This window comes from Streptomyces blastmyceticus, from assembly GCF_039521185.1.
In the GTDB taxonomy this organism is placed as follows: domain Bacteria; phylum Actinomycetota; class Actinomycetes; order Streptomycetales; family Streptomycetaceae; genus Streptomyces; species Streptomyces blastmyceticus.
In genome coordinates this window covers 56,643-112,381 of sequence record NZ_BAAABW010000024.1, presented here as the reverse complement: position 1 = coordinate 112,381, position 55,739 = coordinate 56,643, and the positions used below count along the sequence as shown (strand labels likewise).

Sequence of the window (55,739 nt, the reverse complement as noted above, 5' to 3'; positions counted from 1 at the left end):
CAGGCGCCCACGGCCGCACCGAGGTTGAACGCCGCGATGTTGGCCGCGGAGACCAGGGTGGCCGGTCCGCCCGCCAGTTGCATCACACGGGTCTGCAGGGGCGGGATGGTGCCGAAGCCCACGCCGCCGAGCACGAAGAGCGTCGCCGCCGCCGACACCTTGTTGTGAGCGGTGAAGGTGAAGATCGTCAGCACCACGGCCAGCGCGATGAGCAGGGTGAAGATCGTGGCCGTCAGCGCCCGGTCGGCGGCCTTGCCGCCCGCGTAGTTGCCGACGACGAGACCGAGTCCGTACAGCATGAGCAGCCAGGTGATGCTGGAGTCGGAGAACCCGGCGACGTCGGTCATCATCGGCGCGACGTAGGTGAACGACGCCAGCAGACCGCTGAAGCCGACGGCGGTCACCGCGAGCCCCAGCCACACCTGCGGCTTGCGGAACGCGGCCAGCTCGCCGCGCAGGCCGCTGCCTTCCTCGTTCGGCTGGTTCGGCACGAGGACGGCGATGCCGATCAGGCCGATCACGCCGAGGGCGACCACGCCCCAGAACGCCGAACGCCAGCCGAAGTGCTGCCCCAGCAGCGTGCCCATGGGCATGCCCAGGACGTTCGCCAGCGTCAGGCCGGTGAACATCAGGGAGATGGCGCCCGCCTTCTTCTGCGGGCTGACCAGGTTGGCGGCGACCACGGAACCCACGCCGAAGAAGGCGCCGTGGCACAGGGCGGAGATGATGCGACCGCCCATCAGCAGCGCGTAGTTCGGCGCGACGGCGGCGACCAGGTTGCCGACGATGAACAGCACCATCAGGCCGATCAGCAGGTGCTTGCGCCGCATCCGGGTGGTGACGGCGGTGAGCACCGGGGCGCCGACGACGACGCCCATGGCGTAGCCGGAGGTGAGCAGCCCGGCAGTGGGGATGGACACCGAGAGGTCGTCGGCGACCTCGGGCAGGAGACCGTTGGTCACGAACTCCGTGGTGCCGATGCCGAAGGCGCTGATCGCCAGCGCCAGCAGCGCGAGTGGCATGGGGAAACCCTCCTCAGTTGTGCGCGTGCGCACTTATTGGGCGCATGCAACATTTGCACGCGCGCCATACAGGCGCAAGACGGTAGTGTGCGTGTGCAGTTGAACTGTCCGATGAGATCGATCTGTCCGATGAGCCAGAGAGTCCGATGAGTCAGAGAGGCAGCCATGTACGCCGCCGATGACGCCGTCGAAATCCGGGTCCAGGGGTGGCGCACCCTCATGGCACTCCACTGCGCCCTGGAGATCGCCTTGGAGAAGGCGCTGCGCGAACACGGGCTGTCCGTCGTGGAGTACACGGTGCTGGAGACCCTGGGCCGGCAGGGCGGCTGGCACCTGCGGATGCATCAGATCAGCCGCGCGGCGGCGCTCAGCCACAGCGCCACCACCCGCCTGATCAACCGGCTGGAGCGCCGCGGCCTGCTCGCCCGGTCCGTCTGCACGACCGACCGGCGCGGCGTGGTCACCGAACTGACCACGGCCGGGCGGGAACTGCTGCGGATCGCGCGCCCCGTGCACGACAGCACGCTCGACGCCGCGCTCGACCGGGCCGCGGGCGACTCCGCCCTGGCCCCCCTGGTCACCGCGCTCGACAGCGCGCACCGGCCGCTCCACGGCTGAGGGGACCACCGGGCGTCCGGCGCCGGACGGGGCCGCTCCGCCTCGTCCTGCGCCGGATGCCGTGCAACCGGCGACTCTCCCCGGTTGCACAGCACCGGCGGCGACCGTGGCCGGGACCTCGCTCCGTGGGTTACGTTCTGCCCGGCTGTGCCCCCGGGCGCCGCGTGTTCCCGGCACCGCCCCGGCCGGCGCCCCCGACCCGTCTTCCGTCGGGCCTCCGGCGCCCGGCGCCGTACCGCCCGATCCCTCGCCCTTCGGCCCGTGCCTCCGATGAGCCCTCGCGGGCCTCCGCCCGCCGCTCCCGCTCGCCCGCCTTCGGCCGCCTTCCGGGGACAGCCATCCGCCAACCGCTTTTCACGGAAGGAATGTCTGTGCAAGAGCTCCCCACGCCCGCGGCCGGCTCCCGCCCGCCGAAGCTGCCCTCACTGACGGGGCTGAGGTTCTTCGCCGCGGCGCTCGTCTTCTGCTTCCACACCTCACTGCCCAAGATGCTGAGGGTCTTCGAGGACGACGGCGTCGCCCACGGCTACGCGCGGGCCTTCGCCAAGGCGGGCTGGGTGGGGGTGTCCTTCTTCTTCATCCTCAGCGGCTTCGTCCTCGCCTGGTCCGCGCGCCCCAGGGACTCCCTCGGCGGCTTCTACCGCAGACGGCTGCTGAAGATCTATCCGAACCACGTGGTGACCTGGGCGCTGACGATGGTGCTGTTCGCCGCGTCCACCACGGGACCGGCCGTCTGGCTCCCCAACCTCCTGCTGCTGCACTCGTGGATCCCCGACCTCGACACCTTCGTCAGCGTCAACCAGCCCAGCTGGTCCCTCTGCAGCGAGCTGCTGTTCTACCTGCTGTTCCCCGTGCTCTGGAGGCTCGTGCGCAGGATCCCCGCGCACCGGCTGTGGTGGTGGGCGGCGGCCACGGTGGCCGGTCTGGTCGTGTGCCAGCTCGCCGTGGACTTCCTGGTGCCGGGCACCCCGCGGCTCGCCGAGTGGCCGCTCTCGGAGTGGCAGTGGTGGCTGTCCTACAACATCCCGCCGCTGCGGCTCTTCGAGTTCGTCCTGGGCATGCTGATGGCTCGCATCCTGCTGTCCGGCCGGTGGCTGCCGCTCGGCCTGGCACCCGCGTTCGCACTGACCGCGGCCGGCTACGGGCTGGCCCTGGTGGTGCCCTGGCAGTACGGCCTCAACGTCGCCACCATCGTCCCGCTCGCGCTGCTGGTCACCGCGGTGGCGGCCGCCGACGTCAAGGGAAGCCGCACCCTGCTGCGCGGCCGGACGATGGTGTGGCTCGGCGAGATCTCCTTCGCCTTCTACCTCACGCACTACATCGTGCTGGTGGAGCTGCGCCGGCTGCTCGATGGACGGCTCTTCTCGACGCCCGCCGCCATCGGGGTGCTGGTGGGTGCCTTCCTGCTGGCCCAGTTCACCGGCTGGCTGCTGTACGCCTGCGTCGAGCGCCCCGTGATGCGGCGCTGGGGACGCGCGAGGCCAAAGGGGCCGCTCCCGCCTGCCCGTACGACCGAGACCCGGGAGCCGGAACCGGCCCGCTGACGGTCCCTCCCGAATACGACAGTGCCCGCACGGCCGGTGGCCGTGCGGGCACTGTCCTTTCGTGATCGCGGGGAGGGAAACCCCCGGCCGGGTCACAGCACGCCGCGGAGCACCCCTCCGTCGACCCGCAGGGCCGCGCCGGTGGTGGCCGCCGCCTGGTCCGAGCACAAGTACACGACCAGGTTGGCCACTTCCTCCGCCGACGCCAGCCGGCCGAGCAACGAGGTCGGCCGCTCCCGCTCGACGAAGATCCGGCCGGCCTCCTCCATCGACTCGATCTCGTCGCCGACCATCTCCCGGACGAACCGCTCGACGCCCTCGCTCGCCGTCGGGCCGGGCAGCACGCTGTTGACGGTCACGCCGGTACCGCGGACCGCCTCGGCCATCCCCCGCGCCACCGCGAGCTGCGCGGTCTTGGTCGTGCCGTAGTGGACCATCTCCGGCGGTATCTGCACCGCGGACTCGCTGGAGACGAAGACGGTGCGGCCCCACTGCCGCTTCGTCATCGCGGGCACGTAGTGCCGCGAGAGCCGAATTCCGCTCATGACGTTGACGGCGAAGAACCGCTCCCATTCGGCATCGGGAATCTCGAAGAGCGGCTGCGGGGAGAACACCCCGGCGTTGTTCACCAGAATGTCCACCTCCGGTTCCGCCTCCACGACGGCTTGGCAGCCCGCCGCCGTCCCGATGTCGGCCGCCACCCCCCGCACTCGTTCACTCGTGCCGAACTTCTCCGCCGCGGCCGCCACCCGCTCGTCCGTACGGCCGTTGAGGATGACCGTGGCGCCCGATGCGTGCAGCCCTTCGGCAATGGCCAGACCAATTCCCGCGGTGGATCCGGTGACCAGCGCGGTACGGCCGGTGAGGTCGATGAGCAAGACAATCCTCCGGTCAGAAAAAGAGAGGGAAAATTCGCCTGTGACATTACCGCCCGCTGGACAACTCGGCTGCCCTGCAAGACAAAATGACGGGACTCGTGGGGCGCGCACGCACGGCTCGTGGAAGCCGTCGGATTTCCCCCGCTCCGAACTTCTTCCCGATCAGAGGTGTTTGCATTGGATTACGGGCTGACCGATCGCGTGGTCGTCGTCACCGGGGCAGGGGCGGGGATCGGCCTCGCCTCCGCGCAGGCGTTTCTCGCCGAGGGCGCACTCGTGGTCGGCGGCGACCTCGACCCCGACGCACTGGCCGGACTCGACGGCGAGCGGGTGCTGCCCGTGAAGGTCGACCTGCGCTCGCCGGAGGGTGCGCAAAGGCTCACCGAGGCGGCGGTCGAGCGCTTCGGCAGGATCGACGTGCTGCACAACAACGCGGGCGTCGCCGCCGTCCGCGAGCAGGGATTCCTCGGGGTCACCGACGAGGAGTGGGCCGCCACCGTCGAGTTGAACCTGCTCGGCTACGTCCGCATGAGCCGCGCGGTGCTGCCGCACATGCTCGCGCGCGGCCGCGGTGTCCTGCTGCACACGGCCTCCGAGGCGGGACGCATGCCCAACCCGAGGCTGCCCGACTACAGTGTCTCCAAGGCGGCGGTGATCATGCTGTCCAAGGCATTGTCACGGGAGTTCACCGCGCGCGGGATCCGTTCCAACGTCGTCTCCCCCGGCTTCATCCGCACCCCGATATACGACCGCCCCGGCGGCCTCGCGGATTCCCTGGCCCAGGAGTTCGGCACCGACCGGGAGACGGCCATCGAGCGTTACGTCGAGATGAACGGCATCCCGGCGGGCCGCCTCGGCAGCGCGGCGGAGGTCGCCGCACTCGTGGTCCATCTCGCCGCGGATGTCTCGGCATTCGTCTCCGGCGCCGACATCACGGTCGACGGAGGAGTGACTCCGGTCGTCTGAGCATCCGTTGTCTCCCCGGTGCCCGGTTGCTATGTTTCGTCGTACCGCGAAAGGCCCCCGGGACACTGTGGCGGCCCCGCCGAATTCGGGTACGGACATCGGCGTCCGGCCCGTTCCCGTCGTGTGCATCGCCGGCCGCCCGGCAGCGGGCATGTGAATTCCCCCCACCATTCTCCCGACTCCGGTTCCCCCATTTCCTGAACCAGCTTTTCGTCGTCCATGAGAAGTTGCGAGAAAGGACAGCCATGCGTTCTGTCGCCATCGTTCTCGGCACCCGGCCGGAAGCCATCAAATGCGCCCCCGTCATCAAGGCGCTCCAGGCGGATCCGCGTTTCGAACCGATCGTCATCTCCACCGGCCAGCACCAGCAGATGCTCGACGAGACCCTCGCCGCCTTCGGCCTGAAGCCGGACATCGACCTGGGCATCATGGCGCCCCGGCAGACGCTCTCCGAGGTGACCTACCGCTCGCTGCGCGGCCTGTCGGAAAAGGCGGCCGGCCTGGGGGCCGAGGCCGTCATGGTCCACGGCGACACGGCGACGACGCTGGCGGGCGCGCTGTTCGGGCTGCACCAGCGGATCCCCGTCATCCACATCGAGGCGGGGCTGCGCAGCGGCAACCTGCACTCGCCCTTCCCGGAGGAGGCCAACCGCCGCCTCGTCGGCCAGATCGCCGCCCTGCACCTGGCCCCCACCCCGGGCAACAGCGCCAACCTCATCCGCGAGGGCATCGGCGAGAACAGCATCGTCGTCACCGGCAACACCGTGATCGACGCCCTCCGCTGGGCGGGGGAGAACGCCGACGGCTACGGCGACCCCGCCCTGGAGGACCTGGACAGCGACCCGCGCTGCGTCGTCCTGGCCTCCGCGCACCGCAGGGAGTCCTGGGAGAAGCTGCCCGAGATAGCCGCCGCCCTGGTGGAGATCGCCTCCCGGCCCGAGGTGCGCGTCGTCGTCCCCCTGCACCGCAACCCCGTGGTGCGCGAGGCGATGCTGCCGGTGATCGGCGCCCACCCCGACATCACCGTCGTGGACCCGCTGCCGTACCTGAGCTTCTGCCGCCTGATGCGGCGCAGCGACCTGATCCTCTCCGACAGCAGCGGCGCGGAGGAGGAGGGCCCCGCCCTCGGCAAACCGACGCTGGTCCTGCGGGAGATCACCGAGCGGCCCGAGGCCGTGGTGGCCGGCACCGCGCGGCTCGTAGGCCGGACCACCGCGGGCATCGTCTCCGAGGTCGGCGCGCTGCTCGACGACGAGCAGAAGTACAAGAGCATGGCCACCGCCGCCAACCCCTACGGCGACGGCCTGGCGAGCGAGCGGACCGTCGCGGCGCTGCGGCACTTCTTCGGCGAGGGCCCCGCCGTGGCCCCCTTCGTCCCCGGCAGCGACATCGACGCGTTCGCCGCGGCCCTGGTCACCGACGACGTGTACGCGGAGACCCGGTGAACACCCTTGTCCCCCTGGCCGCTTCCGCGCCCGGCATCGCCGCGCTGCGGGTCGAGGACGCCAAGGACCTCCCCGTACGGGGGCGGACCGTCGTCGTCAACACCGGAGCCCGCCCGGCCGTCGTCGACGAGAGCCCGGTCAAGAGCATCCCGCCCTTCTCGTCCACGATCCTCGTCGACACCCGCATCCGGCTGGCCGACTCCCTGATCCTGCTGCGCGTCGACGAGAGCGCGGCGGCCGCGGACGTCGTCTCCGGGCCGGGCTGGAACCTGTACGCCTCGCTCCTCGGCGACGCGCCCGCGCCCGCGCCGGACTCCCCCGGTCCGGCCTTCCCCCGGGACACCCCTCTGTGGCGCGGGCCGCAGGACGGCGCCGGCACCGTCCTGCTGGACCCGGCCGCGGCCCTCGGGGAGCCGGACCCGACGGGGCGGCAGGAGGAGTTCGAGGTCCGGGTCAACCTCTGGTTCGCGCCCGCCGGGACCGACTGCGCCATCCACAACCTGCACGACTTCATCGAGGTGCACACCCAGGTCCTCGGCATCGGCCGGATGCAGAAGTTCCGTACCCCTGACCACGGTTCCCTCTACGAGGACCTGCTGATGGCCCCGGGCTACACCACCCCACAGCCCTTCTGCGCCACCGGACCCGACGGCACCTTCACCTACCCCTGGCACCAGTACCACGCCGACACCGACTGCGTATGGCTGGCGGTCGAGTACCACAGGAGGACGAACCGATGACCCAGGACAGCACACCGGACATCCGCGTCCCGTCGTTCGCCCCCGAGGTGGTGACCGACCAACTGCGCGACGGCTACTGGCTGGAGTCGCCCGACATCGACAACGACTCGCGGCCGGACCTGTTCGGCTACGGCCTCTCGCTGGGCGAGATCTACTGGTACCAGAACCCCGACTGGACCCGCCGCCTGGTCGCCGACCGGATCAGGATGCCGGTGGGCGCGGACTACGCCGACATCAGCGGCAACGGGCACCCCGACATCGTCCTCTGCTACGAGCTGTACGGGCCGATCGGCACCATCCACGACCCGGACACCCAGGGCGGGAAGATCGACTGGCTGGAGAACCCGGGCAGCCCCGACAAGGACGAGTCCCGCTGGAAGCGTCACTACATCGGGCGCGCCACCGGCATGCACCGGCTGCGGATCGGTCACTTCACCCAGACCGAGAAGCTGGAGATCATCGGCCTGCCGATCGTCGCCAAGGAGGACGTGCACGCCGTGCTGCCCGTCGTGCTGTTCACCCAGCCCGACGATGTGCACAGCGCCGAGGAATGGCCGATGACCGTCATCGACGACAGCCACTTCCGCATGATCCACGGCGCGGAGAAGAAGAAGGGCCTGATCCCCGGCTCCGACCTCGACTCCCTCCTGCTCGCCTCCGACGAGGGCGTCACCTGGCTCCACTTCGACGCCGCCACCCGGCAGTGGAAGCGGGACCTGATCGGGACGGGCGAGCGCACCCAGTTCGAGCAGACGGGCTTCCGCGGCAGCGGCGACATGGACGCCGGCCGCGTGGGGGACGACCCGATGGCCTACGTCGCGGCCATCGAGCCGTTCCACGGCAACACCGTCGCGGTCTACACCAAGGAGAGCGGCGACGGCCCGGACGGCGTGACGTGGCGGCGCGTGCTGCTCGACGTCTACGGCGACCCCAACGAGAACGGCGAGGGCCCCGGGCACCAGGTGGTGTGCGCGGACTTCGACGGGGACGGGGAGGACGAGTTCCTCGTCGCGCTGCGCGGCCCGTGGCCCTGGCAGGGCGTCATGTACTACAAGGCCGTCGACCTGGAGAAGGGCGTCTTCGCCAAGTGGCGGGTGTCCGACGAGTCCGTGGCCCGCATCGCCACCGCCGACTTCGACGGCGACGGCCGGCTCGACTTCGCCACGATCGCCTACTCGGTGCAGAACTACTACGTGGCCAAGGACGCCAAACTCATGCTCTACCGCAACAGGACCGACCAGGGGACCGCACGCACCTCGGGGTAAGCGCCCACTTTTTTGTGCGTACTTGAGGCGGGCCGGGCGGTCGGCGAGGCTGGTCACGGCGCCGAGCAGATGACCACCGAACGACCTGGAGCACCCCTGATGAGCAAGTCCCCCGTCACCGTCCTCGGCCTGGGCGCCATGGGTACGGCCCTGGCCACCGCGTTCGTCACCGGCGGCCACCCGACCACCGTGTGGAACCGCACGCCCGGCAAGGCGGAGCCGCTCGCCGCCCTCGGCGCGGCCGCGGCGGGCGACGTCGCCGCGGCCGTGACGGCGAGCGAGCTGGTCGTGGTCTGCCTCCTGGACCACGACTCGGTGCAAGAGACCCTGGCCCCGGTCGCGGCCGAGCTGGCCGGCCGCACCCTGGTCAACCTCACCAACGGCACCCCGGCGCAGGCCCGCGAGATGGCCCGGTGGGCCGCCGGGCACGGCATCGCGTACGTCGACGGCGGCATCATGGCGATCCCGCCGGGCATCGGCACGGCGCAGGCGTTCCTCCTCTACAGCGGCTCGCGCCCGGCCTTCGACACGTTCGCCCCGGCGCTGGAGCTTCTGGGCACACCGCACTTCGTGGGCGAGGACCCCGGCCTGGCCGCACTCCACGACATCGCGCTCCTCAGCGGCATGTACGGCATGTTCGCGGGCGCCTTCCACGCACTGGCCCTGGTGGGCACGGAGCGGGTACCGGCGGCGGAGTTCGCCCCGATGCTCCGGGACTTCGTCACCGCGATGGCAGCGGGGATCCCGCACTACGCGCACCAGATCGAGACCGGCGACTACGCGAGCGGGGTCGTCTCCAACATCGCCATGCAGTCGGCGGGCTTCACCAACCTCCTCGACACCGCCGAATCCCAGGGCCTGAGCGCCGAACTCCTGGCCGCGCTGGGCCCGTTGATGGCTCGGCGGGTGGCGGAGGGCCACGGGGCGGAGGATGTCACGGGCATCGTGGAGCTGCTGAAGAGGTGACGGTATCGGCCCGCACGCACTCCGGATCCCCGAGCACGTGCGGGCCTGCCGTCAGCGGATCACCGGAAGTCGGCCGCGTGGTCCTTCGCCCACTGCGAGAACGGGACGGCCGGACGCCCCGTGACCTCCCGTACGCCGTCGTGCAGCGCGGCGGGCACGCCGTCATACGCCACGCGGTACGCGAGCAGGACGTCGGCGATGGCAGGGTTCACGAACCGCGCCGTACGCGCGTGCTCCTCCTCGCGGCTGATCAGCTCGATCCGGACCGGCTTGCCGATGGCGCGCGCGACGAGCTCGACCATCTGCTCCTCGCTGAGCGACTCGGGCCCGGTCAGGTGGTACGTCGCCTTGCGGTGCGCGTCGTCGAGCAGCGCCTGGACCGCCACCGCGGCGATGTCCCGTTCGTGCACGGGCGAGTTGTGCGTGCCCGGGAACGCGGACCGCACCACGCCCTCCGCGCGGATCGAGGGCGCCCACTGGAGCGCGTTCGTGGCGAACGCGCCGGGCCGCACGAGCGTCCAGTCGATGCCCGATCCGGTCAGCGCCCGCTCCGCGGCGACGTGGAACGCGCCGATCGCGTTCGACTCGGGGTCCTTGTCCGCCGCCGACAGCGACGACAGCAGCACGATGTGCTCCACGCCCGCGGCGCGCGCCGCGTCGAGGAACGCCCCGATGCCGGCGGGCTCCGCGTACAGGAACACCTTGCGGACCCCATCGAGAGCGGCCTCGAATGTGCCGGGCTCGGAGAGATCGAGCCGCACGGCCGACGCCCCGCTCTCCTCGGGCCGCCGCCCGGCGGCCCGCACCGCCGCGCCGCGCTCCCGAAGCTCACTCAGAACGGCCGCGCTCACACGACCGCGCGCGCCGGTCACCAGAATCGTCATGGGATCTCCTGTCGACGGATGGAGCGACGAGTGCCGGGCACCGCCCGGCCGTGATCGAATCGTCCGCCCGAACCTGACGAACAGCCTCGTCAACTCGCCACCGGGCCCCCGAATTCCCCGTCAGGGTTGACGCTTCTCCATGGTGTCGAGATGTTGACCGTACGAAGGATGACCGATACCGACATCACCGCCGTCTCGACGATACGGGTGGCCGGCTGGGGCTGACCTCGTGGCGGTCGATGACCGTACCGGAGTCGTGGGGTGGGTCAGCTTTGGCCCCTACCGTGGCGCGGAAGCGGATACCGGCGAGCTCTACGCCCTCTACGTCCACCCCCGGCTCATCGGAACGGGGGTCGGCCGCATGCTGCTCACCGCCGTACACACCGACGCGGTGACGTGCGACTTCCGTACCCTGCTCTTGTGGGTCCTGCGGGACAACCCCCGAGCGCGCCGCTTCTATGAGCTCGCGGGCTATGCCCCGGATGGAGCCGTCCAATACGACGACTACGACGGCATACCCGTCCCGGAAGTCCGCTACCGCCGCCGGATGGGGACATGACTCAGCCGCCGACCGGGACCCCTGCGGGCACGCCCCTCCCCCACAACTCTTCGGCATGCTCGGCGAATCGTGAGAACAGCCCGCCGTCACCTTGGCGGCGCAAGTGCAGCAACGGGGAATCGTGCCCGACCAGCCGCGCCAGATGCGGGGTCACCAAGAGCTCGTCATCGAAGCGAAAGACGGACAGCGAGACATGGTTGACCGCGTCCGCGGGAGCGGAGAAGCGGGCCTCCACCCCGTCCGCGGCGCCCAGCTTCCCCAAATGCTCCAAGGTGATCCTGATGCGCGTGGAAACCGTCAGCGCGACGTCTTCGAGCTGCTCGCGCTGACGCGTGACATCACCTTCCGGGTCACCCAGAAGGAAGCGCACCCGGCATCCTTCGCCTGCCTTGCGGCGCAGAGTGCCGACGAAGTCGGGCTGGTCCAGCCAGAGGAAGTAATTCGTGTATCCGGCGAAGAGGAGATCCTGGGAAGAGCTCTCGATCAGGCCTCCCCACACCGTGGACGGACACGCGGACCGGTAGGGATAGCTGTGGACCAGTTCCCTGTCCGTACCGGTCTTGATGCGGTCCTTCACGGATTTCGGCCACAGCATCTCTTCGTCAACTCCCAGCTCGGCGCAGGCGTCTTGGCGGTTCTTCCGGTGCGGAATCAACTCCGGATCGTTCAGCCACCGCTCCACGGCCTCTTCCACGCTAGCGTCGAAACAGCCCAACTGTCCGGAGTTCAGGGCCGATACGTCCTTCTTGGGAGTCGACGATGGCCCCGTGCCACCCGAGGCGAGCCGACCAGGCCGTCCGAAGGCCGGATGAGGAAGGGCAGGCCATGAACGACACGCCTGACACGGAGAAGCGCGACGCCGCTCTCCGCGACAAGGTCCGCGAGGCCAACAAGCGCAGCACCGGGGACCGTACGTGATCGCCGTCGCGCACGCCTCCGCCGGCCGTACACGATCGTCAAAGGGGATGCCAAGAGCTGCCGGACATGCCGTCGGCTGGACGACGCCCGCGCCCTGGCCCGGTCCCGACGGGACGCCACCACCGAGGCGGCCTGCGCCGAGCGCGCCATGCGGCACTTCTACGACGCACACCGGGTGAGCCCATGAGGTCGGACAAATGCCGGACGGGCTGGAGAAAACCAGCCCGTCCGGCATTTGAGGACACCCCGCAAGCGCGGCGGGGCCTTAGAAGACCGACTCCGCCTCGTCCATGCGGCTCTCGGGAACCCGCTTCAGCTCCGTCACCGCGTCCGCGAGCGGCACCATCTGGATGTCCGTGCCGCGCAGCGCGGTCATCCGGCCGAAGTCGCCCCGGTGGGCGGCCTCGACCGCGTGCCAGCCGAAGCGGGTGGCGAGGACGCGGTCGTACGCGGTGGGCGTGCCGCCGCGCTGGACGTGGCCGAGGATGACCGGGCGGGCCTCCTTGCCGAGGCGCTTCTCCAGCTCGGCGGCGAGCTTGGTGCCGATGCCGGCGAAGCGCTCGTGGCCGAACTGGTCTATGGCGCCCTTGGCGTACTCCATGGACCCCTCGGCCGGGTGCGCGCCCTCGGCGACGCAGATGACGGCGAACTTCTTGCCGCGGGCGAACCGCTCCTCGACCATGGTGACGAGGTCGGCGACGTCGAAGGGGCGCTCCGGCAGGCAGATGCCGTGCGCGCCGCCGGCCATGCCGGACTCCAGGGCGATCCAGCCCGCGTGGCGGCCCATGACCTCGACGACCATGACGCGCTGGTGCGACTCGGCGGTGGTCTTCAGCCGGTCGATGGCCTCGGTGGCGACACCGACGGCGGTGTCGAAGCCGAAGGTGCGGTCGGTGGAGGAGATGTCGTTGTCGATGGTCTTCGGCACGCCGACGACGGGCAGGCCCGCGTCGGAGAGCATCTTGGACGCCGTGAGCGTGCCCTCGCCGCCGATGGGGATGAGCACGTCGATGCCGAGGTCGCGGGCGAGCTCCTTGGAGCTCTCGCAGGCCTCGCGCAGCCGGGCGCGCTCCAGGCGGGAGGAGCCGAGGATGGTGCCGCCGCGGGCGAGGATGCCGCTGACGGCGTCGAGGTCGAGCTTGCGGTGGCGGCCGTCGAGCAGGCCCTTGAAGCCGTCCTCGAAGCCGATCACCTCGTCGTTGTGGCCGACGACCGCGCGGTGCACCACCGAGCGGATGACAGCGTTCAGGCCGGGGCAGTCGCCGCCTGCGGTGAGGACTCCGATGCGCATCTGGCTGTGTCTCCTGCTCGCTACTGGTACATGTGAGCCGAACCGATTGTTTCACGGGCCGGGAGGTGGCCGTGCCGCACCTCATGAACCGCCCACTGACGCGCGCCTTATCCAGGGGCGCAGGTATTGTCAAGAGGGCAAGCCCACCATAACGGCTATTTTTTTACCGCATAAACACGGCGATGGAGCAAGGAGAGCACGCGTGACGCGCAGCGTGTACGTGACCGGGACCGACCGGGGCGACGGCCGCCAGGTCATCGAGCTGGGAGTCATGGAGCTCCTGACCCGCCATGTCGACCGGGTGGGTGTCTTCCGCCCGCTCGTCCACGGTGACGGCCCGGACCGCCTGTTCGACCTGCTGCGCTCCCGCTACCGGCTGAGCCAGTCGCCGGAGAGCGTGAACGGCATGTCCTACGGCGACGCCTCCGCCCTGCAGGCGGAGCGGGGCACCGACGAGCTGGTCGCGGCCCTCGTCGAGCGCTTCCTGGCGGTCGCCCGGGAGTACGAGTACGTGCTGGTGCTCGGCACCGACTACGTGGGCTCCAACCTGCCGGACGAGCTGGCACTGAACGCGCGCCTGGCGAACGAGTTCGGCGCCTCCGTGATCACGGTCGTCGGCGGCCAGGACCAGGACGCCGAGTCGGTGCGGGCCGAGGCGCGCAACGCCTACCGCGCCTACGAGGCGCTGGGCTGCGACGTCGTCGCGCTCGTCGTCAACCGGGTCGCCCCGGCCGACCGCACGGCGGTCGCCGAGCGGCTCGCCGCGAGCCTGCCGGTCCCCTGCTACGCGCTCCCCGAGGACGCCTCGCTGTCGGCGCCGACCGTGGCGCAGATAGTCCGCAAACTGGGCGCCGAGGTGCTGCTGGGCGACGACTCCGGCCTCAACCGCGACGCCCGCGACTTCGTCTTCGGCGGTGCGATGCTCCCGGCGTTCCTGCCGGCGCTGACCGACGGCTGCCTGGTGGTGACCCCGGGCGACCGCACGGACCTGATCATCGGCGCGCTGGCCGCGCACAGCGCGGGCGCCCCGCCGATAGCCGGCGTGCTGCTGACCCTCGACGAGCGGCCGGGCCCGGACATCCTGGCGCTGGCGGGCCGGCTGGCCCCGGGCACGCCGGTGATCTCGGTGCCGGGCGGCTCCTTCCCGACGGCACAGGAGCTGTTCGCGATCGAGGGCAAGCTCAACGCCGCGTCGCCGCGCAAGTCGGAGACGGCCCTCGGCCTCTTCGAGCGCCACGTGGACACGGCCGAGCTGACGAACCGCATCTCCGTGGCCCGCTCCAGCCGGGTCACCCCGATGATGTTCGAGCACGAGCTGATCGAGCGCTCCCGCTCCGGCCGCCGCCGCGTCGTGCTGCCCGAGGGCACCGAGGAGCGCGTGCTGCGCGCCGCGGACGTGCTGCTGCGCCGCGACGTCTGCGACCTCACCCTGCTGGGCGAGGAGGACGCGATCCGCAAGCGCGCCGGCGAGCTGGGCATCGACCTGGCCGAGGCGCAGATCGTCGACCCGCAGACCTCGGAGCTGCGCGAGCGCTTCGCCGAGCTCTACGCGCAGGTGCGCGCCCACAAGGGCATGACCGTCGAGCTGGCCCACGACATCGTCGCCGACGTGTCGTACTTCGGCACGCTGATGGTCCAGGAGGGCCTGGCCGACGGCATGGTCTCGGGCGCGGTGCACTCCACCGCCGCCACCATCCGCCCCGCCTTCGAGATCATCAAGACGGCGCCGGGCGCGCAGATCGTCTCCTCGGTCTTCTTCATGTGCCTGGCCGACCGGGTGCTCGTCTACGGCGACTGCGCGGTCAACCCCGACCCGAACGCCGAGCAGCTCGCGGACATCGCCATCCAGTCCGCGACGACGGCCGCGCAGTTCGGCGTGGAGCCGCGGATCGCGATGCTGTCGTACTCCACCGGCACCTCCGGTTCCGGCGCGGACGTCGACAAGGTCCGCAAGGCCACCGAGCTGGTGCGCGAGCGCCGCCCGGACCTGCTGGTCGAGGGCCCGATCCAGTACGACGCCGCCGTGGACGCCGCGGTCGCCGCGACCAAGCTCCCCGGCTCCGAGGTCGCGGGCAAGGCCACCGTGCTGATCTTCCCCGACCTCAACACCGGCAACAACACCTACAAGGCCGTGCAGCGCTCCGCGGGCGCCGTCGCGGTCGGCCCGGTCCTCCAGGGCCTGCGCAAGCCGGTCAACGACCTGTCGCGCGGCGCGCTGGTCCAGGACATCGTGAACACCGTCGCGATCACCGCCATCCAGGCTCAGGGCGAGCAGCGCCCCTGACGGCCGTTACTGTCGGTACGGGGGCCGCGCGGGCCCCCGTGCCGACAGCCCCCGCGAGACCCCCCACACACGACCCGGAAAGCCTTCATGACTGCCAACCCCACCCGAGTCCTCGTCCTCAACTCCGGCTCCTCGTCGGTCAAGTACCAGCTGCTCGACATGGCCGACCGCTCCCGGCTGGCCGTGGGCCTGGTCGAGCGCATCGGTGAGGAGACCTCCCGGCTGGCGCACACCCCGCTCGCGACCGGTGGCGCCAAGCGCGAGCGCGAGGAGCCGATCGCCGACCACGAGGCCGCGCTGAAGGCCGTCGCTCGGGAGCTGGCCGCGGACGGTCTCGGCCTGGACTCGCCGGAGCTGGCCGCGATCGGCCACCGGGTCGTGCACGGCGGCAAGAAGTTCACCGAGCCGACCGTGATCACCGAGGAGGTGGTGGCGGAGATCGAGCGGCTGATCCCGGTCGCGCCGCTGCACAACCCGGCCAACATCACCGGCATCCGCACCGCCCAGGCGCTCCGCCCGGACCTGCCGCAGGTCGCGGTCTTCGACACGGCCTTCCACACCACGATGCCGGAGTCCGCGGCGCGCTACGCGATCGACGTGGAGACCGCCGACGCGCACCGCATCCGGCGCTACGGCTTCCACGGCACCTCGCACGCGTACGTCTCCCGCGAGACCGCGCGGCTGCTCGGCAAGGACCCGTCCGAGGTCAACGTCATCGTGCTGCACCTGGGCAACGGCGCCTCCGCATCGGCGGTCCGCGGCGGCCGCTGCGTGGACACCTCGATGGGCCTGACCCCGCTGGAGGGCCTGGTCATGGGCACCCGCTCGGGCGACCTGGACCCGGCGGTGATCTTCCACCTGGCGCGCAACGCCGGCATGTCCGTCGACGAGATCGACTCGCTGCTGAACAAGAAGAGCGGTCTGATCGGTCTGTGCGGCGACAACGACATGCGCGAGATCCGCCGGCGCATCGACGCGGGCGACGAGAAGGCCGCGCTGGCCTTCGAGATCTACGTGCACCGACTGAAGAAGTACATCGGCGCGTACTACGCCGTTCTCGGCAAGGTCGACGCCGTGGCCTTCACTGCCGGTGTGGGCGAGAACGCCGCCCCCGTCCGGGAGGCCGCCGTCGCGGGCCTGGAGGAGCTCGGCCTGGCCGTGGACGCGGACCTCAACGCCGTCCGGGCGGACGAGCCGCGGCTGATCTCCCCCGAGTACGCCCGCGTCGCCGTCGCCGTGGTGCCCACCGACGAGGAGCTGGAGATCGCCACCCAGTCGTACGCCCTGGTCAGCGCTTGATCACGGGTGGACTCCTGTCCTTTCCCACAGCTCGAATATTCCGCTCCGAAACAAACCGATAGGATCTGCCCCATGCGCCGTTCCAAAATCGTCTGCACCCTGGGCCCCGCCGTCGACTCCTTCGACCAGCTGAAGACGCTGATCGAGGCGGGTATGAATGTGGCCCGTTTCAACATGAGCCACGGGACCCACTCGGAGCACGAGGAGCGGTACCACCGCCTCCGTAAGGCCGTCGAGGAGACCGGCCGCGCGGTCGGCGTCCTCGCCGACCTCCAGGGCCCGAAGATCCGCCTGGAGACCTTCGCGGACGGCCCCGTGGAGCTGGTGCGCGGTGACGAGTTCACCATCACGACCGAGGACGTCCCCGGCGACCGGACGATCTGCGGCACGACCTACAAGGGTCTGCCCGGCGACGTCTCCAAGGGCGACCAGATCCTGATCAACGACGGCAACGTCGAGCTCCGGGTCACCGAGGTCGAGGGCCCGCGCGTGCGGACCATCGTCATCGAGGGCGGTGTCATCTCCGACCACAAGGGCATCAACCTGCCCGGCGCGGCGGTCAACGTCCCGGCGCTGTCCGAGAAGGACATCGAGGACCTGAAGTTCGCCCTCGCGATGGGCTGCGACATGGTCGCGCTGTCCTTCGTCCGCGACGCCAAGGACGTCCTCGACGTGCACCGCGTCATGGACGAGGTCGGCCGCCGGGTGCCGGTCATCGCCAAGGTCGAGAAGCCGCAGGCCGTCGCCAACATGGAGGGCGTCGTCGCGGCGTTCGACGGTGTGATGGTGGCCCGTGGCGACCTCGCGGTGGAGTATCCGCTGGAGAAGGTCCCGATGGTGCAGAAGCGCCTCGTGGAGATGTGCCGCCGCAACGCCAAGCCGGTGATCGTCGCGACCCAGATGATGGAGTCGATGATCACCAACTCCCGGCCGACCCGCGCCGAGGCGTCCGACGTCGCGAACGCGATCCTGGACGGCGCGGACGCGGTCATGCTGTCGGCCGAGTCCAGCGTCGGCGCCTACCCGATCGAGACCGTCAAGACGATGTCCCGCATCGTCGAGGCGGCCGAGGAGGAGCTCCTCTCCAAGGGCCTGCAGCCGCTCGTCCCGGGCAAGAAGCCGCGCACGCAGGGCGGCTCGGTCGCCCGCGCCGCCTGCGAGATCGCCGACTTCCTCGGCGCGAAGTCGCTGGTCGCCTTCACCAAGTCCGGTGACACGGCCCGCCGCCTGTCCCGCTACCGCGCGGCCCAGCCGATCCTGGCCTTCACCACGGACGCCTCCACCCGCAACCAGCTCACGCTGAGCTGGGGCGTCGAGACGTACGTCGTGCCGCACGTCGACAACACCGACGCGATGGTCGACCTGGTCGACGCGGAGCTGCTGAAGCTGAAGCGCTACAGCAAGGGCGACACGATGATCATCACCGCCGGCTCGCCCCCCGGCATCCCCGGCACCACCAACATGGTGCGGGTCCACCACCTGGGTGGCGAGGGCTGAGCCCACACCGCACACGAACGCCGGACCGGCTGGAAGCTTCCAGCCGGTCCGGCGTTCGCCGTTTCCGGGGGACGGCCTACGAATACGTGCCGTCCGTCAAGTACTGATGCAGGTTGGGAATGTGCAGCGTCCCACCGAACTGGCCGCCCTGCCGGAGCTTCACATTCGTGTAGAAGATGGGGATCGGCAGCTTCAGGCCGGGGATCAGCGGCGGCGGACTCGTCGGGCTCGTGGTCGACGGGATCAGACCCAGCAGCTTGCCCTTCAACTCCTCGGTGTACAGCGTCACCTGCCCGCCGGTCAGGGTGGAGTCCGTGCCCGGCCCGGCGACGTGGTACTCCTTGCCGTTGCTGTTGACGATCTGGTGCAGATCCTTGATGGTGAGCGCGTCCGCGGTGAACTTGAGCACGGACTTCTGCTGCCCGTTCACCATGGTGATCTTCTTGATGCCCTCGTACGTCAGCCCCTTGAGGGTGAGCACCTCCGCCTCCAGATACCAGGGCTGGATCGGGAAGGCGTGCCCCTCGTTCCCGTCCACCGCCTGCCCCTTGGGGCAGGGAGGCAGGGCCCCCGGAGAGCCGCTCGCCCCCGGCGAAGGCGTGGAGGGCGACGTGCTCGGGGGCGCCGTGGACGGCTGCTCGGTCGGCGGCTCGGTGGACGGCTGTCCACTGGGCGTACGGGCCCGGTCCGACGGGGCTCCGGCGCCCTTGGGCGCGGCGGGGGCGGAAGGAGGCGCGGAGGGCGAGCCCGACGGGCCGGGTGCGGCAGTCTTCGGCGCCGACGGCTGACCGTCGGGCTTCCTGCCGCCGTCCAGGATGTCCCTCAGCTTGTCGCCGAGGCCCAAGGGGTCCAGCGGGTTGAAGGACTTGGACGGCGAGGGCGACGTGGACGGCGGGGCCGGGGGCGGGGCGGACGACGGGCCGGTCTTCGCGGCCCCGCCCTTGTCCGGGCTCCTGCCGGGGTCCGGCTCGGCGCCGGGTTTGTCCTGGGGCTTCGCGGACGGGGACGTCGCCGGGGCCGGCTCCTTGGTGGGCTCCTTGGGCTTGGCCGCGTCCTTCTTCGCGCTCCGGCTCGGCTCCGGGCTCGCGCTCGTGCCCGGCTCCTCCGGCGACGCGTCCGGCGCCGTCGCGCACTGCCCCTCGAACGGCTCGGGCAACGGTGGCTTCGCCGAGGCAAGTTGGGGCGTGAGCCCCATGCCCATCAGGACGGCGGTCGGCATCGCCGCGAGGGCGACGGCCTTGCCCGCGGGCATGTGGAGCCGGGCGAGCAGCGGTTTACGGGGGGCGGCGTGCCGGGGGCCGCTTCTCACACCCTCGCCCTCGGGTGTCTCGTCAAGCGGCACTGTGGCCCCCGTCGGTGTCCTTGAGCAGGCTCAGCCCCGGCGACGGCACGTCGGACCGCGGCTCGGGATCGCCGTCCGGCTCCGCCTCGACGACCGGCTTGCCGGGCGCCCAGGAGACTCCGAGCGCGCCGCCGATCAGCGCCAGCAGGAAACCGATCAGGAACGCCCCGAAGTTGGACACCACCAGCGACACCAGCGCGAGCAGGATCGCCGCGACACCGGCGAAGATCCGCGACTGCTGCTGGAACCAGAGCGTCAGCCCGAGGACGACCAGCAGCACACCTATGATCAGCGAGCCCGCGCCCGCCGTGGTGGCCATGCGGATGTGCAGATCGCCCAGCGTCATGGTCTGGTACGGGATGTACATGATCGGGAAGCCGGCCAGCAGGGTCCACAACCCGCCCCAGAACGGGCGCCGCCCGCGCCAGTCCCGGAAAGAATGACGGGCGCGGCCGAACGATCCTGTGGGCCGGGGTCGCGTGTCGGCGCTCATGTCGTACAGCTCCTCGGGGCGATCGGGTGGAACGTGTTGCTCGATGTCTGGGCCGGGCCCGGCGAGCGGTGCGCGCGGTACGGGTACGGGATCGCGCTTCCCTTCCCGCACCCGTCCGTTCAGCGCGTCACTGCTTCTTCAGGTCGCACTTGGCCTTGCCGGTGCCGACGCTCAGGTGCAGGCCCGGCAGGGTGAAGGTGCCCGCCGAGGTCGCCCAGGCCTTCTGGTCCACCGTGTCGAACCAGACCTCGTCGGCCTGCTGGGCGAACGAGCCGGGCACATGGCTGCCTTCGCCGTGACCGCCCTTGTCCGCCGGGCCCGGGCCCTTGGTCGTGTTGTCCGCGGACACACCGATGTCGACGTTCTTGAACTTCGCATTGGCGGTCATGTCGTCGGCGTCGATATAGAGCTTCTCCGCCGTGACCTGCTTGCCGCCTCCCCCCGCCTTCAGTGTCATCGACACGTCGAAGCCAAGGCCGGTGGGAATGGTGACCGCCTGGCAAAGGCCGTCGATCTCGGCGGTGTTGATGCCGACCACCGCGACGGGCTTGGCGCCCGCCTTGGTGCTGTCCAGGGCGCCGTACTGAACGAATCCGGTGCCGTGGAGCTTGTCGGCCGTCACCTGGAACTGCTGACCGGAGACACTGAACGAAGCCGCCAGCGCTCCCTGCGCCACCGCCACACCGATCGCGGCCGTCGCCGCCATACTGGGCACCATCACGACGGCGAACCGGCGCCATCTGGTCCCACCACGAGTCTGGGACTGCATGACTTTCCTCCTTCTCGGACGTACATCTCCGGTCGGGACCTCACGGCCCGGACCCGGGATGGGAGAAGTGCTACGTCCTCGGGAAGAAGAGCGCCGCCGCACCCGGTGGCGCGAAACGCCTCCGACGGCAACGGCGATCACCCCCGAGCGACAACCACTGGCCACGCGTTCGCGCAACCGCCGGGACAGGCCCTGCCGTTGACGGCGGGGACCCCCCTGTCCCTGGGCCGGCCCGACTGCGGGACGGCCCGCCCGGTGGGGACCCACGTCCCGCACACCGACCGGCTGCCGGGTAAGGGAATGGACCGAGCTTGGCCGATCGTGGTCCATTCACGGCCGGGGCACAAGAGGTTCATTACTAGCGAGTAACGGGCCGATAACCAAGGGGGGTCCGGAGCGCATCGACCGGCGCCGGGAGGGTGCCGCACCGTGTGCGGAAGAAGCGGGAGTCATACGAAAAAACCCGGGCGAATGCCCGGGTTTTTCTTACTCGCAGTAACGGCGCCCGCGATTACCAAGTTTTGGTAAAGCGCGGTCGCCCGTGCCGCCTGTGGCACAGGAGGGACAAGGGTCCGTCAGAACAGCGCGCGCGACAGCGCCGTACGCGCGGCGCCCACCCGCGGATCGTCCGCCCCGATCACCTCGAAGAGCTCCAGCAGCCGCACGCGGGCGGCGTCCCGGTCCTCGCCCGCGGTCCGCTTGACCGCGTCGAGCAGCCGGCCGAAAGCGTCCTCCACATGCCCGCCGACCAGGTCGAGGTCGGCCGCGGCGATCTGCGCCCGCACATCGGCGGGACCCTCCGCGGCGGCCTTGCGGACCTGCTGCGGGTCCATGTCCTGGACGCGCTGGAGCAGTTCGGCCTGCGCGAGGCCCAGCTTGGCCTCGGCGTTGCCCGGGTCGTCGGACAGCACGTTCTTGTACGCCCGCACGGCGCCGCCCAGGTCACCCGCGTCCAGCGCGTCGTGGGCCAGGCCCAGGGCGCTGTCGTGCGGGCCCGCGGGCGCGGCCGGGGCGGCTGCGGCCATCTCGTCGGCGGCACCCGGCTCGACCGGGGCACCCACGATCCCGAAGCGCTGCTCCGAGACCTGGATGAGCTGGTCGAGCACCTCCCGGATCTGCGCCTCGGGCGCCGCGCCCTGGAAGAGCGGCAGGGCCTGGCCGGCCACCACCGCGAAGACCGCGGGAATGGACTGGACGCCGAACTGCTGGAAGAGGAGCTGATTGGCCTCGACATCGATCTTGGCGAGCACGAACCGGCCGGCGTACTCCGCCGCCAGCCGCTCCAGCAGCGGGCCGAGCTGCTTGCACGGCTCGCACCAGTCGGCCCAGAAGTCGATGACGACGGGCACCTCCGCGGAGCGCTGGAGGACCTCCGCTTCAAAACCCGCCTCGTCTGCGTCGAAGACCAGGCGCTGCGCACCGGGGGCGGGCGCGCCGCCCCGACGGGCGGCCTCGGCACGTGCCTGCTCCGCCTTCTGCTTGGCTTCCCCGGCGGCCTTCACCGCGGCGAGGTCGACCACTCCACTCATGGACATGTTCCGTGGCTGCATGGGCCTATCCTCCCCCCTCGGCGCGGCGATCGGAAAAGCGCGCCGTCGGACGGCGCTCGGAGCATCGTTTCGGCGCCGGGTCCCCACCTGGCGCCTGTGGTTGTCGCTCTTTCGCTACGAGTCGTAGCGTAACTGGAAGCCGGTGCCCTGCAACGGGGCATCCTCAGGCTTTTGTGTGATCCGGCTCATACCCGCGTGGCTACTCGGCGGTAAGGTCGCGGCATGACTTCCGCCCGCGCCCGCACGGGTCGGCCCCGCAGCGCCGAGGCCGACCGGGCCATCCTCGACGCGACGCGCGCCGCCCTGGTCGAACTCGGCTGGGGGAAGCTGACCATGGGCGACGTCGCGGCCCGCGCCGGGGTCGCCAAGACCACGCTCTACCGGCGCTGGGCGGGCAAGAACGAGCTGGTCGTGGACGCGGTGGCCGCGCTCTTCGACGAGCACCTCGACCTGCCCGACCTCGGTAGCCTCGCCGCCGACATCGAGAGCGTGGTGCTGCGGTTCGCCGCGCTGCTGGAGCGCCCCGAGACGAAGACGGCCCTCATGGCCGTGGTCGCCGAGTCCACGCGCGACGAGGCGCTGCGCGTACGGATCCGCTGCGCGATCGTGGACCGCCAGAAGCGGCTCGTCCTCCTCGGCCGGGAGCGGGCGCAGGCACGCGGCGAACTCCCCCTGGAGGAGGACGCGACGGCGGCCGCGCGCAACGCGGACCTGATCTTCGACGTGATCGCCGGAGCGGTGGTCCACCGGGCGCTGGTCAGCGGCCAGTCGGTGGACGAGGAATGGGCCCGCGGCTTCACGGCTCTGCTGGTGGGTGGCTTGGCGGGAGTCTGATCCTGACGCACGCCGGACGGGCTGAAATCAGCCCGTCCGGCGATTGAGGACAGCGCGCGAAGCGTGCCTCGGGGTCTGGGGCGGAGCCCCAGTTTCGGGAAGGGGCGGGGCTGGGGAAAAACCCTAGAAGCCCGCCGGCTCCACGTACGTCCCCCACTCCTCCCGGAGCACATCGCAGATCTCCCCGAGCGTCGCCTCCGCCCGCACAGCGTCGAGCATCGGCGCGATCATGTTCGCCCCGGACCGCGCAGCGGCCAGCATCTCGTCCAGAGAGGCACGCACCCGAGCGTCGTCCCGCCCGGCCTTCCGCGTACCCAGAGCGCGTACCTGATCCCGCTCCACCTCATGGCTGACGCGCAGGATCTCCAGATCACCGGTCACCGACCCGTGGTGGCAGTTGACGCCCACGACCCGCTTCTCGCCCTTTTCCAGCGCCTGCTGGTAGCGGAAGGCGCTCTCGGCGATCTCGCCCGTGAACCAGCCGTCCTCGATGCCCCGCAGGATGCCGGAGGTCATGGGCCCTATCGGGTGCGCACCGTTCGGCACGGCCCGCACGCCCCGCTCCTTGATCTGCTCGAAGATCTTCTCGGCGTCGGCCTCGATGCGGTCGGTGAGCTGCTCCACGTACCACGAACCGCCCAGCGGGTCCGCGACGTTGACGATGCCGGTCTCCTCCATCAGCACCTGCTGCGTGCGCAGCGCGATCTCCGCGGCCTGCTCGCTGGGGAGGGCGAGGGTCTCGTCGAGGGCGTTGGTGTGCAGCGAGTTCGTGCCGCCGAGGACGGCGGAGAGGGCCTCGACGGCGGTGCGGACGACGTTGTTGTACGGCTGCTGGGCGGTGAGCGAGACACCGGCCGTCTGGGTGTGGAAGCGCAGCCACTGCGCCTTGTCGGTCTTCGCGCCGTAGACGTCTCGCATCCAGCGCGCCCAGATGCGGCGGGCGGCGCGGAACTTGGCGATCTCCTCGAAGAAGTCGAGGTGGGCGTCGAAGAAGAAGGAGAGGCCGGGGGCGAAGGTGTCGACGTCCAGGCCCCGGCTCAGGCCCAGCTCGACGTAGCCGAAGCCGTCGGCGAGGGTGTACGCCAGCTCCTGCGCGGCCGTCGCGCCGGCCTCGCGGATGTGGTAGCCGGAGACGGAGAGCGGTTTGTAGGCGGGGATGGAGCGGGTGCAGTGCTCCATGAGATCCCCTATGAGCCTGAGGTGGGGCTCCGGCGGGAAGAGCCACTCCTTCTGCGCGATGTACTCCTTGAAGATGTCGGTCTGGAGCGTGCCGTTGAGGACGGCGGGGTCGATGCCCTGCCGCTCGGCGGCGACCAGGTACATGCAGAAGACGGGCACCGCGGGCCCGCTGATCGTCATCGAGGTGGTGACGTCGCCCAGCGGGATGTCCTTGAAGAGGACCTCCATGTCGGCGGCGGAGTCGATGGCGACGCCGCAGTGCCCGACCTCGCCCAGGGAGCGCGGGTCGTCGGAGTCGCGGCCCATGAGCGTCGGCATGTCGAAGGCGACGGAGAGCCCGCCGCCACCGGCGGCGAGGATCATCTTGTAGCGCTCGTTGGTCTGCTCGGCGTTGCCGAAGCCGGCGAACTGGCGGATGGTCCACGTCCGGCCGCGGTAGCCCGTCGGGTGCAGGCCGCGGGTGAAGGGATACTCCCCCGGCCAGCCGATCCGCTCGAAGCCCTCGTACGCGTCGCCGGGGCGGGGTCCGTAGACCGGCTCGACCGGGTCGCCGGAGAGCGTGGTGAAGTCCGCGTCGCGCTTGCGGGCCTTGTCGTACCGCGCCTGCCAGCGGCCGCGCCCTGCCTCGATCGCCTCTGCGTCCATGTGCTCCGAACCGCCTTTCCGCGCCCCGTGAATTTACTAGGACGTCCTAGTAAATGGTCGCGCAAGAAAGCCCCGAACACAAGGGTGTCCGGGGCTGTGCCGCGTGGCGTGAGGGCCGGCGCGCGAGGATCAGGCGGTCGCGGCGGCTTCCGCGACGAGCGGCTCCAGGTCGCGGGTGGCCTTGCGCTCGACGAAGAAGGCGGCCGTCGGGATGGTGCCGGCGACCAGCACCCACACCAGGCGGCCGAACGGCCACTTGGCCTTGGAAGCCATGTCGAAGGCGAAGACCAGGTAGAGGACGTAGAGCCAGCCGTGCGCGATGGCGACGACGCGGACCGGACCCGAGACGTCCATGTCCAGCCCGTACTTGGCGATCATGCCGATCGTCAGGAGGATCAGCAGCACACCCGTGATGTACGCCAAGACGCGGTAGCGGGTCAGCACGCTTTGTTTCATGCCCACGAGCGTAACCGCCCGATCCGGGGCGATCTTCGCCACCCCCGGCGCGCGCCGGAAGGTGTCACCCGTCCGTGAGATCGTCCGCCCGGTCCCCGGCGGAATCCCCTTCGAAGTCCTCCGCCGCGACCCGCAGCGGCCGCAGCATCTCGAAGATCGCGCCGCACTCGTCCGCGTCGTACACCCCGAGCCCGAAGTCCATCGCCATCAGATCGCGGGTGGCGTCCTCGACGACCTGCCGCCCCTTCTCGGTGATCGAGGCGAGCGTGCCGCGCCCGTCGTTGGGGTTGGGCCGCTTGGCGACGAGGCCGGAGACCACCAGCCGGTCGACGGTGTTGGTCACCGAGGTCGGGTGCACCATCAGTCGCTCGCCGATCTTGGACATCGGCAGCTCGCCGGCCCGGCTGAAGGTGAGCAGCACCAGCGCCTCGTAGCGCGCGAAGGTCAGCCCGTACGGCTTGACGACCGCGTCGACCTGGCCGAGCAGGATCTGGTGGGCGCGCATGATCGAGGTGATCGCGGCCATGGACGGCACGGATCCCCAGCGCTGCTTCCAGAGCTCGTCGGCTCGGGCGATGGGATCGAAGGAGAGACTGAGCGGCTTCGGCACGCGTCGAGCCTACCGTCAGGTCATATCGTGGGCCCCGTCATCTCACCTTCCGGGACCGGCCTGGCGGGGCCCCTACTCGGCTTGCTCTGCCTGCTCCGCCGTGGTCTGCACATCGCGCACCAGCTGCACCGCCTGTGCCAGGCCCAGGCCCGGCCGCGCCTGGCGCAGCGCCTTCACGGCGTGCACCTCCCGCTCGCGGGCGTCGACGCCCGCCTCGGCGAGGATGCCGCGCGCCCACTCGGCCCGCACCTCGTGCTCGGGGCGCTCCGCATGCCGGGCGATCAGCTCGGCGGCCAGTTCCAGCCCCGGCCGCAGCTCCGCGCCCGCGCCGGCCAGCGCCTCGCGCACGGCCTCGGCGATCGCCTGCGAATCCCGGATGACGACGACCTGCTCGCTCCGCTTGCTCCCACCGAACATCCGCGTTCCCCTTCGGGCCTTGAAGATCACTTGCTGGGCCGAGAGCGTACGACACTCCGTATCACCGGCCCCGCCGCCACCGTGCCGAGCACGCCCGCCCCGGCCACCACGTCGTGCACCGGGACGAATTCGGCCGCGGCGCCCGCGAGCGCGATGCCCAGGCCCATGCCCGCCAGGGCCACGGTGCGGGCTTGCTCCCCGGCCCCGCCCCTTCCCGAAACCGGGGCTCGTGCCCCGGACCCCCGGCTGTCCCGCCGTTGCCGCCTGCGGCGGGAGCTCCCTTCGGGAGCGTCCTCAAACTCCCCCAGCTACCGCTGGGAGGTGCCCCCACGGGCTGGATTTCCGCACCCCCCGGCGGAGCCCTCGCGGAGCCCAAAGCCACTTGTCGCCGGCGCCGTCGCTACCTAATGTCGCGAGCCCAAGATCCGTACGAGAAGGGCTCCGTGCATGCAGCCACCGACATCAGGCGAAACCGCAGCGAAAGGCGCGCACAGCGCCGCTGAGGGCGACTCCCCCGAGGGCTACAAGCGCGGGCTGGGGTCCCGTCAGATTCAGATGATCGCCATCGGCGGCACGATCGGGACGGGTCTCTTCCTCGGTGCCGGTACCGCGATATCCCAGGCCGGTCCCAGCCTCATCATCTGGTACGCCGTCGCGGGCGTCGTGCTCCTCTTCGTCATGCGCGCGCTCGGCGAACTGCTCACCCACAAGCCCGTGTCGGGCAGTTTCGCGGAATACGCGCGGGAGTTCCTCGGACCGTTCTGGGGATACGCCACGGCGTGGACGTACTGGATCATGTGGGTCACGACCGGCATGGCAGAGATCACCGCGGCCGGACAGTACGTGAAGTACTGGTATCCCGGGATCGCGCAATGGCAGACGGCCCTGGTGGCCCTCGTCATCCTGCTCGCCGTCAACCTCATCTCGGTGAAGGCGTTCGGTGAGCTCGAATTCTGGTTCGCGCTGGTCAAGGTCGTCGCGATCGTCGCGATGATCCTCATCGGGCTCGGGGTGCTCCTCATCGGTTTCGGCGACGTCGGGAAAACCGCCTCGGTGACCCACCTGTGGCAGGACGGCGGCATCGCCCCCAATGGCGTGCACGACTCCCTGATGACCCTCCAGATCGTGCTGTTCGCCTATCTCGGTGTGGAACTCGTCGGTGTCACCGCCGGTGAGGCGGAGGACCCCCAGAAGAACATCCCGCGGGCGATCAACAGCCTTCCGCTGCGCTTCGGCCTGTTCTACATCGGCACCCTGCTGGTGATCCTTTCGGTGGTGAGCTGGACCGAATTCCACCCGGGCGTCAGCCCGTTCGTCGCGGCCTTCGCCAAGATCGGAATTCCGGCGGCGGCGGGAATCGTCAATTTCATCGTGCTCACCGCGGCTCTCTCCTCCTGCAACGCGGGCGGCCTCTACTCGACGGCGCGCATGCTGCGTACGGCCTCGGTCAACGGCCACGCGCCCAAGTCGCTGTCCAGGCTGACGGTCCGGGGCGTGCCCGCACAGGCACTTGCGGTCTCGGCGGTGACCATGGGAGCGGGCGTACTCATCAACGCGATCGACCCCGAGCACGCGTTCACGTACATCACCTCGGTCTCCACCGGCGGCGCGATCCTCGTCTGGAGCATCATTCTGGTGACGCACATGCGCTACCGACGCGCGGTCGCTGCGGGCCGCGCGGAGCGCTCGCCCTATCGCATGCCCGGCGCGCCTTATACGAATTGGCTCGCGCTCGCCTTCTTCGCCTTCGTGACGGTGCTCATCGCGTGGAGTTCCGACAGCAGGGTCGCGCTGTATGTGATGGGCGTCTGGGTGCTGCTGCTGGTGGTCGGCTGGCTGGCACTGCGAAAGAGGAGTGCGAGTAAAGAGGACGTCAAGCCCAACATAGGATGACCGGGAAGTTTTGCATTTTCCTGAGAAAAAGTTGGTGCAGCGCATGAAGTTGGCCCGAGTCTCCGCCGTGTTCGCGGCTGCCGCGATCGCCCCGGCGGTTCTGTTCTCCTCCCCGGCGGTCGCCGCCGACACCGTTCCGGCCACGACCGCTTCCACGCCCGACAAGGCGGCGGAGACCACTCCGGAAACGAAGCCGGACGCGGGCGCGAAGGACAAGCCCGCGAAGGAGCCGACGAAGGAGCCCGTCAAGGAGCCGGTCAAGGAGCCCGCGAAGGACGACTCCGCGGAGAAGCAGGCCGCGAAGGCCGACAAGGACAACTTCTTCGCCATCCTCAAGATGCTCAACGGCGCCGGCCCGACGCTCTACGAAGCCGCGCAGGCAGCCCTCAACGGCACCCCCGAGGACCGCGTGCGCTTCCTGGAGGACGGCCAGCACTTCGCCCGCCTGACGGACCTGCGAATGCGCGTCACTCAGGTCTCAAGCGGTGCGGCTCATGGCTCCCATGTGAGGGCAGCGGCCTATGCGGCACTGAAGGACGACAGCCCCGAGGCCCTCCGGCACTTCCTCGACGTCGGCCAGTACGAGGCCCGCGCCAAGGACGAGGCGGATGCGGCCGCGGCCAAGGAGAAGGCCGACAAGGACAAGGCCGACGCCGAGAAGGAAGAGAAGGACAAGAGCGACAACGGCAAGGACGCGGCCAAGGACGACAAGCAGGACGCCAAGGTCGACCAGCCCGCCACCGGCGACCAGCAGAAGCCGGCCACCGTCCAGCCCGCGACCGCGTCCGACAACGCGCCCAAGCCCGCCGACGACACCACCGAACTCGCCTCCACCGGCGCGGGTTCCGCCACCCCCTGGGCGATCGGCGGCACCGCCGCCGCCCTCGCGGCAGGCGCGGCCCTGGTCCTGACGGCCCGCCGCCGCACGCCTTCCGAGCGCTGACGACGCGGGGCCGGGGCGGCCTCCCTCACGGTGCCCGTCCCGGCTCAGGTTCCGACACCCCAGCCCGTCCGGCGCTTGAGGACGCGCCCGCAGGGCGCCCCGCTGTAGGCGCAACGGCGCCGCACCAATACGCCGCCACCGGACGCAAAAGGCCGGACGGGCTGAAGACTCCAGCCCGTCCGGCGCGTGAGGACAACGTGGCGGAAACACCCGCCCGTTCAGGAGCGCGACCCCGGGCGGCGGGCCGGGAAGCCGTGCTTTCGGGCCGCGAGCACCACGATCAGCACCGGGGCCAGGAGGACGAGCACGCTCCAGGGGAAGGCCGCCGCTCCCACCAGGCCGAGCAGGACGCCGCCGAGCACTCCGCCGCCGGCCATCGCCACGTTCCAGAGCGTGACCAGCATCGCCTGTGCGGCGTCGGCCTGTTCACCGCCCGCGTCGCCCGCGGCCGTCTGAAGGATCGTGGGCGCGCCGCCCCAGCCGAGCCCCCACAGCGTCACCGCGACGTAGACCATGACCGGGCTGGTGGAGAGGACGGCCAGGACGGCGGCCGCCACGGCGATCAGGAGGGTGCCGGCGATGGTGAGGGCGCGCAGGCGGCGGTTGATCTGTGCGCCGACTATCCAGATGCTCAGCAGGGAGGCGCCGCCGAAGACCAGGAGTACGAGGTCGGTGGAGCCGCCCATGCCGATGCGGTCGAGGTAGGTGGCGATGAAGGTGTAGAGGATGGTGTGGGCCAGCACGAAGACCAGGGTGACGAACAGGACGGGCGTCACGCCGGGCACACGGAGGGCCCGCAGCATGGGAGTTCCGCCGTCCTGGCGCTGCCCCGGGTGGTCCGGGACGACCGCGGTGATCCACGCGAGCAGGGCGACGGTCAGCGCGGTCATGGCGAGGAACGCCACCTGCCAGCCGGTCGCCTTGCCGAGGAAGGTCCCGGCGGGCACGCCGAGCGCCAGGGCGAGCGGGATGCCGGACATGGCGATCGCGATCGCCTTGCCCTGGAGGTGTACGGGCGCGAGGCGCCGGGCGTACCCCGCGAGCAGCGCCCAGGCCAGGCCCGCGGCCACCCCGGCGACGAACCGGGCCGCCATGGTCAGCGGGTAGTTCGCGGAGAGCGCCGTGACCGTGTTGGCGGCGGCGAACCCGGCCATCGCCGTCAGCAGGAGCCGCTTGCGCCGCCACGCCGCGGTGGCGGCGGTCAGGGGGATCGCCGTGAGAGCGGTGCCGATCGCGTAGACGGTCACCGTCTGCCCGGCCGCGGACTCCCCTACGTGCAGGTCGGCGCTCATCGCGGGCAGCAGACCCGCGGGCAGGGTCTCGGTCAGGCTGGTGATGAACACGGCCGTGGCGAGCGCGAGCAGCGCCGACAGGGGCAGTTTTCGGTCGTCTTGGCCGTGGGTTCGGGTGCGGGGGCCGACGGAGGGTTGCGTCTGGGTCGTTGCCATGCACAGGATGCTCGAACCTTCACACCTATGTGAGGGTCAACGCGACGGGCTATGAGGTCGATCACATGCGCATCGGAGAGCTGTCGGACCGCACCGGCACGCCGCGCCGGCTGCTGCGCTACTACGAGGAGCAGGGGCTGATCGTCACCGATCGCACGCCCAACGGCTACCGAGACTACGACGAGTCCAACGTCGACCGGGTCATGCAGATCCGCGGCCTGCTCGACGCGGGGCTGCCGACCAGGATCATCAAACAGATCCTGCCGTGCCTGGACAAGCCCCGGATCATCCACTTCGCCGACGCGACCCCGGAGATGCTCGCGACTCTGACCCACGAACGCGACCGGATCACCGACCGCATCTCGTGCCTGATCCGCAACCGGGACGCGATAGGCGACTACCTCGAAGCAGTGAGCACCAACCGCCGCCCGGAGACGGCCCCGACGGGGTCGTGACCGCGTCAGGAGGATCCGCCTCCCACGTTACGCTGCCACGATGACCCTGCCGACGGCCCAGGACGTACGCGCACTGCACGAGAAGTACGCGCCCTCCCAGGCGGCCTTCGATCTCGTCCACACCCACTGCGAGATCGTCTGCCGGATCGCGGAGCAGCTCATGGCCCGGACCGATCACGGGCTCGACGCCGACCTCGTGCGAACGGGCGCCCTGCTCCACGACATCGGCGTCTATCGGCTGTACGACCGCGCCGGGCGGCTCGACCACGGCAACTACATCCGCCACGGGGTGCTCGGCCACGAGATCCTCCGCCGGGAAGGTTTCCCGGAGCGCCTGAGCCGCTTCTGTTCGTGCCACACAGGGGTCGGTCTCACCCGGCACGACATCCGGGAGCACAAGCTGCCCGTGCCCGTGGCCGACTATCTGGCCGAGAGCACCGAGGAACAACTGGTGATGTACGCGGACAAGTTCCACACCAAGTCCACGCCCCCGAAGTTCCTCGACGCCGACGCCTACGCCTCGCACCTGCGGAAATTCGGAGAGGACAAGGTCACGGCGTTCCACACCCTGCGCGCACGCTTCGGCGAACCCGACCTCGCGCCGCTCAAGGCGCAGTACGAGGACGCCGCCGCCCTGGCCCGCTACCGGGAACGCCGGGCCGCCGGCGCGGCGGTCGGCATTCCGCACGAAGCCGTACGCGCACGGCTCGGCCTGGAGCGTGAGTGAGGCCGCCGACAACAGCAAAAGGCCCGGCCCCGGGCGCGAGCGCGCCCCGGACCGGGCCCTGGTCGAAAGAACCGGTCACCCCTCGGAGAGGTAGCGCTCCACCGTTTCGACCTTCGACGTGAGGCCGTTCGTGACGCCCGGGCGGATGTCCGCCTTCAGGACCAGCGAGACCCGGCCGCAGCGCGCCTCGACCGCCGCGACCGCGCGCTTGATCACGTCCATGACCTCGTCCCACTCGCCCTCGATGGATGTGAACATCGCGTCCGTGCGGTTGGGCAGGCCGGACTCGCGGACGACGCGCACCGCGTCCGCCACGTACTCACCGACGTCCTCACCCGCACCGACCGGGGAGACGGAAAAGGCGACGATCATGCGTTGACCGTACCTTCCTTGCGGGCGCGGGCGGCGATGACGCTCGCCTCGGCCTCGCGGCGCAGCATCCGCTCGGCGAAGAAGCCGCCGGTGGGGAGGACGGAGAGGATGAAGTAGAGGGCGGCGGTCTTCACGCTCCACTTGGTCTTGTTCCAGGCGTCGACCCAGAAGATCACGTAGATGATGAAGAGGACCGCGTGGACCGCGCCCATCACCGGAACGGCGTTGAAGTCCGTGGTCCGCTTGAGGACCGAGCAGACGAGCAGCACGAGGAAGGAAACGGCCTCCGGGGCGGAGACCAGGCGGAGCCGGCGCAGGGCGGAGGCGGTCTTGATGTCCACGGGGGCACCTTCGGGTTCGGGACGTATCGGGACGACTACAGCTTGTGAGGGTATTCACAAGCGTGGCAGCCATTCTTGCAGCCGCGTTGTCGATCACCGGATCCGGGTCCGTTCAGGGACCAAGGCCCTGTCGGAGGGGTGCGGGCTGCCGCTAGCGTCGGGGCGTGGCTCAGTTTCGGCTCCAAGGGAGCAAAGTTCTCGCCGTCGATCTCTCCGGGGACACGGTCAAGGCCAAGAACGGCGCGATGGTCGCGTACGAGGGCGAGATGTCGTTCAAGAAGATGACCGGTGGCGGTGACGGCCTGCGCGGCATGGTCACCCGCAGGCTCACCGGCGAACAGATGGCGGTCATGGAGGTGAAGGGGCGCGGCACCTGCTATTTCGCCGACCGTGCGAGCGAGATCAACCTCGTGACCCTGCGCGGCGAGACCCTCTATGTGGAGTCCAGCAATCTGCTCTGCACGGACGGCGGCCTGCGCACGGGCACCACGTTCACCGGCCTGCGCGGCGCCTCGCAGGGCAACGGCCTCTTCACGACGACCGTCGAGGGCACGGGCCAGGCGGCGATCATGTCCGACGGCTCGGCGATCGTCCTGCGCGTGGCGCCGGACATGCCGCTCCAGGTCGACCCCGGCGCGTACATCGCCCACACCGGCCGGCTCAAGCAGCACTTCCAGTCGGGCGTGAACTTCCGGACCTTCATCGGCGAGGGCTCGGGCGAGGCGTTCCAGATCCGCTTCGAGGGCGACGGCCTGGTGTACGTACAGCCCAGCGAGCGCAACACGATCGGCGGTGACCTCTGATGCCCTTCCGCCTCCTCAACTCGCGCATGGCCGAGGCCCGGGTCACCCCCGGGCAGCGGATGTTCAGCCAGCGCGGCGCGATGCTCGCCTACAAGGGCGACGTCACCTTCACGCCCAGCATCACCGGCGGCCAGGGCGGCGTCATGGGCATGATCGGCCGTCGCATCGCCAACGAGGCCACGCCCCTGATGACCGTGGAGGGCGACGGCACGGTGATGTTCGGCCACGGCGGCCACCACATCCACGTCATAGAGCTCAACGGCGAGACCCTCTACGTGGAGGCCGACCGCCTCCTCGCCTTCGACGGCTCCCTCCAGCAGGGCACGATGTTCATGGGCTCGCAGGGCGGCGTCATGGGCATGGTCCGCGGCCAGGTCACCGGGCAGGGGCTGTTCACCACGACGCTCAAGGGTAAGGGCGACGTCGCGGTCATGGCGCACGGCGGCTTCATCGAGCTGCCCATCACCCCGCAGCGCCCCGTCCACGTCGACCCGCAGGCGTACGTCGCCCACCGCGGCGACGTACGCAACAAGCTGTCCACCGCCATCGGCTGGCGCGAAATGATCGGACGCGGGTCCGGAGAGGCCTTCCAGCTCGAACTCTCGGGCCAGGGCACGGTGTACGTACAGGCGTCGGAGGAGAAGCTGTGAACGGCCCCGTCATCTACGACGCGAATACGCTCCCGGTCGACGACAACGTCAATCCGTACGCCTTCAGCGTGGACCTCGACGGCCAGTGGTTCCTGCAAAAGGGCAAGATGATCGCCTATTACGGGCGCATCGAATTCCACGGCATCGGCCACGGCTATCTGGACGCGCTGATCCGCACCAGCTTCCACAGCCCCATGCACGCCGCGGACTGGGTCGTCGCCGAGGGCCGGGGCAGGATGCTGCTCGCGGACCGCTCCTTCGACGTCAATTCCTACGACCTCGAGGACGGCAACCTCACCGTCCGCTCGGGCAATCTGCTGGCCTTCCAGCCCTCGCTGTCCCTGAAGCAGTCGATCGTCCCGGGATTCCTGACCCTGATCGGCACCGGCAAATTCGTGGCCGCCTCCAACGGCCCCGTCGTCTTCGCCGAACCCCCGATCCGCGTCGACCCCCAGGCCCTCGTCGGCTGGGCCGACTGCCCCTCCCCCTGCCACCACTACGACCACCAGTACCTGCGGGGCGTGCTCGGCGGCGTACGGGCCTGGACCGGGTTCGGCGGCACGTCGGGCGAAGAGCACCAATTCGAGTTCGTCGGCGCCGGCACGGTGCTGCTCCAGTCCACGGAGCAGCTGATGGAGGAAATCCCGACCGGCGAGACCTCCGAGCAGGACGGCGTCCCGCCCGCAAGCCCGCATAATCAGCCATCTATGCCCCGCATGCCCGGCCAGCTAGGGGACCTCCAGCGCCGCTTCGGGCTGTGAGCGGTACCCTGCGGAGTGTGACGTCGAACGCCTGACCTCGCGTCCCGCACCCATACTGGTTAAGTTTTCAACTTTCTTAGGTAGAATTCCTCTATGTCTATGGACACCGAGAACGGCACTCGCTGGCTCAGCGAAGAGGAACAGCGCGCCTGGCGCGCCCATCTGGATGTCAGCCGGCTGCTGATGCATCAGCTCGAAAGGGACCTCCAGCCCTTCGGCCTGACCAACAACGACTACGAGATCCTGGTGAACCTCTCGGAGTCCGAGGACCACCGGATGCGGATGAGCGACCTCGCCACGGCCACCCTGCAGTCCAAGAGCCGGCTCTCCCACCAGATCACCCGGATGGAGAACGCGGGCCTCGTCCGCCGCGAGAACTGCGAGTCCGACCGCCGCGGCCTGTACGCCGTCCTCACCGAACAGGGCTGGGAGACGATGCGCAAGGTGGCCCCCCACCATGTCGCCTCCGTGCGGGAACACTTCATCGACCTGCTCGCCGATTCGGACCTCAAGGCGCTGTACGGCTCCCTGGCCCCCGTGGCGCAACATCTGCGCTCCACGCGCGGCCGCGTCTGACAACTCCCCGGCGGGGCCCTCGCGTACGCGCGGGGCCCCGCTCTTCCGTCACCCGTGCGTGCGGAATCCGATTCGAACCCGACGTGTTCGACGCTTGCCCGCCCTAGCCTCCCTTGCTACCGACAGGAGTAGGGAAAGGCGGAGTTGCGATGACGGGTGAGACCACCCAGCCACCGATGGCATGGCGGTACTGCGGAAACCAGATGAAACTGTGGCGCACGGAAGCGGGGGTCAGCCGCGAGGAGTTGGCGGCGGAGGCGGGGTACGGCCCCGAGACGATCAAGTCGATGGAGCAGGGCCGACGGCGTCCGACCCTCCGGGTTCTGGAGATCGCGGACGATATGTGCGGTGCGCAGGGGAAGTTGAAGGCTGCGTATGTGTATTTGCAGCCGGACAAGGCGCCTTCGCGCGTGCTCGCCTTCCTGGAGGCGGAGTCCAGGGCAGTCGCCGAGCATTCATACCAACCACTGCTCATCCCAGGACTGCTCCAGACCGAGGAGTACGCGCGGGCCCTGCTCCGCAGCCACTACCCGCCCACGAACGAAGAGACCATCGAGGAGCGGCTGGCATCTCGCCTGCATCGCCAAGGGCGGCTGGCTCAAAGCCCGGCCGTGCTCTTTACCTTCGTCATCTACGAGGCCGCGTTGCGCACCGGCGTCGGCGGGCCGGCCGGGATGAGGAGGCAGCTGCACTACCTGCTGGAGGTCGGCGAACTCCGCAATGTGTCCATCCAGGTCCTTCCTGCCAGCCACGGCGTTCACGACTGCCTCAACGGGTCCCTGGTGCTGCTGGAGACCTCCGAGCACGATCGGTACGCCTACTCGGAAGGTCAGGCAACCAGCAATCTGCTCTCGGAACCCGAAAAAGTCAGCGCCCTCACTGAGCGCTACGGCATGCTCCGTGCGCAGGCCCTCAATATCGAGGATTCGGCAGAGTACATCAGGAAGTTGGCGGAGGAATGACGATCAACGAGTCGGCATGGTTCAAGTCCAGCCACAGCGACACCGAAGGCGCGGAATGCGTCGAAGTCGCTTTCCCTTGGCTCAAGTCCAGCCACAGCGGCGGCGCCGGCGGTGAGTGCGTCGAAATCGCAGCAAGCCCCCACGCTGTCCACATACGCGACTCGAAGCGCACCAACGGCCCCCAACTCGCCGTACCCACCACCGCCTGGGCCGACTTCATAAACCACTGCCGCTAGGCCCCCAGAGCCGCCCGCAGCCAATTGTCGGTCGCGCCCGGCGTCGGGTTCTGTGAGGCGTTCACTTCGGCGACGAGGCGCCAGTAGTGGTCGATGCGCGGCTCCGTGGCCAGCTGGACGCCGAGTTCGCGGCGGAAGTCCGGAGTGTCCCGTGCGCCGCGCGCGCTCGCGTGGGCGGAGACGAAGCAGTCGAGTGCCTCGCCCTCGCTCGGTGGGCGCCGCGAGCGTACGTCCGCCGACGCCAGCGCGTACGCCTCGACGAGGCCGTCGTAGAGCACGGCCGGGCGGTAGCCCTTGCCCGGCTGGTGGACCTCGGGCTGGCCGCGGTCGGAGTCGCCCCGGCAGGGGCGGGAGACGAAGGCGTGCAGCCGGGCGAAGGCCAGCACTTGGGCCGGGGTCGGCTCGGCGGGCGGTTGCGGTACCGCCTCTTCGATGATCGCGGAGACCAGCCGGGCCGGGAGCCGCGGGGGCAGCCAGCCCCGCCAGAACCGGGTGAGACCGGCCGTGCTGGGCGGGCTGGTCACCGCGCCGATGAGGCGCAGCCGGTCGGTGCGCTCCCCGGGCGTGCAGTCCTGGAGCAGTTGGAGGGCGGCCTCCCGCCAGCGCAGGGCGGCCAGTTGTGAGCCGAGCTCCCGCAGCTTCCCGGCGACGACGTCTTCCAGCACGTCCTCCTTCTCCAGGACGCGGCCCACTTCCGGGACCGGCAGGTCGAGCGCGCGCAGCGAGCGGATCAGGCGGAGCCGGTCGAGCGCCTCCGGGCCGTAGCGGCGGTGGCCGCCGCCGCTGCGGACGGCCTCGGGCAGCAGACCGCGGTCGGAGTAGAAGCGCACCGTCTTGACGGTGACACCCGCGCTCTCGGCGAGCTCTCCGATGCTCCACATGTCGTCGGGCAACAAGGCTTGAACCTCCCTCAGGGGGAGTTCCTACCGTACTGGTCAGCGCGCACGGCCCACGGGGGTGGTCGTGCGCACCGAGCGACACGAGGAGGCAGTCATGACGGCGTTCGTGCTGGTACCGGGCACACACATGGGCGGCTGGCTGTGGCGGGAAGTGGCCGACCGGCTGAGGGAGACGGGGGCCGAGGCGTACGAGGCGACGCTCACCGGCATGGGCGACCGCCGCCATCTGGCCGGGCCGGGGACGGATCTGGAGACGCACATCGAGGATCTGGTGCAGCTGATCGACCACGTGGACGCGCCGGAGGTGGTGCTGGTGGCCCACTGCTACGGCAGCTATCCGGCTCTGGGCGCCGCCGACCGGCGCCCGGAGCGGGTCTCCCGGATCGTCTATGTGGACGCGCCCCTGCCGCAGGACGGCTACTCGATGCTCGGCCAGGTGCGGGAGCAGATGCCCGACGAGGCGACCCGCGACCGGATGCTGCTCCGGGCCGAACAGGCCGAGGAGGGCTGGCGGATGATGCCGCCGTCGCTGGAGGAGTCGCGGAACTGGGCGAACGTCGTGGGAGTGTCCGAGGAAGCACTCGTGCGGCTCAACAGCCTCGCCGCTCCGCAGCCGCTGGGCACGTTCACCCAACCACTGCGGCTCTCCGGCGGGACCGACGAAATGCCGATGACCGGTGTCTTCTGCACGGCGGGCGGGCCGGGCATCGAGATGGTCGAGGCCCTGGTGGCGTCGGGAGACCCGCGCTTCCGGGAGCTCGCCGAGCCCCGGTGGAGCTACTTCGAACTCGCCACCGGGCACTGGCCGATGCTCTCCTGCCCCGACGAGCTGGCCGCGGTGCTGCGCCGGGCCGCCGCGGACGAAGGGCGGCGGGTGGCCGCCGCCGGTCAGGACGCGGGCCGCGCCGCGGCCGTGTAATCGGCCCAGATCTGTTCCGGGAAGCCGTTGCCCCGCTGCGAGGTGTCACCGCCCACGTCCGACATCGGCAGCAGCTTCCCGTCCTCGGGCTTCATCCGGAACATGGTCACCGCTGTGGAGACCTCCTTCGTATAGCCGACATACCAGGCGGACCTCAGCCGGTCCTGGTCGCCGGTGCGGCCCGCTCCGCCCAGCGCGTCGGAGACGTCCTTCGCCACTGCCTTGGGCAGCGCGTGCCGCGCCTTGGCCCGGCTCTCGAAGCCGCCGACCGGCTGGCCGTCCTTGAGAAGCTTGGTCACCGAATAGGGGTCGTTCTGCAGGCCCTGATTGGCGAATGTGCCGTACGCGCCGGCCATGCGGATCGTGCTGGGGGTGGACGTGCCGACGGAAAAGGAATCGTCCGGCTTGGCCATGCTGTCCTTGAGCAGGCCGGAGCGGATGGCAGTGTCCCGCACCTCGTCGAGTCCCACTTCTTTGCCGAGCCGTACGTAAGTGGCGTTGCCGCCCTTGGCGAGGGCCTGGCGGAGGCTGGGGTGGGAGTCGTCGGGCTGTGAATCCGCCGACGGATTCTGCAGGGTGCCGTCGTTGCCGTAGAAGCTGTCGGGCTGTACGTCCTTGCGGTCTCCGCCCTTTGTCTCCGCACCGTGCTGGAGGGCAGCGGCGAGGACGAACGGCTTGAACGCGGAGCCGACCGGGACGCCGGAGGTATCGGCGTTGTTGGTGAAGTGCTTGGTCGCGTCGGGACCGCCGTAAAGAGCGAGGATCGCGCCGTCGGAGGGGCGTACGGAGGCGGCGCCCACCTGGACGTCCTCGTCGGCCGGACGCTTCTTGGGGTCGATGTTCTTGTCCAGCACGCCCTGCACCGACTTGGTCAGTTCCTGGACCCGGTTCTTGTCGAATGTGGTGTGAATCTTGTAGCCGCCGTGGGCCAGGTCCTGATCGGTCAGCATCGAGTGCGACTTGATGTATTTGTTGGCGACGTCGACGAGATAGCCGGTCTGGCCGCCGAGGTTGGTGGCCATGGACTGCTTGTGGGGCTCGGGGAAGGTCCGGTACTTCTCCCGCTCCTCCTGGGACATCCGGCCGGTCTTGACCTGCCGGTCGAGGATCCACTTCCAGCGTTCCTCGGCCCGCTTGTGGTTGTTGGCGCTGGTGGAGGGGTCGTAGAGCTCGGCGCCCTTCAACAGCGAGGCAAGCAGCGCGCCTTGGCTCGGGTCGAGTTTCCTGGCGGGAATGCCGTAATACGCCTGGGCGGCTGCGTCTATTCCGTACGCGCCCCGGCCGAACCAGCTGGTGTTCAGATAGCCCTGGAGCACTTCCTTCTTGCTCTTGGTCCGGTCGACCTTGAGCGAGATGATGAACTCCTTGGCCTTGCGGGTGACGGTCTGCTCCTGGGAGAGGTACGTGTTCTTCACGTACTGCTGGGTGATCGTCGAACCGCCCTGCGTCTCCTGCCCCTGCGCGGTGCTGACGATGGCCCGGAATATGCCCTTCGGCGATACTCCCCGGTCGCTGTAGAACGTCTCGTTCTCCGCCGCTATCACCGCGTTCTGCACGGACTCGGGCACATCGGAGAGCCGCACGATATTGCGGTTCACCTTGCCGATGCTGACCATCTGGGTGCCGTCCGCCCAGTAATAGGTGTTCGCCTCCTGGACGGCGGCCGCGTTCTCGTCGGGAATGTCCACGCTCGCGTACACCCACGCGAACAGTCCGGCCAGCGCTCCGACGCCCAGCACGAACGTGCTCAGCAACTGCCGCCACGACGGCAGCCATCGGCGAATGCCGGCTCTGCCGTGTCGCGGGTAGTCGATGAACCGCTTACCGCGTGCGTGCCGCTGTCTCGTGCCCAAGGTTCGAAACGCTCCTGCAAATCGGTGTTGCCGTCAGAGACGGCCGCGCCGGGGGGCGCGGTTGGCCGATCTGTATGAGCGTTGTGTGACAGGTGCTCCGGACGGTGGAGCGGTTTCGGGCGATACGTCGCCGTTGACGGATTCAGACGGTGACGACGCCCACTTCCCCGGCGCCGGGGAGACCACCGGCCTCGGGGAGCGAGATCCCGTCCGGGGTGCGGGAGCCGTCCTTGACGTAGGACACCCCCGTCGTCCCGAAGATCATCATGATGCCGACCAGGACAAGAAGTCCGAATCGCTTGGCCATCAGCCCTCCCAAGGAGCACGAACAAAGGCCAACTCAGGCTGCCCGGTGACGCGTTGGCCATTCCCGGGCCGCCCACAATGACCCCCACCGGGCGCCCTGGAGAACTCAAGTCCGACAGCGGACGGCTCCGGCGGCGCCCGGCCCGTTACGCCTGGTACTCCGTGAGGTCGATGGCGTGGACGCTCAGCGCGTGGCCGTACTCCGGGTGCGCGGTCTCGCGCTCCGGTTCCATGCCGAGCTTGCGGATGACGTTCTCGGAGGCGTCGTCGCCCAGGCGGCTGATGCTGATGACGCGGTCCAGGCCGCGGTCCGTGAGCGCGAACTCCAGCGTGGCCTGCGCGGCCTCGGAGGCGTACCCCTGACCCCAGAACTGGGAGCCGAGCCGCCAGCAGATCGACACCTCGGAACGCGCCTCCGGCAGGAACTCCGGCACGGTCAGGCCCGTGAACCCGATCAGCTCGCCCGAGCCGAGGAGCTCGACGGCGAAGAGACCGAAGCCCTCGTCGTCCCACTCCTCCTCCCAGCGCTCGATGTCCTCCGCCGTCTGCTCCAGGTCGCGCACGGCGCCGTCACCGACCCACCGCATGACCTGAGGGTCGGCGTTGATGTCCGCCATGGGCGCGAGGTCGTCGTCGTGCCAGCGGCGCAGGAGGAGGCGGGGGGTGCGGATCTCTGTCATGCACCTATCTTCCCCGGTCAGCGGCGCGGTCCGCGCGCCGCCCGCATTGGATGCATTGCCACATACACATAAATGGGAGTGGAAGCGCCTTTCCATTTCCACTCCGGGCGGCGTGGAACACATTCCGGCCGCGGGTAAGTGTTCTTCTCCACATTCCGGCCCGTGATCCACGACTTTCGGCGGCCCCGCACGCGCCGCCATGATCCGGGAGCCGGTGAACTCCCGTAGGCGACAAGGCGATCCACACATCAAGGCCACCCGGGAAATCACCCTCGGCACATAAAACCTGTAAGCGGCCCATTAGCCAATCACCCCTGACCCGCGCAAGCCCTTACCCCGAGTACGGTCGAAAATCAAATCTTCACAAACTCTTGACGTCCGGAGTGCGCGGCTCACACCATTCACCGCAAGGCCTGCTCGGCCGGCACACCGGCCAGGACCGGAAACCCCGCCCCTCCGGGCGGCCCCCGGCTCCGCTCCCCCACAGCGGCCGCACCGCGGGACTCCCCGAGACAAGGCCCCGGCCCCGCTCCCCCCAATGAAGGCGATACCTCTATGAGTGACCGCACGCTCACCGCGGGCGACACCCGGCCCGAAACGGCCGTCACGGCAACGGCGTCCCCGCACGTCGACGCCGGTGACGCGGGCTACAGCAAGGACCTCAAGTCCCGGCACGTCAACATGATCGCCATCGGCGGAGCGATCGGCACCGGCCTCTTCCTCGGCGCGGGCGGCCGCCTCGCCAGCGCCGGCCCCTCCCTCTTCATCGCCTACGCGGTGTGCGGCGTCTTCGCCTTCTTCGTCGTGCGGGCCCTCGGTGAGCTCGTCCTCTACCGCCCCTCCTCCGGCGCGTTCGTCAGCTACGCCCGCGAGTTCATGGGCGAGAAGGGCGCGTACACCGCCGGCTGGCTCTACTTCCTCAACTGGGCCACCACCGGCATCGCCGACATCACCGCGGTCGCCACGTACACCCACTACTGGGGGATGTTCAGCAGCCTGCCGCAGTGGGTGATCGCCCTGATAGCCCTCGCGGTCGTCCTCACCGTGAACCTGATCTCGGTGAAGTACTTCGGCGAGATGGAGTTCTGGTTCGCGATCATCAAGGTCGCCGCACTGATGGCCTTCATGGTCATCGGCATCTTCCTGCTGATGTCCCAGCACGACGTGGGCGGTCACACCCCGGGCCTGGGCAACATCCTCAACAACGGCGGCGTCTTCCCCACCGGTGTGATGCCCATGCTGATGGTCATCCAGGGTGTCGTCTTCGCCTACGCCTCGGTCGAGCTGTGCGGCGTCGCGGCGGGCGAGACCAAGAACCCCGAGAAGATCATGCCGAAGGCGATCAACTCGATCATGTGGCGCGTCGGCATCTTCTACGTCGGCTCGGTGATCCTCCTCGCGCTGCTGCTCCCGTACACCTCGTTCACCGGCGACGAGAGCCCGTTCGTCACCGTCCTGTCCAAGATCGGTGTGCCGTACGCGGCCGGCGTGATGAACCTCGTCGTGCTCACCGCGGCCCTCTCCAGCCTGAACTCCGGCCTCTACTCCACCGGCCGCATCCTGCGCTCGATGGCGATGTCCGGCTCCGCGCCGAAGTTCACCGGCCGGATGAACAAGGGCCAAGTGCCCTACGGCGGCATCCTGCTGACCGCCTTCTTCTGTGTCCTCGGCGTCGGCCTGAACTTCGTCGTTCCCAAGGACGCGTTCGAGATCGTCCTGAACTTCGCGGCGATCGGCATCATCGGCACCTGGGGCATGATCATGCTCTGCTCGCTGCTGTTCTGGTACCGCTCCAAGGACGGCCGGGTCACCCGCCCCGGCTACCGCCTGCCGTGGGCCCCGTACACCCAGATCGTCACGCTGGTCTTCCTGGCCGGTGTGCTCGGCCTGATGGCCTCCGAGCCGGGCGCGAGCCGCACCACGGTCCTGTGCCTGCCGCTGATCGGGGCGGCGCTGGTCGGCGGCTGGTTCCTCGTCCGCGGCCGGGTGGCACGCACCCAGCGGGAGAAGGAGCTCCAGGAGGCGCAGGGGTAGGCGCTTCCAATAGCCGAAGGGCCGGCCGGTACGGATGATCCGTACCGGCCGGCCCTTCGGCGTTGTCGGGGTGCGGGCGTCGTTACGCCACGATCCCGGACTTCGCGATGGTGATCTTCGCGCGGGTCGAGCCCGAGTGGGTGCCCAGGGACTCGATCTTCTTCACCAGGTCCATGCCCTCGACGACCTCGCCGAAGACGACGTGCTTGCCGTCCAGCCACGGGGTGACGACGGTGGTGATGAAGAACTGCGAGCCGTTGGTGTTCTTCCCGGCGTTCGCCATGGAGAGCAGACCCGGCTTGCTGTGCTTGAGCTGGAAGTTCTCGTCGGCGAACTTCTCGCCGTAGATGCTCTTGCCGCCCGTGCCGTTGCCGGCGGTGAAGTCGCCGCCCTGCAGCATGAAGTCCGGGATGACCCGGTGGAAGCTCGAACCCTCGTAACCGAAGCCGTGCTGGCCGGTGGCGAGCTCACGGAAGTTCTTCGCCGTGTTGGGAACGACGTCGTCGTGCAGCTTGAAGACGATACGGCCCGCGGCCTCGCCGTCAATGGTGATATCGAAGAAGACGTTGGAAGACATGGAGTCATCCTGTCACAGGCGTCACGCGAGGTGGCGGAGGCCGCTCGCCGACCGCCGGTATCAGCCCTCCGTGATGCCCGCGATCAATTCGTCCGCCGCCGCGTACGGGTCGAGGCCGCCGCTCACGATGCGTTCCGCCAGGGCGTCAAGGCGGCGGTCGCCGTGGAGGTCGCCGATGCGTGCGCGGAGGGCGGTGACGGCGATCGTCTCCACCTCGCGGGCCGCGCGGGCGATGCGGCGCTCGGCGAGCACGCCGTGCTCCTCCATCCAGGCGCGGTGCTTCTCCAGGGCCTCGACCAGCTCGTCCGTGCCCTGGCCGCGGGCCGCGACGGTCTTGACGATGGGGGGCCGCCAGTCGCCGGGGCCGCGGGCCTCGCCGAGGCCGAGCATGTGGTTCAGCTCGCGGGCCGTGGCGTCGGCCCCGTCGCGGTCGGCCTTGTTCACGACGTAGACGTCGCCGATCTCCAGGATCCCGGCCTTGGCGGCCTGGATGCCGTCGCCCATCCCGGGGGCGAGCAGCACCACGCTGGTGTCGGCCTGGGAGGCGATCTCGACCTCGGACTGGCCGACGCCGACGGTCTCCACGAGGATCACGTCGCAGCCGGCGGCGTCGAGGACGCGGATGGCCTGGGGGGCGGCCCAGGCCAGGCCGCCGAGGTGGCCCCGGGTGGCCATGGAGCGGATGTAGACGCCGGGGTCGGAGGCGTGGTCGGACATCCGTACGCGGTCGCCGAGCAGGGCGCCGCCCGAGAAGGGCGAGGAGGGGTCGACGGCGAGCACGCCGACCCGCTTCCCGGCCTTGCGGTAGGCGCTGACCAGGGCCGAGGTGGAGGTCGACTTGCCGACGCCGGGCGAGCCGGTGAGGCCGACGACGTAGGCCCCGCCGGTCAGGGGGGCCAGGGCCGCCATCACCTCGCGCAGTTGGGGGGACGCCCCTTCCACCAGGGAGATCAGCCGGGCGACGGCGCGCGGCCGCCCCTCCCGGGCCTGCTCGACCAGTGTGGGGACGTCCGCCATGACTGCTCCGATCCGACGTTGCGACGTTTGCGACGTTTTCCAGGGGCCGTGCGACCGCCTGTCAGTTGCCGGGGACGCGGACGATCAGGGCGTCGCCCTGTCCGCCGCCGCCGCAGAGCGCGGCCGCGCCGACTCCGCCGCCGCGCCGCTTGAGCTCAAGGGCGAGGTGCAGGACCGTACGGGCGCCGGACATGCCGATGGGGTGGCCCAGCGCAATGGCCCCACCGTTGACGTTCACCTTTTCGGGGGAAACGCCCAGATCCTTTATCGACTGCACCAGAACGGCGGCGAATGCCTCGTTGATCTCGATCAGGTCGAGGTCGTCGACGGTCAGCCCCTCCTTGCGCAGCGCGTGCAGGATCGCGTTGGAGGGCTGCGAGTGGAGGGAGTTGTCGGGGCCGGCCACATTGCCGTGGGCGCCGATCTCGGCGATCCAGGCGAGGCCCAGCTCCTCGGCCTTGGCCTTGCTCATCACGACCACGGCGGCGGCGCCGTCGGAGATCTGCGAGGAGGTGCCGGGCGTGATCGTGCCGTCCTTGGCGAAGGAGGGGCGCAGCTTGCCGAGGACCTCGACGGTGGTGTCGGGGCGCACGCCCTCGTCCTTGCTGAAGAGGACGGGGTCGCCCTTGCGCTGCGGGATCTCCACGGGGGTGATCTCCGCGTCGAAGAGGCCGTTCTTCTGGGCGGCGGCGGCGCGCTGGTGGGAGCGGGCGCCGATCTCGTCCTGCTCGGCGCGGCCGATGCCGAGGCGGGTGTTGTGCTTCTCGGTGGACTCGCCCATGGCGATGCCCTCGTAGGCGTCCGAGAGGCCGTCGTGGTGCATCGAGTCGAGCATCTCGATGGAGCCGTACTTGTAGCCCTCGCGGGACTTGGGCAGCAGGTGCGGGGCGTTGGTCATCGACTCCTGGCCGCCGGCCACCACGATGTCGAACTCACCGGCGCGGATGAGCTGGTCGGCCAGGGCGATGGCGTCGAGGCCGGAGAGGCAGACCTTGTTGACCGTGAGGGCGGGCACGCTCATGGGGATGCCGCCCTTGACGGCCGCCTGGCGGGCCGGGATCTGGCCGGCGCCCGCCTGGAGCACCTGGCCCATGATCACGTACTGCACCTGGTCGCCGCCGATGCCGGCCCGGTCGAGGGCGGCCTTGATGGCGAAGCCGCCGAGTTCGGCCGCGGAGAAGGAGCGCAGGGAGCCGAGCAGCCTGCCCATGGGCGTACGGGCGCCCGCGACGATCACAGATGTGGTGCCGGTCGAACCGTTCGTACCAGTCATGAGGCGCGGCCCCTTCGAGGCGGAGAGGTTAACGATGGTTCCCGTCAATGTACTGAGCGGTAGGCGCCCGGGTCACCGGGCCGAAGGTGTGATCGCGCGCACGTTGCGTAACCACGCCGGGGAGCGGTGCACTGGTTCCATGCTGACTCGTATCGACCACATCGGGATCGCCTGCTCGGACCTCGACACCACCGTCGAGTTCTACCGTGCCACGTATGGCTTCGAGGTGTTCCACACCGAGGTCAACGAGGAGCAGGGGGTGCGCGAGGCCATGCTGAGGATCAACGGGACCGACGACGGCGGCGCCTCCTACATCCAGCTGCTGGAGCCCACCCGTCCGGATTCCGCGGTCGGCAAGTGGCTCGCCAAGAACGGCGAGGGCGTTCACCACATCGCGTTCGGTACGCCGGATGTCGACGCCGACGCCGCCGCGATCGGCGGCAAGGGCGTACGCGTCCTCTATGAGCAGCCGCGTACCGGATCCATGGGTTCCCGCATCACCTTCCTGCACCCCAAGGACTGCCACGGCGTACTGACCGAACTGGTCACCTCGGCGCCTCCGGCGGACCCGGAGCACTGACCCCCACCTCCCCCGGCCGGTAGAGTGCAGGTTCGGCCGGGGTACGGGTGGGGCCCGGGTCGAGCTGTACCGATGATCTGACACCATTTCTTCGGAAGGGCAGGCTCCGGGTTCCTCCGGTTTATGCGGGACGGGGCCGGCCGCCAACGCGACCAGGGGACGGATGGGACCGCGCAGTGCGGGGCAACGACCGCTACGAGGCTGACGACCACCTCTCGCAATTCGAAGCCGAGATGGAGCGGCTGAAGAAGGAGCGGGAGAAGGCGGTCCAGCACGCCGACGACCTCGGCTATCAGGTCGAGGTGCTGCGCGCCAAGCTGCACGAGGCGCGCCGCAATCTCGCCCACCGTCCGGCATACGACACCGCCGATATGGGCTACCAGGCGGAGCAGTTGCTCCGTAATGCCCAGATTCAGGCCGAGCAGATGCGGACCGACGCGGAGCGCGAGCTCCGCGAGGCGCGCGCCCAGACGCAGCGCCTGCTCCAGGAGCAGGCGGAGCGGCAGGCCCGGATGGAGGCCGAGCTGCACGCGGAGGCCGTCGCCCGCCGCCAGCGCCTGGACGAGGAGCTCAACGAGCGCCGCCAGACCGTCGAATCACACGTCAACGAGAACGTCGCGTGGGCCGAACAGCTGCGCGCCCGGACGGAGTCCCAGGCCCGGCGCCTGATGGAGGAGTCCCGGGCGGAGGCCGAGCAGTCCCTGTCGGCGGCCCGCGCGGAGGCCCAGCGGCTGACCGAGCAGGCCCGCGGCCGGCTCAGCGCCGCCGCGGAGGAGACCCGGGCCGAGGCCGAGGCGCTGCTGCGCCGTGCCCGCACCGACGCGGAGCGGCTGCTGGCGGCGGCTTCCGCGCAGGCGCAGGAGGCCACCGACCACGCCGAGCAGCTGCGGACGGCGACCAGCACGGAGTCCGACCAGGCCCGCGCGGCCGCGGCCGAGCTGACGCGCACGGCGGAGGCGCGCCTGTCGGAGGCCGACGCCGCGCTGCGCGAGGCGCGGGCCGAGGCGGAGAAGGTCGTCACCGAGGCGACCGATTCGGCCACCCGCACGCTGTCGTCGGCGGAGTCCGAGCACGAGCAGCGGTCCCGTACGGCGAAGGCCGAGATCGCCCGTCTCGTCGGCGAGGCCACCAAGGAGGCCGAGGCCCTGCGGGCCGAGGCGGAGCAACTGCGCGACGACGCCCGCGCCAAGGCCGAGCGGCTGCTGGCGGAGGCCGCGGAGAACGCCCGCAGCGCCGCCGCGGAGGACTCCGCGGCGCAGCTGGCGAAGGCCGCGCGCACGGCCGAGGAGGTGCTGACCAAGGCGTCCGAGGACGCCCAGGCCACCACGAAGGCCGCGGCGGCAGAGGCCGAGCGGATCCGGGGCGAGGCGGAGGCGGAGGCGGAGCGGCTGCGCGAGCAGGCCGCGGACACCGCCGAGCAGCTCAAGGGCGCCGCGAAGGACGACACCAAGGAGTACCGCGCCAAGACCGTCGAGCTCCAGGAGGAGGCACGGCGGCTGCGCGGCGAGGCCGAGCAGCTGCGGGCCGACGCGGTCGCCGAGGGCGAGCGGCTGCGCGGCGAGGCCCGGCGGGAGGCGCTCCAGCAGATCGAGGAGGCCGCCAGCACCGCCGAGGAGCTGCTCGCGAAGGCGAAGGCCGACGCGGAGGAGACCCGAGGCGGGGCGAGCGCCGAGAGCGAGCGCGTGCGCGGCGAGGCCGCCGAGCGCGCGGCGAGCCTGCGCAAGCAGGCCGAGGAGGCGCTGGAGCGGGCCCGCACCGAGGCCGAGGAGATGGCCGAGGAGGCCGAGGACCACGCGGAGCGGACCCGTACGGAGGCCGCCGAGGCCGCGAAGCAGCTGCGCGAGGAGGCCGAGCGGGCCGCGGAGGCGCGGCGCGCGGAGGCCGCCGAGGAGCTGACGCGGCTGCACGCCGAGGCGGAGACGCGCGTCGAGTCCGCCGAGAAGGCGCTGCGCGAGGCCCGTACGGAGGCGGAGCGGCTGCGCCGTGAGGCCGCGGAGGAGACGGAGCGGTCCCGTACGGAGGCCGCGGAGCGGGTGCGCGCGCTGCGGGCGCAGGCCGAGACGGAGGCGGAGCGGCTGCGCGCCGAGGCCGCCGAGGAGGCGTCGGCCGCCCGTACGGAGGGCGAGTCCGTGGCCGCGCGGCTGCGGAGCGAGGCCGCCGCGGAGGCGGAGCGGCTGAAGTCGGAGGCGCAGGAGACCGCGGACCGGATGCGGGCCGAGGCGAACGCCGCCGCGGAGCGCACGGCCACCGAGGCCGCCGAGGCCCTCGCGGCCGCGCAGGAGGAGGCCGTCCGGCGCCGCCGCGAGGCGGAGGAGCTGCTGGGCGACGCCCGTACGGAGGCGCAGGCGGAGCGCGAGGCGGCGCGCGAGCAGAGCGAGGAGCTGCTGGCTTCGGCGCGCAAGCGGGTCGGTGAGGCGCAGGAGGAGGCCCGGCGCCTGGTCGAGGAGGCCGAGCAGCGCGCCACCGAGCTGGTGACGGCCGCGGAGCAGACCGCCCAGCAGGTGCGGGACTCCGTCGCGGGGCTGCACGAGCAGGCCGAGGAGGAGATCGCCGGGCTGCGTTCGGCCGCCGAGCACAACGCGGAGCGCACGGTCACCGAGGCGCAGGAGGAGGCGGACCGGGTCCGTGCCGACGCCTACGCGGAGCGGGAGCGGGCCGGCGAGGACGCCGCGCGTACGCGCTCGGAGGCACAGGCCGCGTCCGAGGCCGCGAAGGCGCTCGCGGAGCGCACGGTCTCCGAGGCGATCGCCGAGGGGCAGCGCCTGGAGGCCGAGGCCGCCCGGGTGCTGGACGAGGCGCGCGAGACCGCCAACTCCCGTCGTTCGGAGGCCGCTGAGCAGGCGGACGAGCTGATCGCCGAGGCCATGACCGAGGCGGAGAAGCTGATCACCGAGGCCGAGGCCGCGGTCGTGACGGGCCGGCAGGAGGCCGACGGCCACCGGGCACAGGCCGCGGAGCAGGCCGACCGTCTCAAGGCGGACGCCGAGGCGGAGGCCGAACGGCTGCGCGCCGAAGGCGCCGAGGCCCTGGAGACCGCACAGCTCGAGGCCGCCCGCACCACCGACGAGGCACGCGAAGCCGCCAACGCCCGCCGCACCGAAGCCGCCGAGCAGGCCGACGAGCTGATCGCCGAGGCGACGACCGAGGCGGAGAAGCTCGTCGCCGAGGCGAAGCGCACCGTCGAGGAGGCGCGAGAGGAGGCCGACGGCCACCGCGCGGAGGCCACCGCCGAGGCGGAGCGGCTGGTCGCCGAGGCCACCCGTACCGTCGAGGAGGCGCGGACGGCCGCGGAGGAGCTGGTCGCGAAGGCGACGGCCGAGGCCGACCGCATGGTGTCCGACGCCTCGGCGAAGGCGCAGCAGATGCGTACGGACGCGTCCGACGCGCTGGCCTCCGCCGAGCAGGACGCGGCGCGGGCGCGGGCCGAGGCCCGCGAGGACGCGAACCGGATGCGGAACGAGGGCCACGCCGAGGCGGAGCGGATCGTCAACACGGCGGCCGAGCTGACCTCTTCGGCGCAGGACGACGCCGACAAGATCGTGGACGAGGCGCGCGAGGCGGCCAACGCCCGCCGCACCGAGGCCGCCGAGCAGGCGGACGAGCTGATCGCCGAGGCCACGGCCGAGGCGGAGAAGCTGGTCGCCGAGGCCGGCCGCAGGGTGGAGGAGGCCCGCGAGGCCGCCGAGGCCCACCGGGCGGAGGCCGCGGAGGCGGCCGACCGGCTCAAGGCGGACGCCGAGGCGGAGGCCGAACGGCTGCGCGCCGAAGGCGCCGAGGCCCTGGAGACCGCACAGCACGAGGCCGCCCGCACCACCGACGAGGCACGCGAGGCCGCCAACGCCCGCCGCACCGAAGCCGCAGAACAGGCCGACAGCCTGGTCGCGGAGGCGACGGCCGAGGCGGAGCGGATGGCCGCGGAGGCGGCGGAGGCGCTGAGCTCCGCGCAGGAGAACGCCAACAGCACGCGCGCGGACTCCGCGAAGCTCAAGGCCGACGCCGTCCTGGAGGCGGAGCGGGTGCTCGCCGAGGCGCGCGCCGAGGGCGACCGGACGGTCGACGCGGCGCGGGACGCTGGCGCGCAGAAGCTGACGGAGGCCGCCGAGAAGGCGGACGCCCTGATCGCCAAGGCGCAGGAGGAGGCCGTACGCACGGCGGCCACCGCCGAGGAGCAGGCCGACACCATGGTCGGTGTGGCCCGCCGCGAGGCGGAGCGGATCGTCACGGAGGCCACCGGCGAGGGCAACGCGCTGGTGGAGCAGGCCCGTACGGACGCCAACACGCTGCTGGCAGAGGCCCGCGGGGACGCGACCGCCATAAGGGAGCGCGCGGACGAGCTGCGCACCCGGGTGGAGACCGAGGTCGAGGAGCTGCACGACCGGGCGCGCCGGGAAGCGTCCGAGGCGATGCAGTCGGCGGGCGAGCGCTGCGACAAGCTCGTGGCCGCGGCGACCGAGCAGCTCGCGGAGGCGGAGGAGAAGGCGAAGAAGCTGGTCTCCGACGCCAGCAGCGAGGCGAGCAAGGTCCGTATCGCCGCGGTGAAGAAGGCGGAGGGGCTGCTCAAGGAGGCGGAGACGAAGAAGGCCGCCGTCCTGCGGGAGTCCCAGGCGCTGCTGAAGGACGCCGAGGAGAAGAAGGCCGCCGCCGTACGCGAGTCGGAGCGCCTGCGCACCGAGGGTGCGGAGGAGGCCAAGCGCCTTGTCGACGAAGGAAAGCGGGAGTTGGAGGTGCTGGTCCGGCGTCGCGAGGACATCAATGCCGAGATTTCCCGTGTCCAGGACGTGTTGGAAGCGTTGGAATCTTTTGAAGCCCCGGGGGCGGGAAGCGCCAAAGAGGGCGGGGTGAAGGCAGCTGCGGGTGCGGGTGCAACTCGATCGGGTGGCAAGCAGTCCCAGAAGTAGCCACTCAAACGAGGGGTCATTCTCCAGATCTGCCAACCGTCCACTCGATGACACGCCGCTCGCACCCCTAGGATTCCCTCTATCACCTCACCGGTCTCTTATGACAGGAACCCCATGAGCGACACTTCCTCCCCCTTCGGCTTCGAGCTCGTGCGGCGTGGATACGACCGCGGCCAGGTGGACGACCGAATTACCAAGCTCGTCGCCGACCGTGACAGCGCACTGGCCCGAATCACCTCTCTGGAAAAGCGCATCGAGGAGCTTCACCTCGAAACGCAGAATGCTCAGGCCCAGGTCAACGACGCGGAACCGTCCTATGCGGGGCTGGGTGCGCGGGTCGAGAAGATCCTTCGGCTGGCCGAGGAAGAGGCCAAGGATCTGCGTGAGGAGGCCCGGCGCGCGGCCGAACAGCACCGCGAGCTGGCCGAGTCCGCCGCCCAGCAGGTGCGCAACGACGCCGAGTCGTTCGCCGCCGACCGCAAGGCGAAGGCGGAGGACGAGGGCGCCCGCATCGTCGAGAAGGCCAAGGGCGACGCCGCCACCCTGCGGGGCGAGGCGCAGAAGGACGCGCAGTCCAAGCGCGAGGAGGCCGACGCCCTCTTCGAGGAGACCCGCGCCAAGGCCGCCCAGGCCGCCGCGGACTTCGAGACCAACCTGGCCAAGCGCCGCGAGCAGTCCGAGCGCGACCTGGCCTCCCGTCAGGCCAAGGCCGAGAAGCGGCTGGCGGAGATCGAGCACCGCGCCGAGCAGCTGCGCCTGGAGGCCGAGAAGCTGCGCACGGACGCCGAGCGCCGGGCCCGTCAGACGGTGGAGACCGCGCAGCGCCAGGCCGAGGACATCGTGGCCGACGCCAACGCGAAGGCGGACCGCATCCGCAGCGAGTCCGAGCGCGAGCTGGCGGCGCTGACCAACCGCCGCGACAGCATCAACGCCCAGCTGACCAACGTCCGCGAGATGCTGGCCACGCTGACCGGCGCGGCCGTGGCCGCGGCCGGTGTCCCCGGTGACGACGAGCCGATCTCGCGCGGCGTCCCGGCGCAGCAGAGCCGCTGAACCGGCGACCGCACGCCCCCCGTACGAACCCCCGTACGCCGACGCCCCGCGTCCCGCCGAGAGGCGGTACGCGGGGCGTCGGTGTCTTCCGCTCCGGTTGTGGCCGGGTCATCCGGATGGGCGGCCACCGGTGGCGCGCAGCCGGGTCCGCCCTTAACGTGGCGGAATGATCGAGCTGCAGGGTCTGACCAAACGCTACGGCGACAAGCTCGCCGTGGACGGCCTCACCTGCACCGTACGGCCCGGGATCGTCACCGGCTTCCTGGGACCCAACGGCGCGGGCAAGTCCACGACGATGCGGATGATGCTCGATCTGGACCGGCCCACCGCCGGCTCGGTCCACCTCGACGGCAAGCACTACCGCCAGCTGAGGGATCCGCTGAAGGTCGTCGGGGCGCTGCTGGACGCCAAGGCGATGCACGGCGGGCGCAGCGCCTACAACCACCTGCTGTGCCTGGCACAGAGCAACGGCATCCCCCGGGCCCGGGTGGCGGAGGTGCTCGACACCGTGGGCCTGACGTCGGTGGCGAAGAAGCGCTCCAAGGGCTTCTCGCTCGGCATGGGCCAGCGGCTCGGGATCGCGGGCGCGCTGCTGGGCGACCCGCAGGTGCTGCTCTTCGACGAGCCGGTCAACGGCCTCGACCCCGAGGGCATCCACTGGATCCGCAATCTGATGAAGAACCTCGCCTCCCAGGGGCGTACGGTCTTCGTCTCCTCGCACCTGATGAGCGAGATGGCCCTCACCGCCGAGCACCTGATCGTCATCGGCCAGGGGCGGCTGCTGGCCGACACCTCGATGGCGGACTTCATCGCGCAGAACTCCCGCTCGTACGTCCGGCTGCGCTCGCCCGAGCGCGAGCGGCTGCTGGACGTCCTGGCGGGCTCGGGCATCACCGCCGTGCCGGCCGGCGACGGCTCGCTGGAGGTGGACGGGGCGGACGGGGCGCGCCTCGGTGAGCTCGCGGCCCGGCACCAGATCGTGCTGCACGAGCTGAGCCCTCAGCAGGCTTCGCTGGAGGAGGCGTTCATGCAGCTCACCGCCGAGTCGGTGGAGTACCACGCGCACAGCGCGCCGGTCCCGGGCCCCGCTCCGGGGCCACAGCCCCCGGGGGCCGGCTGGGGCACCGACTGGCAGAAGAAGGGATCCTGAAGCGATGGCGGTGGCGACCCAGGTCCTCCAGTCCGAATGGACAAAGATCAAATCCGTTCGCTCCACGGTGTGGACGCTCGGCCTCGCCCTGGTCGTGACGGTCGCGCTGGGCATTCTGATCAGCGCTCTTTCCAAAAGCAACTTCGACAAACTGTCGGCGAAGGAGCGGCTCACTTTCGATCCGACGTTCACGAGTTTCGCGGGCATGGGACTGGGCCAGCTCGCAATGATCGTTTTCGGGGTGCTGGTCGTCTCCAACGAATACAGCACCGGAATGATCCGCACTTCGCTCGCGGCCGTGCCGCAGCGCGGCACATTTCTCTTCAGCAAGATCACCATTGCGACGCTGCTGACGCTGGTCGTCAGCATGGTCACGAGTTTTCTGGCGTTCTTTCTCGGCCAGGCGATGCTGGGCGAGCACAAGGCGTCCATCGGCGACCCGGACGTGCTGCGCGCCGTCATCGGCGGCGGGCTCTACATGACCCTGATCACCGTCTTCTCCATGGGCGTCGCCACGATGCTGCGCAGCCCGATGCTGTCGCTGGGCATCCTGATGCCGTTCTTCTTCCTGATCTCGAACATCCTCGGCGCGGTACCGGCCACGAAGAAGGTGGCCCAGTACTTCCCGGACCAGGCGGGCCGCAAGATCATGCAAGTGATCACCCTGGACGACGACGCCCCGTACGGCCCCTGGGGCGGTTTCGCGATCATGGTGCTCTGGGTGGTGGCGGCGCTGGTGGGGGCGTATGTGGTGCTGCGGGAGAGGGATGCGTAGCGCTTCAGCCCGTCCGGCGTTTGAGGACAGCGCGCGGAGCGTGCTTCGGGGTCTGGGGCGGAGCCCCAGTTTCGGGAAGGGGCGGGGCTGGGGAAAGAACGCACCGTGACCCGCCACAGCCTCGGCCGCGCCCCCGCGGAGCACCCGCTCACCTACCCCGGCCGCCCGGCCATCGAGCCCACCCTCCTCAGCGGCAGCGAGACCTTCGCCCTCGCGCCCCGGCAGGGCAAGCGCCTCGGCGACTGGACCGTCGCCACCGAGCAGCAGCCCGCCCTCGACGCCGTCCTCGAAGAAGCGCGCACCCCCAGCACAGGGCAACGCCACCCCGTCATCGCCGTAGGCTCCAACGCCTCCCCCGCCCAGCTCCACCACAAGCTCGCCGGCCGCGGCCTGCCCACGACCACCCCGATGGTTCCGGTGCGCGTGCGCGGCATCGGTGTCGGCTGCTCCGGGCACATCGGCCGGAACGGCTACGTGGCGGCCGCCCCGTACGCCGAGCCGGACGCCGAGCTCACCTTGGTGATCAGCTGGCTGGACACCGGGCAGCTGGGCGCGGTGGACGCGACGGAGTCCAACTACCGGCGCGTCCTGCTGCCCGGCGCCCGCTTCCCGATGACCATGCCCTCCGGTGAGGCGCTCGGCGGGGCGTATCTCTACGTCAGCCTGCACGGCGTCCTGACCGACACGGCGGACGGCCGCCCGCTCCCCGGCGGCGGCGACCAGCGCGTCCTTCTCACCCGGCTGCTGGCCTCCTCGCCCGCCCTGCGGGACCTGCTCGGGCCCGGCCCGGAGAGCTGGGTGGAGCGGGCGCGGGCGGATACGGCCGTGCGCCGGGAAGGCAGGCGGATCTTCCGGCGGCACGGCTGGGTACTGACCGGCAGCGGCTTCCCCGCGCCGGAGGAGACGTCCGCCACGCCACGCACCTACGACGAGCTGTCCCCGCCCCACGACGACACGCCCTACCCACCAGTCACATAAATCTCACATATCGGGAACCGTCAGCTCCTCGTTATGCTCCTAACCCTTACGGGGGCTTATGCCTCGAAGAAGCTCGCGAGGGGCGGAGAATGATCGAGGCAGTCGGCCT

55 protein-coding genes (2 of these 55 cut by a window edge) are annotated in these 55,739 nt (G+C 70.4%); 31 read left to right on the top strand and 24 right to left on the bottom strand.

Annotated elements, in window-relative coordinates; genetic code table 11:
- Positions 1-1,022, bottom strand: partial view of an MFS transporter gene (locus ABD269_RS21225; protein WP_344120005.1) — the 5' portion only. 187 nt of this gene lie to the left of the window's left edge; 1,022 of the gene's 1,209 nt are visible here — the first part of the coding sequence; it begins with the start codon at positions 1,020-1,022; its stop codon lies beyond the left edge, outside the window.
- Between the two features lie 165 nt (positions 1,023-1,187).
- On the opposite strand from ABD269_RS21225, the gene ABD269_RS21220 reads away from it, so the two are divergent.
- Positions 1,188-1,640 carry a MarR family winged helix-turn-helix transcriptional regulator gene (locus ABD269_RS21220; protein WP_301892210.1) on the top strand — a complete coding sequence of 151 codons (453 nt, stop codon included), beginning with the start codon at positions 1,188-1,190 and terminating at the stop codon, positions 1,638-1,640.
- 365 nt (positions 1,641-2,005) lie between these two features.
- Complete coding sequence (locus ABD269_RS21215; RefSeq protein WP_425572947.1) at positions 2,006-3,184, top strand: acyltransferase family protein; 1,179 nt, start codon at positions 2,006-2,008, stop codon at positions 3,182-3,184.
- 92 nt (positions 3,185-3,276) lie between these two features.
- Here the strand turns inward: ABD269_RS21215 and ABD269_RS21210 are convergent, their stop codons facing one another.
- Positions 3,277-4,062, bottom strand: coding sequence for an SDR family NAD(P)-dependent oxidoreductase (locus ABD269_RS21210; RefSeq protein ID WP_301892212.1), 786 nt, complete (start codon positions 4,060-4,062; stop codon positions 3,277-3,279).
- A 177-nt stretch (positions 4,063-4,239) separates the two neighbouring features.
- Between ABD269_RS21210 and ABD269_RS21205 the strand changes: the two genes are divergently transcribed.
- The 5 genes from ABD269_RS21205 (at position 4,240) to ABD269_RS21185 (ending at position 9,444) form a co-directional block, all read left to right on the top strand.
- Positions 4,240-5,028 carry an SDR family NAD(P)-dependent oxidoreductase gene (locus tag ABD269_RS21205; protein ID WP_344120000.1) on the top strand — a complete coding sequence of 263 codons (789 nt, stop codon included), beginning with the start codon at positions 4,240-4,242 and terminating at the stop codon, positions 5,026-5,028.
- A 245-nt stretch (positions 5,029-5,273) separates the two neighbouring features.
- A complete protein-coding gene (gene wecB / locus ABD269_RS21200) occupies positions 5,274-6,473 on the top strand; it encodes a non-hydrolyzing UDP-N-acetylglucosamine 2-epimerase (protein ID WP_344119998.1) in 1,200 nt (399 codons plus the stop codon).
- Positions 6,470-7,213, top strand: a complete 744-nt coding sequence (locus ABD269_RS21195) for a hypothetical protein (protein WP_344119996.1) — start codon at positions 6,470-6,472, stop codon at positions 7,211-7,213. The genes wecB and ABD269_RS21195 overlap by 4 nt, the downstream gene beginning before the upstream one ends.
- Positions 7,210-8,478 (top strand): VCBS repeat-containing protein, encoded by a 1,269-nt coding sequence (locus ABD269_RS21190; protein WP_301892218.1) that lies wholly within the window; start codon positions 7,210-7,212, stop codon positions 8,476-8,478. Before ABD269_RS21195 ends, ABD269_RS21190 begins: the two co-directional genes overlap by 4 nt.
- A gap of 99 nt (positions 8,479-8,577) precedes the next feature.
- Positions 8,578-9,444 (top strand): NAD(P)-dependent oxidoreductase, encoded by an 867-nt coding sequence (locus tag ABD269_RS21185; RefSeq protein WP_344119993.1) that lies wholly within the window; start codon positions 8,578-8,580, stop codon positions 9,442-9,444.
- 59 nt (positions 9,445-9,503) lie between these two features.
- Here ABD269_RS21185 and ABD269_RS21180 read toward each other — a convergent pair whose 3' ends face one another.
- Positions 9,504-10,328: an NAD(P)H-binding protein gene (locus ABD269_RS21180; RefSeq protein ID WP_344119991.1), complete on the bottom strand. Its 825-nt coding sequence runs from the start codon at positions 10,326-10,328 to the stop codon at positions 9,504-9,506.
- A gap of 175 nt (positions 10,329-10,503) precedes the next feature.
- Between ABD269_RS21180 and ABD269_RS21175 the strand changes: the two genes are divergently transcribed.
- Entirely contained in the window at positions 10,504-10,887 is a 384-nt protein-coding gene (locus ABD269_RS21175; RefSeq protein WP_425572952.1) for a GNAT family N-acetyltransferase, read from the top strand.
- 1 nt (position 10,888) lies between these two features.
- Here ABD269_RS21175 and ABD269_RS21170 read toward each other — a convergent pair whose 3' ends face one another.
- Together ABD269_RS21170 and ABD269_RS21165 are read right to left on the bottom strand one after the other, a co-directional pair.
- Positions 10,889-11,482: an XRE family transcriptional regulator gene (locus ABD269_RS21170; RefSeq protein WP_344120288.1), complete on the bottom strand. Its 594-nt coding sequence runs from the start codon at positions 11,480-11,482 to the stop codon at positions 10,889-10,891.
- A 588-nt stretch (positions 11,483-12,070) separates the two neighbouring features.
- Positions 12,071-13,096 (bottom strand): ATP-dependent 6-phosphofructokinase, encoded by a 1,026-nt coding sequence (locus ABD269_RS21165; RefSeq protein WP_301892223.1) that lies wholly within the window; start codon positions 13,094-13,096, stop codon positions 12,071-12,073.
- Between the two features lie 202 nt (positions 13,097-13,298).
- Between ABD269_RS21165 and pta the strand changes: the two genes are divergently transcribed.
- From pta to pyk, 3 genes are all read left to right on the top strand, one after another.
- The gene (gene pta / locus ABD269_RS21160; RefSeq protein ID WP_301892224.1) at positions 13,299-15,380 is read left to right on the top strand and encodes a phosphate acetyltransferase; all 2,082 of its coding nucleotides are present in this window, start codon (positions 13,299-13,301) and stop codon (positions 15,378-15,380) included.
- A gap of 87 nt (positions 15,381-15,467) precedes the next feature.
- Positions 15,468-16,679, top strand: coding sequence for an acetate kinase (locus ABD269_RS21155; RefSeq protein ID WP_344119986.1), 1,212 nt, complete (start codon positions 15,468-15,470; stop codon positions 16,677-16,679).
- A 72-nt stretch (positions 16,680-16,751) separates the two neighbouring features.
- The gene (gene pyk / locus ABD269_RS21150) at positions 16,752-18,176 is read left to right on the top strand and encodes a pyruvate kinase (protein WP_301892226.1); all 1,425 of its coding nucleotides are present in this window, start codon (positions 16,752-16,754) and stop codon (positions 18,174-18,176) included.
- Between the two features lie 76 nt (positions 18,177-18,252).
- Here pyk and ABD269_RS21145 read toward each other — a convergent pair whose 3' ends face one another.
- The 4 genes from ABD269_RS21145 to ABD269_RS21130 form a co-directional block, all read right to left on the bottom strand.
- Positions 18,253-19,485 carry a hydrogenase expression protein HypF gene (locus ABD269_RS21145; protein WP_344119984.1) on the bottom strand — a complete coding sequence of 411 codons (1,233 nt, stop codon included), beginning with the start codon at positions 19,483-19,485 and terminating at the stop codon, positions 18,253-18,255.
- Positions 19,486-19,507: 22 nt separating this feature from the next.
- A complete protein-coding gene (locus ABD269_RS21140) occupies positions 19,508-20,011 on the bottom strand; it encodes a DUF6114 domain-containing protein (protein ID WP_301892228.1) in 504 nt (167 codons plus the stop codon).
- 127 nt (positions 20,012-20,138) lie between these two features.
- Complete coding sequence (locus tag ABD269_RS21135; protein WP_344119981.1) at positions 20,139-20,780, bottom strand: DUF6230 family protein; 642 nt, start codon at positions 20,778-20,780, stop codon at positions 20,139-20,141.
- Positions 20,781-21,355: 575 nt separating this feature from the next.
- Positions 21,356-22,330: a tetratricopeptide repeat protein gene (locus ABD269_RS21130; protein WP_344119979.1), complete on the bottom strand. Its 975-nt coding sequence runs from the start codon at positions 22,328-22,330 to the stop codon at positions 21,356-21,358.
- A 222-nt stretch (positions 22,331-22,552) separates the two neighbouring features.
- Here ABD269_RS21130 and ABD269_RS21125 point away from each other — a divergent pair, with 222 nt between their 5' ends.
- Complete coding sequence (locus ABD269_RS21125) at positions 22,553-23,164, top strand: TetR/AcrR family transcriptional regulator (protein WP_301892233.1); 612 nt, start codon at positions 22,553-22,555, stop codon at positions 23,162-23,164.
- A 123-nt stretch (positions 23,165-23,287) separates the two neighbouring features.
- Here ABD269_RS21125 and icmA read toward each other — a convergent pair whose 3' ends face one another.
- From icmA to ABD269_RS21100, 5 genes are all read right to left on the bottom strand, one after another.
- Entirely contained in the window at positions 23,288-24,988 is a 1,701-nt protein-coding gene (gene icmA / locus ABD269_RS21120; protein WP_344119975.1) for a coenzyme B12-dependent isobutyryl-CoA mutase large subunit, read from the bottom strand.
- Positions 24,989-25,117: 129 nt separating this feature from the next.
- Complete coding sequence (locus tag ABD269_RS21115) at positions 25,118-25,444, bottom strand: DUF3817 domain-containing protein (protein WP_116215928.1); 327 nt, start codon at positions 25,442-25,444, stop codon at positions 25,118-25,120.
- 64 nt (positions 25,445-25,508) lie between these two features.
- Positions 25,509-26,054 carry a MarR family winged helix-turn-helix transcriptional regulator gene (locus tag ABD269_RS21110; RefSeq protein WP_344119972.1) on the bottom strand — a complete coding sequence of 182 codons (546 nt, stop codon included), beginning with the start codon at positions 26,052-26,054 and terminating at the stop codon, positions 25,509-25,511.
- 72 nt (positions 26,055-26,126) lie between these two features.
- Positions 26,127-26,471: a hypothetical protein gene (locus tag ABD269_RS21105; protein ID WP_344119970.1), complete on the bottom strand. Its 345-nt coding sequence runs from the start codon at positions 26,469-26,471 to the stop codon at positions 26,127-26,129.
- Between the two features lie 26 nt (positions 26,472-26,497).
- Positions 26,498-26,653 carry a hypothetical protein gene (locus tag ABD269_RS21100; protein ID WP_344119968.1) on the bottom strand — a complete coding sequence of 52 codons (156 nt, stop codon included), beginning with the start codon at positions 26,651-26,653 and terminating at the stop codon, positions 26,498-26,500.
- Positions 26,654-26,918: 265 nt separating this feature from the next.
- Here ABD269_RS21100 and ABD269_RS21095 point away from each other — a divergent pair, with 265 nt between their 5' ends.
- Positions 26,919-28,364 (top strand): amino acid permease, encoded by a 1,446-nt coding sequence (locus ABD269_RS21095; protein ID WP_344119966.1) that lies wholly within the window; start codon positions 26,919-26,921, stop codon positions 28,362-28,364.
- Between the two features lie 43 nt (positions 28,365-28,407).
- Positions 28,408-29,307, top strand: coding sequence for an ALF repeat-containing protein (locus ABD269_RS21090; RefSeq protein ID WP_344119964.1), 900 nt, complete (start codon positions 28,408-28,410; stop codon positions 29,305-29,307).
- Between the two features lie 218 nt (positions 29,308-29,525).
- Here the strand turns inward: ABD269_RS21090 and ABD269_RS21085 are convergent, their stop codons facing one another.
- Positions 29,526-30,755, bottom strand: coding sequence for an MFS transporter (locus ABD269_RS21085; RefSeq protein WP_344119962.1), 1,230 nt, complete (start codon positions 30,753-30,755; stop codon positions 29,526-29,528).
- A gap of 65 nt (positions 30,756-30,820) precedes the next feature.
- Here ABD269_RS21085 and ABD269_RS21080 point away from each other — a divergent pair, with 65 nt between their 5' ends.
- Positions 30,821-31,210, top strand: coding sequence for a MerR family transcriptional regulator (locus ABD269_RS21080; RefSeq protein WP_344119960.1), 390 nt, complete (start codon positions 30,821-30,823; stop codon positions 31,208-31,210).
- A 40-nt stretch (positions 31,211-31,250) separates the two neighbouring features.
- Entirely contained in the window at positions 31,251-31,937 is a 687-nt protein-coding gene (locus tag ABD269_RS21075) for an HDIG domain-containing metalloprotein (RefSeq protein ID WP_344119958.1), read from the top strand.
- Between the two features lie 75 nt (positions 31,938-32,012).
- Here ABD269_RS21075 and ABD269_RS21070 read toward each other — a convergent pair whose 3' ends face one another.
- On the bottom strand, positions 32,013-32,309 hold the full coding sequence (locus tag ABD269_RS21070) for an MTH1187 family thiamine-binding protein (RefSeq protein ID WP_116213950.1): 297 nt from the start codon (positions 32,307-32,309) through the stop codon (positions 32,013-32,015).
- Positions 32,306-32,650, bottom strand: a complete 345-nt coding sequence (locus ABD269_RS21065; protein ID WP_116213949.1) for a DUF3817 domain-containing protein — start codon at positions 32,648-32,650, stop codon at positions 32,306-32,308. The genes ABD269_RS21070 and ABD269_RS21065 overlap by 4 nt, the downstream gene beginning before the upstream one ends.
- A gap of 164 nt (positions 32,651-32,814) precedes the next feature.
- Between ABD269_RS21065 and ABD269_RS21060 the strand changes: the two genes are divergently transcribed.
- From ABD269_RS21060 to ABD269_RS21035, 6 genes are all read left to right on the top strand, one after another.
- Positions 32,815-33,453 (top strand): AIM24 family protein, encoded by a 639-nt coding sequence (locus ABD269_RS21060; protein ID WP_116213948.1) that lies wholly within the window; start codon positions 32,815-32,817, stop codon positions 33,451-33,453.
- A complete protein-coding gene (locus tag ABD269_RS21055) occupies positions 33,453-34,103 on the top strand; it encodes an AIM24 family protein (RefSeq protein ID WP_301892247.1) in 651 nt (216 codons plus the stop codon). The genes ABD269_RS21060 and ABD269_RS21055 overlap by 1 nt, the downstream gene beginning before the upstream one ends.
- Entirely contained in the window at positions 34,100-34,864 is a 765-nt protein-coding gene (locus tag ABD269_RS21050; RefSeq protein ID WP_344119953.1) for an AIM24 family protein, read from the top strand. Before ABD269_RS21055 ends, ABD269_RS21050 begins: the two co-directional genes overlap by 4 nt.
- A 99-nt stretch (positions 34,865-34,963) precedes the next feature.
- Positions 34,964-35,440, top strand: coding sequence for a MarR family winged helix-turn-helix transcriptional regulator (locus ABD269_RS21045; protein ID WP_301894314.1), 477 nt, complete (start codon positions 34,964-34,966; stop codon positions 35,438-35,440).
- A gap of 149 nt (positions 35,441-35,589) precedes the next feature.
- Positions 35,590-36,402 carry a helix-turn-helix domain-containing protein gene (locus ABD269_RS21040; RefSeq protein WP_344119951.1) on the top strand — a complete coding sequence of 271 codons (813 nt, stop codon included), beginning with the start codon at positions 35,590-35,592 and terminating at the stop codon, positions 36,400-36,402.
- Positions 36,399-36,638, top strand: coding sequence for a DUF397 domain-containing protein (locus ABD269_RS21035; protein WP_344119949.1), 240 nt, complete (start codon positions 36,399-36,401; stop codon positions 36,636-36,638). Before ABD269_RS21040 ends, ABD269_RS21035 begins: the two co-directional genes overlap by 4 nt.
- On the opposite strand, the gene ABD269_RS21030 is transcribed toward ABD269_RS21035, so the two are convergent.
- Positions 36,635-37,519 carry a helix-turn-helix domain-containing protein gene (locus ABD269_RS21030; RefSeq protein ID WP_344120287.1) on the bottom strand — a complete coding sequence of 295 codons (885 nt, stop codon included), beginning with the start codon at positions 37,517-37,519 and terminating at the stop codon, positions 36,635-36,637. The genes ABD269_RS21035 and ABD269_RS21030 overlap by 4 nt on opposite strands.
- A 112-nt stretch (positions 37,520-37,631) precedes the next feature.
- Between ABD269_RS21030 and ABD269_RS21025 the strand changes: the two genes are divergently transcribed.
- Complete coding sequence (locus ABD269_RS21025) at positions 37,632-38,456, top strand: alpha/beta fold hydrolase (protein ID WP_344119947.1); 825 nt, start codon at positions 37,632-37,634, stop codon at positions 38,454-38,456.
- Here the strand turns inward: ABD269_RS21025 and ABD269_RS21020 are convergent.
- The 3 genes from ABD269_RS21020 to ABD269_RS21010 form a co-directional block, all read right to left on the bottom strand.
- Positions 38,426-40,309 carry a transglycosylase domain-containing protein gene (locus ABD269_RS21020; RefSeq protein WP_344119945.1) on the bottom strand — a complete coding sequence of 628 codons (1,884 nt, stop codon included), beginning with the start codon at positions 40,307-40,309 and terminating at the stop codon, positions 38,426-38,428. The genes ABD269_RS21025 and ABD269_RS21020 overlap by 31 nt on opposite strands.
- A gap of 142 nt (positions 40,310-40,451) precedes the next feature.
- Positions 40,452-40,616, bottom strand: a complete 165-nt coding sequence (locus tag ABD269_RS21015; RefSeq protein WP_344119943.1) for a hypothetical protein — start codon at positions 40,614-40,616, stop codon at positions 40,452-40,454.
- A gap of 145 nt (positions 40,617-40,761) precedes the next feature.
- Positions 40,762-41,295 carry a GNAT family N-acetyltransferase gene (locus tag ABD269_RS21010; protein ID WP_344119940.1) on the bottom strand — a complete coding sequence of 178 codons (534 nt, stop codon included), beginning with the start codon at positions 41,293-41,295 and terminating at the stop codon, positions 40,762-40,764.
- Between the two features lie 555 nt (positions 41,296-41,850).
- Between ABD269_RS21010 and ABD269_RS21005 the strand changes: the two genes are divergently transcribed.
- The gene (locus ABD269_RS21005) at positions 41,851-43,329 is read left to right on the top strand and encodes an amino acid permease (protein ID WP_344119938.1); all 1,479 of its coding nucleotides are present in this window, start codon (positions 41,851-41,853) and stop codon (positions 43,327-43,329) included.
- Between the two features lie 82 nt (positions 43,330-43,411).
- On the opposite strand, the gene ABD269_RS21000 is transcribed toward ABD269_RS21005, so the two are convergent.
- The 3 genes from ABD269_RS21000 to ABD269_RS20990 all read right to left on the bottom strand — a co-directional run bounded on the left by ABD269_RS21000 (position 43,412) and on the right by ABD269_RS20990 (position 46,196).
- Positions 43,412-43,906: a peptidylprolyl isomerase gene (locus ABD269_RS21000; protein ID WP_344119936.1), complete on the bottom strand. Its 495-nt coding sequence runs from the start codon at positions 43,904-43,906 to the stop codon at positions 43,412-43,414.
- 60 nt (positions 43,907-43,966) lie between these two features.
- Complete coding sequence (gene meaB / locus ABD269_RS20995; RefSeq protein ID WP_344119934.1) at positions 43,967-44,923, bottom strand: methylmalonyl Co-A mutase-associated GTPase MeaB; 957 nt, start codon at positions 44,921-44,923, stop codon at positions 43,967-43,969.
- A gap of 61 nt (positions 44,924-44,984) precedes the next feature.
- Positions 44,985-46,196: an acetyl-CoA C-acetyltransferase gene (locus ABD269_RS20990; RefSeq protein ID WP_344119932.1), complete on the bottom strand. Its 1,212-nt coding sequence runs from the start codon at positions 46,194-46,196 to the stop codon at positions 44,985-44,987.
- Between the two features lie 139 nt (positions 46,197-46,335).
- On the opposite strand from ABD269_RS20990, the gene mce reads away from it, so the two are divergent.
- From mce to ABD269_RS20955, 7 genes are all read left to right on the top strand, one after another.
- The gene (gene mce / locus ABD269_RS20985) at positions 46,336-46,776 is read left to right on the top strand and encodes a methylmalonyl-CoA epimerase (protein ID WP_116213934.1); all 441 of its coding nucleotides are present in this window, start codon (positions 46,336-46,338) and stop codon (positions 46,774-46,776) included.
- Between the two features lie 176 nt (positions 46,777-46,952).
- On the top strand, positions 46,953-51,674 hold the full coding sequence (scy, locus tag ABD269_RS20980) for a polarized growth protein Scy (protein ID WP_344119928.1): 4,722 nt from the start codon (positions 46,953-46,955) through the stop codon (positions 51,672-51,674).
- A 114-nt stretch (positions 51,675-51,788) separates the two neighbouring features.
- Positions 51,789-52,727 (top strand): coiled-coil domain-containing protein, encoded by a 939-nt coding sequence (locus ABD269_RS20975; protein WP_301892266.1) that lies wholly within the window; start codon positions 51,789-51,791, stop codon positions 52,725-52,727.
- A gap of 166 nt (positions 52,728-52,893) precedes the next feature.
- A complete protein-coding gene (locus tag ABD269_RS20970; protein WP_344119925.1) occupies positions 52,894-53,877 on the top strand; it encodes an ABC transporter ATP-binding protein in 984 nt (327 codons plus the stop codon).
- Positions 53,878-53,881: 4 nt separating this feature from the next.
- The gene (locus ABD269_RS20965) at positions 53,882-54,652 is read left to right on the top strand and encodes an ABC transporter permease (protein WP_301892269.1); all 771 of its coding nucleotides are present in this window, start codon (positions 53,882-53,884) and stop codon (positions 54,650-54,652) included.
- Between the two features lie 105 nt (positions 54,653-54,757).
- Positions 54,758-55,630: a hypothetical protein gene (locus ABD269_RS20960; RefSeq protein WP_344119921.1), complete on the top strand. Its 873-nt coding sequence runs from the start codon at positions 54,758-54,760 to the stop codon at positions 55,628-55,630.
- An 89-nt stretch (positions 55,631-55,719) separates the two neighbouring features.
- A protein-coding gene (locus ABD269_RS20955; RefSeq protein ID WP_344119919.1) for an ABC transporter ATP-binding protein crosses the window boundary here: on the top strand, positions 55,720-55,739 show its 5' portion. The gene runs 1,198 nt beyond the window's last position; only the first 20 of its 1,218 coding nucleotides appear in the window; the start codon lies at positions 55,720-55,722; the stop codon falls past the right edge of the window.

What these genes read in the sequence shown, in the direction of transcription:
- ABD269_RS21220 (WP_301892210.1), top strand. Translation starts at nt 1,188, where the DNA reads ATGTACGCCGCCGATGACGCCGTCGAAATCCGGGTCCAGGGGTGGCGC.
- ABD269_RS21215 (WP_425572947.1), top strand. Translation starts at nt 2,006, where the DNA reads ATGTCTGTGCAAGAGCTCCCCACGCCCGCGGCCGGCTCCCGCCCGCCG.
- wecB (WP_344119998.1), top strand. Translation starts at nt 5,274, where the DNA reads ATGCGTTCTGTCGCCATCGTTCTCGGCACCCGGCCGGAAGCCATCAAA.
- ABD269_RS21190 (WP_301892218.1), top strand. Translation starts at nt 7,210, where the DNA reads ATGACCCAGGACAGCACACCGGACATCCGCGTCCCGTCGTTCGCCCCC.
- ABD269_RS21185 (WP_344119993.1), top strand. Translation starts at nt 8,578, where the DNA reads ATGAGCAAGTCCCCCGTCACCGTCCTCGGCCTGGGCGCCATGGGTACG.
- ABD269_RS21180 (WP_344119991.1), bottom strand. Translation starts at nt 10,328, where the DNA reads ATGACGATTCTGGTGACCGGCGCGCGCGGTCGTGTGAGCGCGGCCGTT.
- ABD269_RS21170 (WP_344120288.1), bottom strand. Translation starts at nt 11,482, where the DNA reads ATGCTGTGGCCGAAATCCGTGAAGGACCGCATCAAGACCGGTACGGAC.
- ABD269_RS21165 (WP_301892223.1), bottom strand. Translation starts at nt 13,096, where the DNA reads ATGCGCATCGGAGTCCTCACCGCAGGCGGCGACTGCCCCGGCCTGAAC.
- ABD269_RS21155 (WP_344119986.1), top strand. Translation starts at nt 15,468, where the DNA reads ATGACTGCCAACCCCACCCGAGTCCTCGTCCTCAACTCCGGCTCCTCG.
- pyk (WP_301892226.1), top strand. Translation starts at nt 16,752, where the DNA reads ATGCGCCGTTCCAAAATCGTCTGCACCCTGGGCCCCGCCGTCGACTCC.
- ABD269_RS21140 (WP_301892228.1), bottom strand. Translation starts at nt 20,011, where the DNA reads ATGAGCGCCGACACGCGACCCCGGCCCACAGGATCGTTCGGCCGCGCC.
- ABD269_RS21135 (WP_344119981.1), bottom strand. Translation starts at nt 20,780, where the DNA reads ATGCAGTCCCAGACTCGTGGTGGGACCAGATGGCGCCGGTTCGCCGTC.
- ABD269_RS21130 (WP_344119979.1), bottom strand. Translation starts at nt 22,330, where the DNA reads ATGCAGCCACGGAACATGTCCATGAGTGGAGTGGTCGACCTCGCCGCG.
- ABD269_RS21125 (WP_301892233.1), top strand. Translation starts at nt 22,553, where the DNA reads ATGACTTCCGCCCGCGCCCGCACGGGTCGGCCCCGCAGCGCCGAGGCC.
- icmA (WP_344119975.1), bottom strand. Translation starts at nt 24,988, where the DNA reads ATGGACGCAGAGGCGATCGAGGCAGGGCGCGGCCGCTGGCAGGCGCGG.
- ABD269_RS21115 (WP_116215928.1), bottom strand. Translation starts at nt 25,444, where the DNA reads ATGAAACAAAGCGTGCTGACCCGCTACCGCGTCTTGGCGTACATCACG.
- ABD269_RS21105 (WP_344119970.1), bottom strand. Translation starts at nt 26,471, where the DNA reads ATGTTCGGTGGGAGCAAGCGGAGCGAGCAGGTCGTCGTCATCCGGGAT.
- ABD269_RS21095 (WP_344119966.1), top strand. Translation starts at nt 26,919, where the DNA reads ATGCAGCCACCGACATCAGGCGAAACCGCAGCGAAAGGCGCGCACAGC.
- ABD269_RS21090 (WP_344119964.1), top strand. Translation starts at nt 28,408, where the DNA reads ATGAAGTTGGCCCGAGTCTCCGCCGTGTTCGCGGCTGCCGCGATCGCC.
- ABD269_RS21085 (WP_344119962.1), bottom strand. Translation starts at nt 30,755, where the DNA reads ATGGCAACGACCCAGACGCAACCCTCCGTCGGCCCCCGCACCCGAACC.
- ABD269_RS21080 (WP_344119960.1), top strand. Translation starts at nt 30,821, where the DNA reads ATGCGCATCGGAGAGCTGTCGGACCGCACCGGCACGCCGCGCCGGCTG.
- ABD269_RS21075 (WP_344119958.1), top strand. Translation starts at nt 31,251, where the DNA reads ATGACCCTGCCGACGGCCCAGGACGTACGCGCACTGCACGAGAAGTAC.
- ABD269_RS21070 (WP_116213950.1), bottom strand. Translation starts at nt 32,309, where the DNA reads ATGATCGTCGCCTTTTCCGTCTCCCCGGTCGGTGCGGGTGAGGACGTC.
- ABD269_RS21055 (WP_301892247.1), top strand. Translation starts at nt 33,453, where the DNA reads ATGCCCTTCCGCCTCCTCAACTCGCGCATGGCCGAGGCCCGGGTCACC.
- ABD269_RS21045 (WP_301894314.1), top strand. Translation starts at nt 34,964, where the DNA reads ATGGACACCGAGAACGGCACTCGCTGGCTCAGCGAAGAGGAACAGCGC.
- ABD269_RS21040 (WP_344119951.1), top strand. Translation starts at nt 35,590, where the DNA reads ATGACGGGTGAGACCACCCAGCCACCGATGGCATGGCGGTACTGCGGA.
- ABD269_RS21035 (WP_344119949.1), top strand. Translation starts at nt 36,399, where the DNA reads ATGACGATCAACGAGTCGGCATGGTTCAAGTCCAGCCACAGCGACACC.
- ABD269_RS21030 (WP_344120287.1), bottom strand. Translation starts at nt 37,519, where the DNA reads ATGTGGAGCATCGGAGAGCTCGCCGAGAGCGCGGGTGTCACCGTCAAG.
- ABD269_RS21025 (WP_344119947.1), top strand. Translation starts at nt 37,632, where the DNA reads ATGACGGCGTTCGTGCTGGTACCGGGCACACACATGGGCGGCTGGCTG.
- ABD269_RS21015 (WP_344119943.1), bottom strand. Translation starts at nt 40,616, where the DNA reads ATGGCCAAGCGATTCGGACTTCTTGTCCTGGTCGGCATCATGATGATC.
- ABD269_RS21010 (WP_344119940.1), bottom strand. Translation starts at nt 41,295, where the DNA reads ATGACAGAGATCCGCACCCCCCGCCTCCTCCTGCGCCGCTGGCACGAC.
- ABD269_RS21005 (WP_344119938.1), top strand. Translation starts at nt 41,851, where the DNA reads ATGAGTGACCGCACGCTCACCGCGGGCGACACCCGGCCCGAAACGGCC.
- ABD269_RS21000 (WP_344119936.1), bottom strand. Translation starts at nt 43,906, where the DNA reads ATGTCTTCCAACGTCTTCTTCGATATCACCATTGACGGCGAGGCCGCG.
- meaB (WP_344119934.1), bottom strand. Translation starts at nt 44,923, where the DNA reads ATGGCGGACGTCCCCACACTGGTCGAGCAGGCCCGGGAGGGGCGGCCG.
- ABD269_RS20990 (WP_344119932.1), bottom strand. Translation starts at nt 46,196, where the DNA reads ATGACTGGTACGAACGGTTCGACCGGCACCACATCTGTGATCGTCGCG.
- mce (WP_116213934.1), top strand. Translation starts at nt 46,336, where the DNA reads ATGCTGACTCGTATCGACCACATCGGGATCGCCTGCTCGGACCTCGAC.
- ABD269_RS20975 (WP_301892266.1), top strand. Translation starts at nt 51,789, where the DNA reads ATGAGCGACACTTCCTCCCCCTTCGGCTTCGAGCTCGTGCGGCGTGGA.
- ABD269_RS20970 (WP_344119925.1), top strand. Translation starts at nt 52,894, where the DNA reads ATGATCGAGCTGCAGGGTCTGACCAAACGCTACGGCGACAAGCTCGCC.
- ABD269_RS20965 (WP_301892269.1), top strand. Translation starts at nt 53,882, where the DNA reads ATGGCGGTGGCGACCCAGGTCCTCCAGTCCGAATGGACAAAGATCAAA.